This window comes from Polynucleobacter sp. HIN9 (genome assembly GCF_030297635.1).
Lineage (GTDB): Bacteria > Pseudomonadota > Gammaproteobacteria > Burkholderiales > Burkholderiaceae > Polynucleobacter.
The window spans coordinates 57,672-114,397 of the sequence record NZ_AP028140.1 but is presented as its reverse complement, the minus strand read 5'-3'; the positions used below and the strand labels follow the sequence as shown (position 1 = coordinate 114,397).

General features: G+C 46.7%; 66 protein-coding genes and 1 tRNA gene (1 of these 67 only partly in view). 13 read left to right on the top strand and 54 right to left on the bottom strand.

What is annotated here, in order from left to right:
* Positions 1-210, top strand: the end of a protein-coding gene (locus QUE62_RS00655) for a DNA recombination protein RmuC (RefSeq protein WP_286226870.1). Its footprint begins 1,059 nt before the window's first position; only the last 210 of its 1,269 coding nucleotides appear in the window; its start codon lies beyond the left edge, outside the window; it ends in the stop codon at positions 208-210.
* Positions 211-260: 50 nt separating this feature from the next.
* Here QUE62_RS00655 and QUE62_RS00650 read toward each other — a convergent pair whose 3' ends face one another.
* Positions 261-842 (bottom strand): phasin family protein, encoded by a 582-nt coding sequence (locus QUE62_RS00650; protein WP_286226869.1) that lies wholly within the window; start codon positions 840-842, stop codon positions 261-263.
* 160 nt (positions 843-1,002) lie between these two features.
* On the opposite strand from QUE62_RS00650, the gene QUE62_RS00645 reads away from it, so the two are divergent.
* Positions 1,003-2,319 carry an MFS transporter gene (locus tag QUE62_RS00645; protein WP_286223827.1) on the top strand — a complete coding sequence of 439 codons (1,317 nt, stop codon included), beginning with the start codon at positions 1,003-1,005 and terminating at the stop codon, positions 2,317-2,319.
* A gap of 21 nt (positions 2,320-2,340) precedes the next feature.
* On the opposite strand, the gene QUE62_RS00640 is transcribed toward QUE62_RS00645, so the two are convergent.
* The 6 genes from QUE62_RS00640 to petA form a co-directional block, all read right to left on the bottom strand.
* Positions 2,341-2,416: transfer RNA gene (locus QUE62_RS00640), tRNA-Thr, on the bottom strand.
* Between the two features lie 27 nt (positions 2,417-2,443).
* Complete coding sequence (locus QUE62_RS00635) at positions 2,444-2,851, bottom strand: ClpXP protease specificity-enhancing factor (protein WP_286223826.1); 408 nt, start codon at positions 2,849-2,851, stop codon at positions 2,444-2,446.
* Positions 2,852-2,886: 35 nt separating this feature from the next.
* Positions 2,887-3,498 (bottom strand): glutathione S-transferase N-terminal domain-containing protein, encoded by a 612-nt coding sequence (locus tag QUE62_RS00630; protein ID WP_108507650.1) that lies wholly within the window; start codon positions 3,496-3,498, stop codon positions 2,887-2,889.
* Between the two features lie 48 nt (positions 3,499-3,546).
* A complete protein-coding gene (locus QUE62_RS00625; protein WP_458574830.1) occupies positions 3,547-4,302 on the bottom strand; it encodes a cytochrome c1 in 756 nt (251 codons plus the stop codon).
* A gap of 52 nt (positions 4,303-4,354) precedes the next feature.
* Entirely contained in the window at positions 4,355-5,755 is a 1,401-nt protein-coding gene (locus QUE62_RS00620) for a cytochrome b (protein ID WP_286223825.1), read from the bottom strand.
* A 42-nt stretch (positions 5,756-5,797) separates the two neighbouring features.
* Positions 5,798-6,400, bottom strand: coding sequence for a ubiquinol-cytochrome c reductase iron-sulfur subunit (gene petA / locus QUE62_RS00615; RefSeq protein WP_286223824.1), 603 nt, complete (start codon positions 6,398-6,400; stop codon positions 5,798-5,800).
* A gap of 154 nt (positions 6,401-6,554) precedes the next feature.
* On the opposite strand from petA, the gene mscL reads away from it, so the two are divergent.
* The 3 genes from mscL to QUE62_RS00600 all read left to right on the top strand — a co-directional run bounded on the left by mscL (position 6,555) and on the right by QUE62_RS00600 (position 11,821).
* The gene (gene mscL, locus QUE62_RS00610) at positions 6,555-6,971 is read left to right on the top strand and encodes a large conductance mechanosensitive channel protein MscL (protein WP_286224685.1); all 417 of its coding nucleotides are present in this window, start codon (positions 6,555-6,557) and stop codon (positions 6,969-6,971) included.
* Positions 6,972-7,047: 76 nt separating this feature from the next.
* Positions 7,048-9,453 (top strand): O-linked N-acetylglucosamine transferase family protein, encoded by a 2,406-nt coding sequence (locus tag QUE62_RS00605; RefSeq protein WP_286261678.1) that lies wholly within the window; start codon positions 7,048-7,050, stop codon positions 9,451-9,453.
* Between the two features lie 70 nt (positions 9,454-9,523).
* Positions 9,524-11,821, top strand: a complete 2,298-nt coding sequence (locus QUE62_RS00600) for an O-linked N-acetylglucosamine transferase family protein (protein WP_286261676.1) — start codon at positions 9,524-9,526, stop codon at positions 11,819-11,821.
* Between the two features lie 264 nt (positions 11,822-12,085).
* Here QUE62_RS00600 and QUE62_RS00595 read toward each other — a convergent pair whose 3' ends face one another.
* The 11 genes from QUE62_RS00595 to hisB form a co-directional block, all read right to left on the bottom strand.
* On the bottom strand, positions 12,086-13,381 hold the full coding sequence (locus tag QUE62_RS00595; RefSeq protein WP_286226866.1) for a porin: 1,296 nt from the start codon (positions 13,379-13,381) through the stop codon (positions 12,086-12,088).
* A gap of 170 nt (positions 13,382-13,551) precedes the next feature.
* A complete protein-coding gene (gene tatC, locus QUE62_RS00590; protein WP_286223820.1) occupies positions 13,552-14,343 on the bottom strand; it encodes a twin-arginine translocase subunit TatC in 792 nt (263 codons plus the stop codon).
* A 27-nt stretch (positions 14,344-14,370) separates the two neighbouring features.
* Complete coding sequence (tatB, locus tag QUE62_RS00585) at positions 14,371-14,862, bottom strand: Sec-independent protein translocase protein TatB (protein ID WP_286223819.1); 492 nt, start codon at positions 14,860-14,862, stop codon at positions 14,371-14,373.
* 46 nt (positions 14,863-14,908) lie between these two features.
* A complete protein-coding gene (gene tatA, locus QUE62_RS00580; protein WP_286225468.1) occupies positions 14,909-15,136 on the bottom strand; it encodes a Sec-independent protein translocase subunit TatA in 228 nt (75 codons plus the stop codon).
* A gap of 17 nt (positions 15,137-15,153) precedes the next feature.
* Positions 15,154-15,519 carry a histidine triad nucleotide-binding protein gene (locus tag QUE62_RS00575; protein WP_286223817.1) on the bottom strand — a complete coding sequence of 122 codons (366 nt, stop codon included), beginning with the start codon at positions 15,517-15,519 and terminating at the stop codon, positions 15,154-15,156.
* Between the two features lie 54 nt (positions 15,520-15,573).
* Entirely contained in the window at positions 15,574-15,969 is a 396-nt protein-coding gene (locus QUE62_RS00570) for a phosphoribosyl-ATP diphosphatase (protein WP_286226864.1), read from the bottom strand.
* Positions 15,966-16,367 (bottom strand): phosphoribosyl-AMP cyclohydrolase, encoded by a 402-nt coding sequence (gene hisI, locus QUE62_RS00565; protein WP_286223815.1) that lies wholly within the window; start codon positions 16,365-16,367, stop codon positions 15,966-15,968. Before hisI ends, QUE62_RS00570 begins: the two co-directional genes overlap by 4 nt.
* A 5-nt stretch (positions 16,368-16,372) precedes the next feature.
* Positions 16,373-17,131 (bottom strand): imidazole glycerol phosphate synthase subunit HisF, encoded by a 759-nt coding sequence (hisF, locus tag QUE62_RS00560; protein ID WP_286223814.1) that lies wholly within the window; start codon positions 17,129-17,131, stop codon positions 16,373-16,375.
* Positions 17,132-17,138: 7 nt separating this feature from the next.
* Positions 17,139-17,885 carry a 1-(5-phosphoribosyl)-5-[(5-phosphoribosylamino)methylideneamino]imidazole-4-carboxamide isomerase gene (hisA, locus tag QUE62_RS00555; protein WP_286223813.1) on the bottom strand — a complete coding sequence of 249 codons (747 nt, stop codon included), beginning with the start codon at positions 17,883-17,885 and terminating at the stop codon, positions 17,139-17,141.
* Between the two features lie 22 nt (positions 17,886-17,907).
* Positions 17,908-18,558, bottom strand: coding sequence for an imidazole glycerol phosphate synthase subunit HisH (hisH, locus tag QUE62_RS00550; RefSeq protein ID WP_286226862.1), 651 nt, complete (start codon positions 18,556-18,558; stop codon positions 17,908-17,910).
* Between the two features lie 36 nt (positions 18,559-18,594).
* Positions 18,595-19,182 (bottom strand): imidazoleglycerol-phosphate dehydratase HisB, encoded by a 588-nt coding sequence (hisB, locus tag QUE62_RS00545; RefSeq protein WP_108507634.1) that lies wholly within the window; start codon positions 19,180-19,182, stop codon positions 18,595-18,597.
* A 106-nt stretch (positions 19,183-19,288) separates the two neighbouring features.
* On the opposite strand from hisB, the gene hisC reads away from it, so the two are divergent.
* Complete coding sequence (gene hisC / locus QUE62_RS00540; RefSeq protein WP_286261674.1) at positions 19,289-20,368, top strand: histidinol-phosphate transaminase; 1,080 nt, start codon at positions 19,289-19,291, stop codon at positions 20,366-20,368.
* Between the two features lie 24 nt (positions 20,369-20,392).
* On the opposite strand, the gene hisD is transcribed toward hisC, so the two are convergent.
* The 16 genes from hisD to QUE62_RS00460 all read right to left on the bottom strand — a co-directional run bounded on the left by hisD (position 20,393) and on the right by QUE62_RS00460 (position 38,716).
* The gene (gene hisD, locus QUE62_RS00535; RefSeq protein ID WP_286226860.1) at positions 20,393-21,712 is read right to left on the bottom strand and encodes a histidinol dehydrogenase; all 1,320 of its coding nucleotides are present in this window, start codon (positions 21,710-21,712) and stop codon (positions 20,393-20,395) included.
* The gene (hisG, locus tag QUE62_RS00530; RefSeq protein WP_286261672.1) at positions 21,709-22,335 is read right to left on the bottom strand and encodes an ATP phosphoribosyltransferase; all 627 of its coding nucleotides are present in this window, start codon (positions 22,333-22,335) and stop codon (positions 21,709-21,711) included. The genes hisD and hisG overlap by 4 nt, the downstream gene beginning before the upstream one ends.
* Before the next feature lie 9 nt (positions 22,336-22,344).
* Entirely contained in the window at positions 22,345-23,619 is a 1,275-nt protein-coding gene (gene murA / locus QUE62_RS00525) for a UDP-N-acetylglucosamine 1-carboxyvinyltransferase (RefSeq protein ID WP_286261671.1), read from the bottom strand.
* A gap of 18 nt (positions 23,620-23,637) precedes the next feature.
* Positions 23,638-23,877, bottom strand: coding sequence for a BolA family protein (locus QUE62_RS00520; protein ID WP_286225459.1), 240 nt, complete (start codon positions 23,875-23,877; stop codon positions 23,638-23,640).
* A 12-nt stretch (positions 23,878-23,889) separates the two neighbouring features.
* Complete coding sequence (locus QUE62_RS00515) at positions 23,890-24,666, bottom strand: ABC transporter permease (RefSeq protein ID WP_286261669.1); 777 nt, start codon at positions 24,664-24,666, stop codon at positions 23,890-23,892.
* 5 nt (positions 24,667-24,671) lie between these two features.
* Positions 24,672-25,418 (bottom strand): ABC transporter ATP-binding protein, encoded by a 747-nt coding sequence (locus QUE62_RS00510; protein ID WP_286261667.1) that lies wholly within the window; start codon positions 25,416-25,418, stop codon positions 24,672-24,674.
* A gap of 3 nt (positions 25,419-25,421) precedes the next feature.
* The gene (locus QUE62_RS00505) at positions 25,422-25,682 is read right to left on the bottom strand and encodes an STAS domain-containing protein (RefSeq protein ID WP_286261665.1); all 261 of its coding nucleotides are present in this window, start codon (positions 25,680-25,682) and stop codon (positions 25,422-25,424) included.
* Between the two features lie 2 nt (positions 25,683-25,684).
* Positions 25,685-26,341: an MlaC/ttg2D family ABC transporter substrate-binding protein gene (locus tag QUE62_RS00500; RefSeq protein WP_458574789.1), complete on the bottom strand. Its 657-nt coding sequence runs from the start codon at positions 26,339-26,341 to the stop codon at positions 25,685-25,687.
* 20 nt (positions 26,342-26,361) lie between these two features.
* Positions 26,362-27,099, bottom strand: a complete 738-nt coding sequence (locus QUE62_RS00495) for an MlaA family lipoprotein (protein WP_286223802.1) — start codon at positions 27,097-27,099, stop codon at positions 26,362-26,364.
* A gap of 27 nt (positions 27,100-27,126) precedes the next feature.
* On the bottom strand, positions 27,127-27,621 hold the full coding sequence (gene mlaD / locus QUE62_RS00490) for an outer membrane lipid asymmetry maintenance protein MlaD (protein WP_286223801.1): 495 nt from the start codon (positions 27,619-27,621) through the stop codon (positions 27,127-27,129).
* A gap of 35 nt (positions 27,622-27,656) precedes the next feature.
* Complete coding sequence (mlaE, locus tag QUE62_RS00485) at positions 27,657-28,469, bottom strand: lipid asymmetry maintenance ABC transporter permease subunit MlaE (protein WP_286261663.1); 813 nt, start codon at positions 28,467-28,469, stop codon at positions 27,657-27,659.
* Positions 28,469-29,302 carry an ABC transporter ATP-binding protein gene (locus QUE62_RS00480; RefSeq protein WP_286223799.1) on the bottom strand — a complete coding sequence of 278 codons (834 nt, stop codon included), beginning with the start codon at positions 29,300-29,302 and terminating at the stop codon, positions 28,469-28,471. Before QUE62_RS00480 ends, mlaE begins: the two co-directional genes overlap by 1 nt.
* A 7-nt stretch (positions 29,303-29,309) precedes the next feature.
* Entirely contained in the window at positions 29,310-30,773 is a 1,464-nt protein-coding gene (locus tag QUE62_RS00475; protein ID WP_286226848.1) for a glutamate synthase subunit beta, read from the bottom strand.
* Positions 30,774-30,811: 38 nt separating this feature from the next.
* Positions 30,812-35,560, bottom strand: coding sequence for a glutamate synthase-related protein (locus tag QUE62_RS00470; RefSeq protein WP_286261661.1), 4,749 nt, complete (start codon positions 35,558-35,560; stop codon positions 30,812-30,814).
* 168 nt (positions 35,561-35,728) lie between these two features.
* Positions 35,729-36,412 carry a transposase gene (locus tag QUE62_RS00465; RefSeq protein ID WP_286223796.1) on the bottom strand — a complete coding sequence of 228 codons (684 nt, stop codon included), beginning with the start codon at positions 36,410-36,412 and terminating at the stop codon, positions 35,729-35,731.
* Positions 36,413-36,418: 6 nt separating this feature from the next.
* Positions 36,419-38,716: a penicillin-binding protein 1A gene (locus tag QUE62_RS00460; RefSeq protein ID WP_286223795.1), complete on the bottom strand. Its 2,298-nt coding sequence runs from the start codon at positions 38,714-38,716 to the stop codon at positions 36,419-36,421.
* Between the two features lie 98 nt (positions 38,717-38,814).
* Here QUE62_RS00460 and QUE62_RS00455 point away from each other — a divergent pair, with 98 nt between their 5' ends.
* Genes QUE62_RS00455 through aroB form a run of 4 tightly spaced genes read left to right on the top strand, consistent with a single transcriptional unit; the run spans position 38,815 to position 42,217 of the window.
* Positions 38,815-39,489 (top strand): hypothetical protein, encoded by a 675-nt coding sequence (locus QUE62_RS00455; protein WP_286223794.1) that lies wholly within the window; start codon positions 38,815-38,817, stop codon positions 39,487-39,489.
* Positions 39,486-40,604: a secretin and TonB N-terminal domain-containing protein gene (locus tag QUE62_RS00450; RefSeq protein ID WP_286261660.1), complete on the top strand. Its 1,119-nt coding sequence runs from the start codon at positions 39,486-39,488 to the stop codon at positions 40,602-40,604. Before QUE62_RS00455 ends, QUE62_RS00450 begins: the two co-directional genes overlap by 4 nt.
* Before the next feature lie 9 nt (positions 40,605-40,613).
* A complete protein-coding gene (locus QUE62_RS00445; protein ID WP_286225449.1) occupies positions 40,614-41,138 on the top strand; it encodes a shikimate kinase in 525 nt (174 codons plus the stop codon).
* Complete coding sequence (gene aroB, locus QUE62_RS00440; protein WP_286223791.1) at positions 41,135-42,217, top strand: 3-dehydroquinate synthase; 1,083 nt, start codon at positions 41,135-41,137, stop codon at positions 42,215-42,217. The genes QUE62_RS00445 and aroB overlap by 4 nt, the downstream gene beginning before the upstream one ends.
* On the opposite strand, the gene cyaY is transcribed toward aroB, so the two are convergent.
* On the bottom strand, positions 42,201-42,584 hold the full coding sequence (gene cyaY, locus QUE62_RS00435; RefSeq protein ID WP_286223790.1) for an iron donor protein CyaY: 384 nt from the start codon (positions 42,582-42,584) through the stop codon (positions 42,201-42,203). The two genes, aroB and cyaY, sit on opposite strands and share 17 nt — an antisense overlap.
* A gap of 226 nt (positions 42,585-42,810) precedes the next feature.
* Between cyaY and lysA the strand changes: the two genes are divergently transcribed.
* Complete coding sequence (gene lysA, locus QUE62_RS00430) at positions 42,811-44,103, top strand: diaminopimelate decarboxylase (protein WP_286261658.1); 1,293 nt, start codon at positions 42,811-42,813, stop codon at positions 44,101-44,103.
* 17 nt (positions 44,104-44,120) lie between these two features.
* Here lysA and QUE62_RS00425 read toward each other — a convergent pair whose 3' ends face one another.
* On the bottom strand, positions 44,121-44,834 hold the full coding sequence (locus QUE62_RS00425; RefSeq protein WP_286223788.1) for a c-type cytochrome: 714 nt from the start codon (positions 44,832-44,834) through the stop codon (positions 44,121-44,123).
* Positions 44,835-44,901: 67 nt separating this feature from the next.
* Here QUE62_RS00425 and yihA point away from each other — a divergent pair, with 67 nt between their 5' ends.
* On the top strand, positions 44,902-45,525 hold the full coding sequence (gene yihA / locus QUE62_RS00420) for a ribosome biogenesis GTP-binding protein YihA/YsxC (RefSeq protein WP_286226842.1): 624 nt from the start codon (positions 44,902-44,904) through the stop codon (positions 45,523-45,525).
* A gap of 26 nt (positions 45,526-45,551) precedes the next feature.
* Positions 45,552-46,544, top strand: coding sequence for a porphobilinogen synthase (gene hemB, locus QUE62_RS00415; RefSeq protein WP_286261656.1), 993 nt, complete (start codon positions 45,552-45,554; stop codon positions 46,542-46,544).
* Positions 46,545-46,546: 2 nt separating this feature from the next.
* Here hemB and dsbD read toward each other — a convergent pair whose 3' ends face one another.
* The 18 genes from dsbD to rplE form a co-directional block, all read right to left on the bottom strand.
* Positions 46,547-48,229, bottom strand: coding sequence for a protein-disulfide reductase DsbD (dsbD, locus tag QUE62_RS00410; protein ID WP_286226838.1), 1,683 nt, complete (start codon positions 48,227-48,229; stop codon positions 46,547-46,549).
* Entirely contained in the window at positions 48,226-48,546 is a 321-nt protein-coding gene (gene cutA / locus QUE62_RS00405) for a divalent-cation tolerance protein CutA (protein WP_286223784.1), read from the bottom strand. Before cutA ends, dsbD begins: the two co-directional genes overlap by 4 nt.
* Before the next feature lie 76 nt (positions 48,547-48,622).
* Positions 48,623-49,021 carry a 50S ribosomal protein L17 gene (rplQ, locus tag QUE62_RS00400; protein WP_108507606.1) on the bottom strand — a complete coding sequence of 133 codons (399 nt, stop codon included), beginning with the start codon at positions 49,019-49,021 and terminating at the stop codon, positions 48,623-48,625.
* Between the two features lie 16 nt (positions 49,022-49,037).
* On the bottom strand, positions 49,038-50,018 hold the full coding sequence (locus tag QUE62_RS00395) for a DNA-directed RNA polymerase subunit alpha (RefSeq protein WP_286223783.1): 981 nt from the start codon (positions 50,016-50,018) through the stop codon (positions 49,038-49,040).
* Positions 50,019-50,046: 28 nt separating this feature from the next.
* Positions 50,047-50,670, bottom strand: coding sequence for a 30S ribosomal protein S4 (gene rpsD, locus QUE62_RS00390; RefSeq protein WP_108507604.1), 624 nt, complete (start codon positions 50,668-50,670; stop codon positions 50,047-50,049).
* Between the two features lie 115 nt (positions 50,671-50,785).
* The gene (gene rpsK, locus QUE62_RS00385; RefSeq protein ID WP_108507603.1) at positions 50,786-51,199 is read right to left on the bottom strand and encodes a 30S ribosomal protein S11; all 414 of its coding nucleotides are present in this window, start codon (positions 51,197-51,199) and stop codon (positions 50,786-50,788) included.
* A gap of 12 nt (positions 51,200-51,211) precedes the next feature.
* The gene (gene rpsM / locus QUE62_RS00380) at positions 51,212-51,577 is read right to left on the bottom strand and encodes a 30S ribosomal protein S13 (protein WP_108507602.1); all 366 of its coding nucleotides are present in this window, start codon (positions 51,575-51,577) and stop codon (positions 51,212-51,214) included.
* Positions 51,578-51,600: 23 nt separating this feature from the next.
* The gene (gene rpmJ / locus QUE62_RS00375) at positions 51,601-51,717 is read right to left on the bottom strand and encodes a 50S ribosomal protein L36 (protein ID WP_096673338.1); all 117 of its coding nucleotides are present in this window, start codon (positions 51,715-51,717) and stop codon (positions 51,601-51,603) included.
* A gap of 21 nt (positions 51,718-51,738) precedes the next feature.
* On the bottom strand, positions 51,739-51,957 hold the full coding sequence (gene infA / locus QUE62_RS00370; protein ID WP_108507601.1) for a translation initiation factor IF-1: 219 nt from the start codon (positions 51,955-51,957) through the stop codon (positions 51,739-51,741).
* A gap of 1 nt (position 51,958) precedes the next feature.
* The gene (gene secY, locus QUE62_RS00365; RefSeq protein WP_286223782.1) at positions 51,959-53,302 is read right to left on the bottom strand and encodes a preprotein translocase subunit SecY; all 1,344 of its coding nucleotides are present in this window, start codon (positions 53,300-53,302) and stop codon (positions 51,959-51,961) included.
* Positions 53,303-53,310: 8 nt separating this feature from the next.
* Positions 53,311-53,751 carry a 50S ribosomal protein L15 gene (gene rplO, locus QUE62_RS00360; RefSeq protein ID WP_286223781.1) on the bottom strand — a complete coding sequence of 147 codons (441 nt, stop codon included), beginning with the start codon at positions 53,749-53,751 and terminating at the stop codon, positions 53,311-53,313.
* Between the two features lie 4 nt (positions 53,752-53,755).
* Positions 53,756-53,950 (bottom strand): 50S ribosomal protein L30, encoded by a 195-nt coding sequence (gene rpmD / locus QUE62_RS00355; protein WP_108509267.1) that lies wholly within the window; start codon positions 53,948-53,950, stop codon positions 53,756-53,758.
* A 23-nt stretch (positions 53,951-53,973) separates the two neighbouring features.
* Positions 53,974-54,492 (bottom strand): 30S ribosomal protein S5, encoded by a 519-nt coding sequence (gene rpsE / locus QUE62_RS00350; RefSeq protein ID WP_108507598.1) that lies wholly within the window; start codon positions 54,490-54,492, stop codon positions 53,974-53,976.
* 21 nt (positions 54,493-54,513) lie between these two features.
* On the bottom strand, positions 54,514-54,867 hold the full coding sequence (rplR, locus tag QUE62_RS00345; RefSeq protein ID WP_286261654.1) for a 50S ribosomal protein L18: 354 nt from the start codon (positions 54,865-54,867) through the stop codon (positions 54,514-54,516).
* Between the two features lie 22 nt (positions 54,868-54,889).
* On the bottom strand, positions 54,890-55,423 hold the full coding sequence (rplF, locus tag QUE62_RS00340) for a 50S ribosomal protein L6 (RefSeq protein ID WP_286223779.1): 534 nt from the start codon (positions 55,421-55,423) through the stop codon (positions 54,890-54,892).
* A 10-nt stretch (positions 55,424-55,433) separates the two neighbouring features.
* Positions 55,434-55,829: a 30S ribosomal protein S8 gene (gene rpsH / locus QUE62_RS00335; RefSeq protein WP_108507595.1), complete on the bottom strand. Its 396-nt coding sequence runs from the start codon at positions 55,827-55,829 to the stop codon at positions 55,434-55,436.
* 25 nt (positions 55,830-55,854) lie between these two features.
* Positions 55,855-56,160, bottom strand: coding sequence for a 30S ribosomal protein S14 (gene rpsN, locus QUE62_RS00330; RefSeq protein ID WP_108507594.1), 306 nt, complete (start codon positions 56,158-56,160; stop codon positions 55,855-55,857).
* Positions 56,161-56,169: 9 nt separating this feature from the next.
* Positions 56,170-56,712 (bottom strand): 50S ribosomal protein L5, encoded by a 543-nt coding sequence (rplE, locus tag QUE62_RS00325; RefSeq protein WP_286225438.1) that lies wholly within the window; start codon positions 56,710-56,712, stop codon positions 56,170-56,172.
* Positions 56,713-56,726: the final 14 nt, after the last annotated feature.

Sequence of the window (56,726 nt, the reverse complement as noted above, 5' to 3'; positions counted from 1 at the left end):
TATGACAAGTTCGTGGGCTTTGTAGAGGACCTTGAACAAATCGGCAAGCGCCTAGAGCAAGCGCAATCGAGTTATCACGATGCTTTCAATAAACTTAAAACGGGTAAAGGCAATCTAATTAAAGCTGCTGAGAAGGTCAAAGAATTGGGTGTGAAGCCCAATAAGATGATTGCGAGCAATCTACTCACGCAAGATGATGACTCAGCATAAATAAAAACCCGCTCACTCGGAGCGGGTCTTCAAGAACAACGAATTGCTAATTAAGCAACCTTACGAGCCTTTGCAGGAGCGGCGGCTTTTTTAACTTGTGCCAATTGGCCTTGGAATGCTTCAAATGCTTGATCAGCTGATTTCTCAACAGTAGCCAATGCATCTTTGCTAGCTTCACGGAACTGCTCAATACCTTGCATCACTGAGTTCATCGAGGTTTTGAATGCAGATACAAAAACATCCGAACCAGCGGGTGCATTTGCAGCCAAGGTATTTACCCAGTCTTGCATGCCAGCTTGAGCTTGCTCAATGCTAGCTTCTACGACATCAGCAAACTCTTTACCGCTCTCACGCAATACTTTGGTTACTTTGCGCTGATGAGCAATGGCTTGATTACCAACGTCTTGCAAAGTATCGGCTTGCAAAAGTTCGGTTACTTGCTTTGGATCTTTTGCACTCAATACTTGCTGAATGTTCTCTTGAGCATTTAACAACGCAGCTTTAGAAGCGTCGTAGTTCAATTCAACGAGTTTCTGAGCATTCTCAAGAGCAGCTTCGCTCAAAGAAAATACGGTCTCGAGGTTCTTGCTCTGGATTTGCGACAATTTTGCTGCGACTTGATCTTGATTCATGGTGTACTCTCCAATTAATTAATTCGTTTGATATTGCACTGCACCATGAAACTATACCCAATTATTTGCTGCTGCGCAATAAATATGTGTGCAATGCAACAAAATACTCGGGTATTGAATAAAATAGTCAATTAAATCAATTATTTATAATAAATCTACTGTGCAAAATCCCCCAAATACCAACCATTCTTACCCCAAAATTGCCACTGCTGCCTGTTTTGGCACCTTTCTAGAGTGGTACGACTTCCTCACCTTTGCCACCCTGGCAGTGGCCTTTGCCCCACTCTTTTTTCCAAGCTCCGACCCCATGACGGGCCTCTTAGCCAGTCTTGCAACCTTTGGGGCAGGGATGGTGGTTAGACCCTTGGGTGCAGCATTCTTTGGCTCTCTCGGTGATCGGATTGGGCGTCGGCCAGTCTTTCTAATCACGATCACCTTAATGGGCGGAGCTACTTTCGCCGTGGGATTTTTACCCACCTATGAGCAAATTGGGATTTGGGCACCCATTTGCTTGGTAACCCTAAGACTTCTTCAAGGCCTATCTGCCGGTGGAGAAATTGGCGGGAGTGCGGTCTACTTAACTGAGCATGCAGGAAGCACCAACCGGGGATTGAAGACAAGTGTTTTACAACTCATGGGTCCGCTTGGAATGCTGGCCTCCATCCTGCAATTGGTCTTACTCCATCACTATTTAGATCCGGAGAGTTTTAAAGAATGGGGCTGGCGGGTGCCCTTCTGGTTCTCCATTGTTCTTCTGCTAGTTGCCCTCAAGGTTCGGATGACCCTTGAGGAAACGCCAATCTTTAAAGCGATGCTCGCTAAGGGCGAGCTAGCCAAATCACCACTGCGCGATAACTTTAAAGACAAAGAAACGCGTAAACAAATGTTTCTGTTGTTCTTCTGCATCTCAGCGGGCGGATCTGTCCTCTTTTTCTGTGTGCAGGTCTATACCGGTATCTTCATGAAATCCGCCTTGCAAATGAGTTCGCAAATTGTGGATACCCTCACTATCACCGCAACGCTCGTTCTCTTTCCGATGGTGATTATTGCGGGAGCGCTCTCCGACAAAATTGGTCGACGTCCAGTCGTGATTAGCGGCTTATTACTTGGAACAATCCTGATTCAGCCTGCCTATCAATTTCTGCAAAGCCTATCAATGCAAAGTGCCCCTGATTATTTTCTAATGAGCGCAACCTTAATTGCACTGGCAATACCGCTTTCATTAGTTGTGGGGCCTCAAACGGCTCTTCTAGCGGAGCTGTTTCCAGCGAGAACACGCAATAGCGCAGCAACTTTGCCACACAACCTAGCAGCCGGCTGGATCGGGGGATTGCTCCCGTTGATTGTGACCTGGCTCAATAAAGAGTTTGCGAGTCAACTTGCAGGGCTTTGGTATCCAACTCTTTTCCTAGCGATTGCAGCAACTTTGGCAATACTGTATCTGCCAGAGACAAGGAAAGTAGATCTAAATCAATGAAGATAGGATCAAGAGGGTGATTGGTGCCCCATGTCCGACTCGAACAGACCACCTACTGATTACAAATCAGTTGCTCTACCAGATGAGCTAATGGGGCATTGACCTACTAGAACTGGATTTTAACTTACTTCACAATCTTCAAAACAGGGCGCTCGCTCTTGGTCTTGGTGGCTTCTTGGTTACCAAGTCCCTTATCTACTGGACCCTTGGTCTCGGGATCAAAGGGGAAGGACATCCCTTGGCCGTTTTCTCGGGCGTAGATTGCTAATACGTGCGTGACCGGCACTAATACTTTCTTCGGTACACCACCAAACCTTGCCTGAAAACTGATCCAATCGTTCTCAATATGCAGCTGATGGCAAGCCTCTGAAGAGATGTTGAGAACAATCTCGTTATTTTTGACAAACTCCATGGGCACTTCAACCCGATCATCAACAAAAACGGCTAAGAACGGTGTAAAACCAAAATCCGTACACCACTGATGCAGTGCACGGATGAGATAGGGTTTGGTACTTGGAGTTTCGCTAGCCATATTACTATTTTAAGCTAGCGACATAGATGCTTCGATTAACGACGCATGACCTTTTCAGAAGGGGTCAAGGCCTCAATGTAAGCAGGACGACTGAAAATGCGCTCAGCATATTTCAGGAGTGGGGCAGCATTTCTGGAAAGATCAATACCATAGTGCTCTAGGCGCCACAACAGAGGAGCAATTGCCACATCCAACATCGAGAACTCATCCCCCAACATATACTTGTTCTTTACAAATACCGGTGCTAATTGAGTCAACCGATCCCGAATTGCTATTCGGGCCTTCTCATGCAACTTCTCAGCACTCTTGCCCTTTTCGTTCTCAAGCGCACTCACATGCACAAAGAGTTCTTTCTCAAAATTAAACAGAAATAAGCGGGCACGGGCACGAGCCACTGGATCGGGCGGCATTAACTGTGGATGAGGAAAGCGCTCATCAATGTACTCATTAATGATGTTGGACTCATACAAAATCAGATCACGCTCAACCAAAATAGGAACTTGGCCATAGGGGTTCATGACCGAGATATCTTCTGGTTTATTGAAGAGATCTACATCACGAATCTCAAAATCCATACCCTTCTCAAAGAGAACCAGGCGGCAGCGTTGTGAGAATGGGCAATTGGTACCCGAGTACAACACCATCATAAGCAAATATCCTTCAAATCAAATAATCAAAATACGCTAAGTTAGTTCTTAGCGAATGTCTTTCCAGTACGCCTTGTTCAGACGCCATGCAAGCAAGGTAAAGATTGCAAGGAATAGAAGGACGACGACACCGATCCGCTTACGTTGTAACTGAGTAGGCTCAGCCATCCAAGACATAAATGAAACGAGGTCCGCAATATTATCATCATATTCTTGGGGCTTCATTAATCCTGGGGTGGTTTGCTCAAATCCTTTGAAGACTTTAGTTGTCTTGGCAGGATTCTTGGGATCTTTTACCTCTTCAAACTTAGCAATACGCTCACCCTGGAGTTCCCACAATACATGGGGCATACCAACATTGGGATAGACCATGTTATTCCAGCCCGTTGGGCTCTCGTCATCCTTGTAATAAGTACGGAAGTAGGTATATAGCCAATCGGTACCGCGGGCACGGGCTTCAACCGATAAATCAGGTGGAACCTTACCAAACCAAGCCTTAGCATCCTTAGGGGTCATCGAGATGGTCATCAGATCACCCACCTTTTGATCGCCCAAGATCAAGTTGTCTTTAATCTGCTGATCACTCAGACCGATATCACGCAGACGGTTATAACGAAGGTTAACTGCAGAATGGCAACCCAAGCAGTAGTTCACAAAAATCTTAGCACCATTTTGCAAAGAGGCATTGTTATTTACACGGTTAGGAGCGCTATCAAGAGGAAAGTCGCTGCCAGCCGCAAATGCAGCGCTCACCATGAAGCTACCTAAGCCCACTACAACAAACTTCTTAAGCGCACCGATCATATAAAGAGAATGGTTCATCTGGATTCCTAATATCTTCTATTGTTCTTATGGATTAGTGCGCCTCAAAGGTCACGCGATCGGGCACAGGCTTAAATTTACCCATCTTGCTCCACCAAGGCATGGCAAAGAAAAATGCCAGATAGTAAATCGTACATACCTGCGAGATCTTCTCAAAAAGTGGTGAAGGTGGCTTGATGCCGAGATAACCCAAGATCACAAAGCTCACAATGAAAATGCCGTAAATGTATTTATGAAAATCTGGGCGATAACGGATCGATCGCACTGGGGATTTATCGAGCCAAGGCAAGAAGAACAGGATCACGACCGTACCGCCCATGATGACCACGCCCCAGAACTTCGCATCAAACACATAAAAACCAACCGCAAGAGCAGCCAAAATGCCAACGCAAACGGCTTTCACCCGGATGTCTTTGTTGTTCTTAATGACCATCCCCAAAATCACTGCACACAGAATCCACAGAGGAATTAGGAATGGTGTGGTGGTGGCACGTAGCATTGAATAGAACGGCGTGAAATACCAGACCGGGGCAATGTGCGAAGGCGTTTGCAAAGGATCAGCCGGAATGAAATTGTTCGCCTCTAAGAAGTAACCACCCATCTCAGGTGCAAAGAACACAATGGCGGCGAAGATCATGAGGAACACACCGAGACCCATAATGTCATGCACTGAGTAGTAAGGATGAAATGGAATGCCGTCCACTGGCTTACCAGAGGCATCTAAGTTGTTCTTAATATCAATGCCGTCAGGGTTGTTAGAGCCCACTTCATGTAGCGCAATGATATGAGCTGCAACTAAGCCAACTAGAACTAATGGCAAAGCGATCACGTGCAAAGAGAAGAAGCGATTCAAAGTTGCGTCGCCCACCACATAATCACCGCGTAGCCACAAAGCCAAGTCTGGACCAATTAAGGGAATAGCAGCAAAGAGATTAATAATCACCTGAGCGCCCCAGTAGGACATTTGGCCCCAGGGTAAGAGATATCCCAAGAAAGCCTCAGCCATGAGCAATAAGAAAATGGTGCAACCAAAGATCCAAATGAGTTCACGCGGTTTTTGATAAGAACCATAGATCAAGCCACGGAACATATGCAGGTAGACCACTACGAAGAACATCGAAGCGCCAGTCGAGTGCATGTAACGAATCAGCCAACCCCAGGGAACCTCGCGCATGATGTACTCAACCGAATCAAATGCTTTCATGGCATCGGGTTTGTAGTTCATGACGAGGAAAATACCGGTCACAATCTGAATCACCAACACCACAATGGCTAAGGAGCCAAAGAAGTACCAGAAGTTAAAGTTCTTTGGAGCATAGTACTCGCTCATATGCTCTTTAAAGAGCTTAGTCAATGGAAAGCGAGAATCCACCCAGGCCAGGCCCTTTTGGGCAACAGAGGCGTTTTCTGGGACTTTAATTTCTTGAAATGCCATGGTTAGTTTCCTAAATCAGTAACTAATAATTAGATAAATAAATTACGACTTCTTGTCCTCACCAATCAAAATCTTGGTGTCGCTCAAATACATATGGGGAGGCACTTCTAGGTTATCTGGAGCAGGCTTGTTCTTATACACACGGCCAGCCAAGTCAAAGGTGGAACCATGGCATGGGCACAAGAAACCGCCCGGCCAATCGTTTGGCAAAGATGGTTGTGGGCCTGCTTGCAACTTCGCTGTTGGCGAGCAACCTAAATGTGAACAAATACCAACTGCCACAAAATACTCAGGCTTAATCGAGCGGTGGTCATTGCGGGCATAAGGAGGTGTTAAAGCTGCGGGATCACGCAAGGATTTGGGATCGGCCAGCTCGCCATCTAATTTAGGAAGTTCAGCTACTTGCTCTGGGGTGCGGCGCAAGACCCAAACTGGCTTTCCGCGCCACTCAACCGTCCGAATCTCATCGGGCTTCATGCCGGAGATATCGACCTCAACCGGGGCACCAGCAGCCTTAGCACGCTCAGATGGTTGGAAACTATCTAGAAATGGGTATGCAACAGCAGCGGCTCCGCAACCACCAACAGCAGTCGTAGCAATCAGCCAAGTACGGCGGTCTTTATCCATTTTTGGGGTATCACTCATGTACGATCTATCCTTGTGCCTAAGTCAAATAAGGGGTTCTAAAGGGTGAATTGCATAAACCTCTAATTTTAAGGTAAAAAGCCAAATGACCGCTTAATTTGGGTCAATTTCCAGCAAACCCATGATTTTTAGGGAGAGAGTTGTGGCATCCAAGATGATGAAAGAATTCCGGGCCTTTGCGGTCCGCGGCAACGTCGTTGACCTGGCGGTCGGTATCATCATTGGCGGCGCCTTCGGAAAAATCGTCGATTCCCTGGTCAATGACATTGTCATGCCCCTCATTTCTACCCTACTAGGGGGCAGGATTGACTTTACCAACCTGTTTATAGTTCTTGGCACAGTACCGGATAACGTACCAAGAACCTTTGATGCACTCAAAAAGGCTGGCATCCCTATCTTTGCCTATGGCAACTTCATCACCATCCTGATTAATTTCATCTTACTCGCATTTGTGATCTTCCAGATGGTCAAAATCATCAACAAAATAAGAGCAGAAGAACCAAAAGAGGCACCCCCAACACCCGAAGATATTGTGCTGTTAAGAGAAATTAGAGATAGTTTAAAGAAGTGAGTCTAATAACGACTCATTTCCGATATGCAAGCAGAGTAACTTCGCTTAGTATTTTTAAGAAAATTAGCACAAACTTGTGAATCAAAACCCACCTCCATTTGTTATTCAACTCTTTGAGCTAGTTAAATCAAATAAGCTTGCTAATAATCAAAAGCTTTTATTGGAGGGAATCTCAAAAAAAGAGGGGCTATCTTATGTTTTTGAATTAGGCCTCCTTTGTGCAAATAATGGAAAAATAAATGATGCATTGCTTATTTTCGAGTCTTTAAAAACCGAAATAAAGAATGATGAAAGAATTTTTTATAACTTGGGACTTTTATATTCACTTCAAAGCAAACTTCATACCGCAATCGCTTGTTATGACTCAGCAATTCAAATAAAACCGAATGATGCAGCAAGTATTATCAACAAAAGTCAATTACTCATCCAATTAAAAAAGTTCGATGAGGCGAATAAATCCCTTGACGAAGCAATAAGCATTGATCCCAGCTTTCCTGAGGCATGGTCAAACAAAGGGATTGCCCTCAATCATTTAGAGCGATATTTAGAAGCATTGATAGCTTTTGATAAAGCAATAAAACTAAATCCTTTATATAGCGAGGCTTACGCCAATAAATCGAATTCTCTAATCAAGCTTAAGCGGCACTTTGAAGCGATTAATGCATGCGAACAGTCAATTCAAATACAACCTAATTTTGATGCTCTATTAAATAAAGGCATCGCACTAAATGAGCTAAAAAAATATGAGTCAGCAATCTTATCGTTTGATGACACATTAAAAATTGACTCTCGGTCTGCTGTTGCTTTCTTTGGCAAAGGTATTGCATTCACTGGCTTAGATAAGGATGAACATGCAATCCGTGAATTTGATAACGCCCTACTCATTGATCCTGATTATTTTGAGGCATTATTAGCAAAAGCATTCACTCTTAATAAAATAAAAAAATTTGCAAACGCAATTAGTGGTTTTGATGCAGCTTTATTGATTGATGACACCTCTTCGAAAGCTTACTACGGCAAGGGTGCTGCGCACGTTGGCTTAGCACAAAATGATAAGGCTCAATTATTTTTTGATCTTGCCCTAAGGCACGATCCGAATTTTAGGTTGGCGCAGTGGTCAAAAGTATTTGCCATCATTCCCTCTATTTTGGGTGCGAAAAATGATGTCAATTCAATTAGAGAAATTTTCACCACTGAATTTATAAAACTCAAAAACAGCTTGTTAAGTGACGTAAATCTTAAGTCAAATGAAATCATTGAGATTGTTGCGTCAACTCAACCTTTTTACCTCGCTTATCACAATTTCAATAACAAGAATATCCTGTCTGAATATGGAGATCTCTGCTCAAAATTGATGGGTAAAGCAGTTTCTATTCAGTCAAGCCCCGAACAAAACACTCCCAGGTTAAAAATTAGGCTTGGAATCGTCAGCGGTCATTTCAGAAATCATTCTGTTTGGCATGCACTCACTAAGGGAATGATTAAAAATTTAAATAGGGAGGCCTTTGAGATTCATCTTTTTAGCACCAACCCCTATTGTGATAAGGAAACAGATTTTGCTAAAGAAAATTCGGATTCTTTCACCATTTATTCTCACGACATAAATGCTTTTGCCCAAGAAATTGTTAACAAAAAAATTGATTTTTTGTTCTACCCCGAAATTGGCATGGATCAACTAACCACTCAACTTGCAAGTTTGAGGCTCTCTCCTACACAGCTGGTTGGATGGGGACATCCGGAGTCAAGTGGCTTGCCCACAATTGACTACTATGTGTCCTCTGAGCTTTTTGAGCCCCCAAATGCCACTAATTATTATTCTGAAAAGCTAGTTCAATTACCGAATCTTGGCTCGTACTACGTTGACCCAGTTAATATTCAATCTACAAAGGCTCAGCCTCTGTCCCAATTTCCCTCCGATATCCCAGTCCTCATCTGCCCAGGAACGCCCTATAAATATCAACCAGATAGCGATTGGATTTTTGCTGATATAGCTAAACGGTTGGGTGCTTGTAAATTTGTGTTTTTTAACCTTGAAGACCCGCTGGCCAGTGTTTTGAGCAATCGTCTTGAAAATGAATTCAGCAAACATGGTCTTGATTCTAAAGAGTTTATTTCATTCATGCCATGGCTAGACGCGCGTGAGTTTCATGGTTTATTGAAGTCTTCGACGGCGATGCTTGATACCCTTCATTTCTCTGGATTTAATACTGCTATCCAAGCTATCGGATGCAATCTGCCAGTAGTTAGCCATGATGGTAATTTCTTGCGCGGCAGGCTTGGGAGTGGGATATTGAAACGCATTGGACTTACAGAACTGGTAGCAAAAGATTCAGCAGAATATATTCAGTTAGCAGTAAGGCTGTGCCAAGATTATTCGTTCCGTAAAAATGTTAAAGATAAAATAATTGAACGAAAGTCAACTCTCTATGAGGATATTGAGCCAATTAAAGCGTTTGAGGCTTTCATGATTAACCATTCTTAGTGTCAAGTAATCCATTAAATAGTGAGTTTCCCTTGTTAAATTCTTATCAGAATATCTACTATAAATTTTCATGATGAATCCTCAAGTTCACTTCCTTTTAAACAAAGCACTTGAGTCACTTGGAAACTCAAATTTGGATTCTGCGGAACTTTATTTGAATCAGGCATCAAAATTACAAGCTAATAATCCACATGTTTTAGGACTCTTGGGCATCGTTTATGCACAGCGGGGCAACTATCCAGATGCACTCAAATTCCTAAATGATTCTCTACGAATCCTGCCAAAAAATCCCTTAACCCTGAGTAGTCTCGGCAATACATATCTTGGACTTAAAGATTATGAGAATGCTCTTAATGCGTATAAAAGAGCAATTAAATTTGAACCTAATTTCTTTGAGGCTTGGTCTAATGCGGGTAATGCCCTACAGGAACTCAAGCGATTTGAAGAAGCGATCACTCATTACGATAAGGCCCTTAGTTTAAAACCAGACTACGCAGAAGCTTGGTCTAATAAAGGTAATGCCCTACAGGAACTCAAGCGATTTGAAGAAGCGATCACTCATTACGATAAGGCCCTTAGTTTAAAACCAGACTACGCAGAAGCTTGGTCTAATAAAGGTAATGCCCTACAGGAACTCAAGCGATTTGAAGAAGCGATCACTCATTACGATAAGGCCCTTAGTTTGAAGCCGGATTACGCAAAGGGATATGCAAACAAGGGAAATGTGCTCAATGAGTTAAAGCGCTTTGATGAAGCCATCGCACATTACCACCAAGCCCTTAAACTTAGTCCTAATTATGCTGAAGTATATTCTTGCATAGGAAATACTTTACTTGAGCTTAATCAAATTGATGATGCAATAGCCCATCACAACAAGTCTTTGGATCTTAACCCTCATAATGCTGCAGCTTGGCTCAACAAGGGTGTAGCTCTAAATGAGCTCAAGTGCTATCGGGAGGCAATTGATTGCTATAGCAATGCGCTGAATTTAAAACCCGATATTTATTGGGTGTATGGATATCTTATTCATGCAAAAATGAAAATTGCTAACTGGTCTGATTGCCTTGATTCTCTCAAATACATTTATCAAAAAATTATTTCGGATGAAAAAGTAATTAGCCCTTTTGTATTACTCTCTCTGAGTGATGATCCCCAGCTACATAAGCAAACTAGCAAAATTTTTTCAGAACATAAATTTCCCGAAAACCATGCTTTAGGACTTATTTCTCGATACTCTAAGAAGGAGAAAATTCGGATTGCGTATTTTTCTCCGGATTTTCGTAGCCACCCTGTTTCTTATTTAACTGCTGAGCTGTTTGAAAAACATAATCGCAATCGGTTTGAGGTATTTGCATTTTCTTTACAAAAAGCCCCTCCCGACGACCCAATGAGAGCCCGCCTTAAAAGAGCTTTTGATGAATTTATCGAAATTGATAATCTTTCCGACCACGAAATCGCTCAGTTAACGCGAAATCTTGGAGTTGATATTGCCATTGATTTAGCAGGGTTTACGCAACATTCCAGAACTGGAATCTTTTCCTATCGAGCCGCACCTATCCAGGTAAATTGGTTAGGATATCCAGGATCTTCTGGTTCAAATTTTATAGACTACATAATTGCCGACCAAACTATTATTCCAAGCTCTTATGAACGTTTTTATTCCGAAAAGGTAGCATATCTTCCGAATAGCTATATGGTGGATGACTCCAACCGAATTCCATCAGGAAAAATATTCTCGAAGGAAGAATGTGGATTGCCACAAGATAATTTTATCTTCTGTTGCTTTAATAATGACTTTAAATTTAATCCTTATGTATTGGATCGTTGGTCAAGAATTTTACTTGCAGCAAAGAATAGCGTATTGTGGATTTCAGAAAACAACAATGAATTCAATATGAACATAAAAAGTGAATTCGAAAAGCGAAAGATTAATCCATCAAGAATTATTTTTGCTAGCCGTCTCGATTCCATGGGTGACTACTTAGCTAGATATGCCTTGGCTGACTTATTTTTAGATACTCACCCGTACGGTGCCCACACAACTGCTGTCGACTCTCTTAAGTCAGGAGTTCCTGTGCTGACACTCATAGGCCAGTCGTTTGCAAGTCGCGTAGCTGCAAGTTTATTAAATGCCATTGGACTACCAGAGCTCATTACTCATAGCTCAGAAGAATACGAAATGATGGCTATTGATTTGGCTACCACACCGAGGAAATTAGAAACAATAAAGCTTAAATTAGCTACTAACCTTCAGAATACGCCCTTATTTAAAACTTCCGTATTTACTAAAAATCTTGAATCAATTTATCTGAAAATGTATGAGCGTTATCAGCTAAATTTACAGCCGGATCATATTTTTATTCATTAAGTATTCGTTTTTTAATCAGTTACTATGCTGATAACATATGAATCAAACTTATTATATGTTTGATTCATATGTTTTGATTGTCTTAATTATTAAATCTGTTTTTAAATTTTCTGAATACGGATTAATCATCTGATTGTCCTGTCGAGACGAAGATTGATTTGGTTTTTTATAAAAATAGAATTGACTTAATTAAAAACCCACTGTGTTTCCACAGTGGGTTTATTTGCTACAACTAATCTTCAACTAGCCGAAGCTAGCATCAAATTAGAACGTGTGACGTACACCAACAGCGTAGTTGTTGGCATTGGCGCTCAAATTACGTGGACCGTAAGCATTTGCGTCAGTTGCACGAATCACATAGTTACCAGAGGTAGAAGATGTGTTGCTTGCACCAAAGATTGCATACAAGTTGGTACGCTTGCTCAACCAGTAGTTGGAACCAATCTGATAGCCAGTGAAGTTAGCAGTTGGGTTGCTTACACCAAAGGCGCTGGTACGACCCATACCAGCCGAGCCCCAGAGCTCAACAGTCTTGGTTACGTTTCCACGCAAACCAATTTGCTGAGCAGTACGTTTTGCGTAGGCATTTGAGTCGAGACCAGATTCAATCTTGCGATTAATATACTGAGCATAAGCCTTGACAATACCAAAGTCATATGTAGCACCTACGTACCATTGATTGTCATTAAGGTTGGTCAGAACGCCTGATTGAACGTTTTGAGTAACGGTTGTTGCCGCCCCACCGTTATTAGCACCAATTGCTACTGCGTTTGTTTGCTCAGTCCAAGCGTTTTCTTGCTTAAATGACTGATAGTTAGCGGAGATCAAGAATTTTTGAATTGCGAAATCCAATCCGAGGCCCCAGCCTGTGCTGTTGGTATTGCCACCTGTATAACCAACGCCGTTGGTGTAGTTGGCTGTTGCAGTAGTTGCGGCCGTGCCACGATAGGTTGTTTGGTTCTCATCACGAGAATTTTGCACGTAAAAGGCCTTGCCTTTGAAGCCAGAGAAGCTCTCAGACTCAAAACGGATCATGTTGTTGGCACGAACAGTGTAACCAGCGTTGGCGTTGCTTGCACTACCGTCTTGGTTGGTCAAACCAGTGTTCTGAGGATAAATCACGTCACCAACCAAGTTGTTCAATTGGTTAGCACCAGTTGCACCAACTGCCTCATGGATTGGGGTGTACTGGGTACCAATACGTGCGTTACCCATTCCTTTTTGACCCAAACCAATAAATGCTTGACGGTTATTAAATGGCGATAGGCTGCTTTGATTTGGCTGAAGGCCAGTTTCAAAGGTAAAGAATGCGGTTGTACCACCACCCAAGTCTTCCGTACCACGGAAGCCTAAACGGCTGGTAGTCTGAGCAGATTGGCCAAGCAGACTTACTGTTTCAGCAACATTAACTTGATTAGCTGATGAGTTAACTGTAGATGCCTTGGCATTACCACCCACATATCCCACATCCAAAATACCGTATACGGTTACGCTTGACTGAGCTTGAGCAGCACCAGCAAACGCACCGACTGCGGCGAGTGCAAATAGTGATTTTTTCATTGTTTAAATCTCCATAAATTAAGAAATGCCCGAATTCCTTCGAGACCATTGAATTATCCCGTTTTTGTATGTAAATACAGCCTTTTGAGGCTTTTTTATGGCTATTCGTTGTATTGGTGCAACAGAGATTTTTGTTTGATTTAATCAATATAAATCAATGAGTTACAGAATTATTCTGATTTTTCTTCTTCAGATTCGGTTTTGGGTAAGTAGAAACGAGCAATAAATAGCCCCAGCTCGTAGAGAAGGCACATGGGAATGGCCAAAAAGAGCTGGGATAAGACGTCCGGTGGGGTCACAATCGCGGCAATCACAAAGGCCCCAACAATCACATAAGGTCGAATCTCTTTTAACTTTTCTAGGCTCACAATCCCCATCTTGACTAAAACAACCACCACCACCGGGACCTCAAAGGTGATCCCAAAGGCCAAAAAGGTCGACATCGCAAAGCTTAGGTATTTATCAATATCAGTCGACATATCGGCACCCAGGGGTGCGTTATAGCTCGCCATGAACTGGAAGACGGTTGGGAAAACCAGGAAATAGGCAAAGGACATACCAACCAAAAATAGTGAGTAACTGCTTACTACTAATGGAAGGATTAGTTTTCTCTCATGGGTATAGAGGCCTGGGGCAATAAAGGCCCACATTTGATAGAGAACAATCGGTAGCGCAATCAAAAATGCAACCAGCATCGTGACCTTCATCGGCACAAAAAAGGATCCGGTTACATCGGTCACGATCATCTTGCCCCCAGCTGGAAGGGCATCTAAAAGTGGCTTGGCAAACAAATGAAAGATATCGGGCGCCCAATAAACAAGCGACAGAAAAACAATGATCACTGCTATGGCGGCTTTGATCACCCGATCGCGCAACTCAAAGAGATGCGACATGAAGGTTTCTTGAAAACCCTCGCCCTCTTTTGCAGTCTCTTCGCTCTGACCTGGTTTGGTATCGGACATCGTGATTTGTTCTTTGTTCTTGATTTTTTACTTACTCAATACCGGACGTTTAAATCGCTTAACCCTTGCTGCACCCGATTGCACTCGAGTGCGCACACCCGCTGAGTGTTTATACCAAAGGGGTCTGGCGGTGCGCTTGACGCCCCAACTATCCCTACCCTGACGCAGAGCATCTCGATAGACCTTAGTCACATCCGGCGCAGAATCTAAGAGCGAACTGGAAAACTCATTGGTCGTAGGCTCGGCCTGATCGCTCAGGTTTACATTCGCCTCTTGGACTGTGGCATTAAGGGTACTTTCCATCTCCCGCATGGCGTCGGCGCTGGCCTCACGAAGCTTCTTGAACTCATCGAGCTCAATTTGGCGGTTGACCTCAGTACGAACTTCGGCCATATAACGCTGCGCGCGCCCAAATAAATTGCCCGCCATGCGAGCAACTTTGGGTAAACGTTCGGGGCCCACCACAATCAAAGCCACCACTGCAATCAGGGCGAGCTTTGATACACCAAGATCAATCATCGATGCATCGCTGGTATTTAGTTTGTGTGTTTGGTTTGATCAGGTCTTACGACTTGTTCACGTCCTTGGCTTGCACATCAACAGTCTTTTCACCAGCAGGGGTCTGCGACTGAATCTGTTCGGTCTTGGCTTCATCACCATTTTTCATACCATCTTTGAAGCCTTTTACGGCACCGCCTAGATCAGAACCAATATTACGGAGTTTCTTGGTACCAAAGACCAACAAAATAATGACCAGTACGATTAACCAGTGCCAAATACTAAATGAGCCCATCTTAATTTCTCCTCGGATTATTTTTTCCAGGGGCGCGGCCCGCCCATCACATGCAAATGCAAGTGATAAACCTCCTGACCCCCATCCGCGCCATTGTTCACCATCACCCGAAATCCCCCCTCCTTACCAGGGCGACATCCTTCTTGGGAAGCTAAACGCGGGGCTAATTCCAACATTCTACCCAGCAATGGCGCGTCGTGGGCAGTCGCTGACTCCAACATTGGTATGTGTTTCTTAGGAATCAGCAATAAATGCACTGGGGCGGCCGGATTAATGTCCTTAAACGCCAGGATTTCATCATCCTCGTAGACCTTTTGGCAAGGAATTTCCCCTGCAACAATCTTGCAAAAAATGCAGTTTGGGTCATAGCTTGGGTGTTTCATAGGCAGGCATCTTACCTGAATTAAGCCCAAAAACGGGCAAATTGGGGGTAAGCACTACGTTTTGCGACTGGCCTTCTCAGTAATACCCGAAGTGCCCTCGCGACGCTTGAGTTCGGCTAGTACATCTTCGGGACGCAAATTGAACTTTGAGAGCGCCACCAGGCAGTGAAACCACAAGTCAGCCATCTCGCCCACCAATAACTGTTGGTATTTGGGGTCAAGCTGATTCTGGCGAGAATCCTTGGCCGCCATCACGGTCTCGGTCGCCTCTTCCCCAATCTTCTTCAAAATCGCATCGTCACCCTTGGTAAACAACTGAGCAATATATGAACTTCCGGCATCGATCTTGCCACTCGCTAAATCAGCACGACGGCTATCGACCACATCGGCCAGATGCGCCAAGATGGAATCGAGGTTGAGGTTTTGGTTGAATTGATTCGGGCTACTCATGGCTTCATTGTATCGACCCAATTGCTCGCCACAGAGTCCCACTCGTTAAAAAAGCAACTGTGTCTGCCGGTATGGCAAGCAATTCCGTCTTTTTGATCCACGATTAGTAAAAGCGTATCGCCATCGCAATCTAACCGAATCTCTCGCACGGTTTGCGTATGACCCGACTCTTCGCCCTTATGCCACAACTTGTTACGCGAGCGCGACCAATACACTGCCTCACCCTTTTGCAAGGTTTGCAGTAGAGACGCTTGATTCATCCAAGCCATCATCAATACATCACCCGATGAAGCCTCTTGAGCAATCACGGGCACCAAACCTTGCTCGTTCCAAGCAATGCGATCAAGCCATGGACCAGCTTGCAAACCCGATATCTTTGTAAATTTAGCCTTGGTCATGATGATTAGAGTCTAATCGCAATTCCTTGCTCTGCCATATAGTGCTTAGCCTCTTGCACGCTGTGCTGTCCATAATGAAAGATACTTGCTGCCAGTACCGCATCGGCTCTCCCAATTTGGATGCCATCGACTAGATCTTGCAAGCCGCCCACACCACCAGACGCAATCACAGGCACAGGTACTGCTTTACTTACCGCAGCAGTGAGTTCCAGATCAAACCCATCCTTGGTGCCATCGCGATCCATGCTGGTGAGCAGGATCTCACCGGCGCCGCGCTTTGCAACTTCCTTGGCCCACTCGATGGCATCGATACCCGTACCCTTGCGTCCACCATGCGTGAACACCTCCCAACGCTTGGGGGCGGTTTGCTTGGCATCAATTGCTACCACGATGCATTGCGAGCCATAATGCGCGGACGCATCCGAGACCAAATCTGGATTGGCAACTGCTGAGGAGTTCATGCTCACCTTATCAGCGCCAGCATTCAGTAAGCGACGCACGTCCTGAGTGGCGCGCACTCCACCGCCCACCGTCAAAGGAATAAATACCTTCGATGCCACCGCTTCAATGATGGGCAAAATCAGATCACGGCCATCCGATGTTGCAGTGATATCTAGGAATGTGAGTTCATCAGCACCTTGCTCGTTATAACGCTCTGCAACCTCCACCGGATCTCCAGCGTCTTGCAAGCCAACAAAATTAATTCCCTTAACAACCCTGCCTGCAGTGACATCGAGGCAAGGAATAATACGTTTGGTCAGCATCGTTTGCCTACTTGGCTTTGCTGAGTTGATCAGCGTACTGTTGTGCCTCGGTTAGATCAATATCGCCGGTGTAAATGGAACGCCCTGCAATCACGCCCATGACGCCCTCATCTTCGACCGCACATAAAGCTTCAATATCTTTTTTACTCGAGAGACCACCACTCGCGATCACCGGAATACGAACCGATTGTGCAAGCTTCACCGTCGCCTCTAAATTAATACCCTTGAGCATGCCGTCACGCCCGATATCGGTGTAGATAATAGCCTCAGCGCCGTAGTCCTCAAACTTCTTTGCAAGATCGATCACTTCATGACCGGTTAACTTACTCCAACCGTCGGTGGCGACCTTGCCATCTTTAGCATCTAAGCCCACCATGATGTGACCAGCAAATGCAGTACACGCATCTTGTAAAAATCCGGGGTTCTTCACCGCAGCTGTACCAATGATGATGGTGCTAATGCCATCATCGAGTAAGCGCTCAATCGTTTCTAGATCGCGGATACCGCCACCTAATTGCACGGGAATGTCATCGCCCACTGCTTTCAGAATCGATTTGATTGCAGCCTCATTCTTGGGCTTGCCCGCGAAGGCGCCGTTGAGGTCAACCAAATGCAAACGGCGCGCGCCTTTACTCAACCAATGCTTGGCCATCGCCGCAGGATCTTCGGAGAACACGGTGCTACGGTTCATATCACCTTGCTCAAGACGCACACAGTGTCCGTCTTTAATATCAATGGCAGGTATTAACAACATAAGATCATCTTGTTGAAATCAATCAGGGTCGCCAAGCGACAAAGTTTTGATAGAGCTTAAGTCCGTATTGAGCACTTTTCTCGGGATGGAACTGCGTAGCAAAAATAGTATCGCGAGCCACGGCCGATGTAAACCACCCGCCGTAATTCGTTGATCCTACAGTATCTTCTGGGTTACCCACCTCCACATAATAACTGTGCACGAAGTAAAAACTCGTCATGTCAGGGATGCCATGCCACATCGGGTGATCACGGTCTTGGCGAACCTGATTCCATCCCATATGCGGGATCTTAAACTCCGAACCATCTTCTTGCGTGCCAGACAAATGAAAACGCTTAACCTTCCCTGGCATCAGCGCAAGGCACGCCGTATTGGTTGTTACTCCGGGTTTGCGCTCTTCACTCTCTTCAAAAAGCATTTGCTCGCCCACACAGATACCAAAAAGTGGCTTCTCACGCACCGACTGCATCACTGCATCCATGAGACCTGAAGAACGGAGTTGCTTCATGCAATCGGGCATGGCGCCCTGTCCAGGCAACACCACACGGTCTGAACGCAAAATTTCGGCAGGATCGCTCGCAATTGTAATCTTGCACTCTGGGGCCACATGCTGCAGAGCCTGCGAGACCGAGCGCAAATTACCCATTCCATAATCAACAATAGCGATGTGCATCGCGATCTCAATAATTTGTTGGTAAAAGAAGTGTGTCTACAAACTTCCCTTAGTGGATGGCACCGCATGGGGTGAACGTGGATCGATACTCAAGGCCATACGCAGTGCACGCCCAAAAGCCTTAAATACGGTCTCAATCTGGTGATGCGCATTCACACCGCGAATGTTATCGATGTGCAAGGTTACGCCGGCGTGGTTTACAAAACCTCGGAAGAACTCGATGCTTAAATCCACATCAAAGTCACCCACCCGCGCACGGGTAAAGGGTACGTTGAACTCTAAGCCTGGCCGACCGGAGAAATCTATCACAACGCGCGACAAGGTCTCATCGAGCGGTACATATGAGTGGCCATAACGTGTAATACCCGCTTTATCGCCAACCGCTTTCGCAATCGCTTGGCCCAAAGTAATACCGACATCCTCCACGGTGTGGTGATCGTCAATATGAGTATCACCCTGGGCATGCACCTTGAGATCGATCATGCCGTGACGGGCAATTTGATCGAGCATATGATCTAAAAACGGCACCCCGGAGTTTAAATCCGCTTTGCCGGTACCATCCAAGTTCAACGTAATTTGGATCTTGGTCTCTGAGGTATTACGACTGACATCTGCTTGGCGCATGGTGTGTGAATAAAAATAATAAGTCTTAAGCGTTCATAATATCATTTGTCATTCAAAATCAATCACTTCACCAGTTTTTCATTGTTACTCTTTGGACCCCATTGCGATGAGCCTCTTTTGGAACCCCGATCTGCAGAACTTAAGCCCTTACGTTCCTGGGGAGCAGCCCAAACACCAGAGACTTGTCAAACTCAATACCAATGAGAGCCCCTATGGGCCCTCGCCCAAAGCCTTAGCAGCAATTGCTGCAAGTAATCACGAGGGCTTGCGGCTTTATCCCGATCCGGATGCCAAGGCTCTCAAAGAAGCCATCGCAAGACACTATGGCTTAGAACCCAATCAGGTATTTGTGGGCAATGGCTCGGATGAAGTACTCGCCCATGTGTTCTTGGGACTTCTCAAACACCCAAAGCCCCTTCTCTTTCCCGATATCACCTACAGCTTTTACCCCGTCTATTGCCAACTGTTTGGGATTGACTACCAAACGATTGCGCTCGATAGTCAATTTGCCATTCACTTGGATGACTACATTCAGAAAACAAATCAGTTAGGCGGAAATGGTGGGGTCATCTTTCCGAACCCAAATGCGCCCACCGGTCGCGCTCTACCGCGCGCAGCAATTGAAGGGTTTCTAAAAATCAATACCCAAAGCGTGGTGGTGGTTGATGAGGCCTACGTGGATTACGGCACCGAATCGTGTGTACCACTCTTACGCAAACACTATCCCAATCTTCTGATCACCCATACGCTCTCAAAATCGAGGGCCTTGGCAGGACTGCGGGTTGGTTACGCTTTAGGTCACCCCGACTTAATTACGGGACTAGAACGCGTGAAGAATAGTTTTAACTCCTACCCCTTAGGTCAATTAGCGCAAGCCGGTGCGATTGCCGCGATTGAAGATCAGGCGCATCTTGATGCGATTACTCAAAAGGTCATTAAGACCCGAGAAGTCTTCATTGAAAGCCTAAATAATCTGGGCTTTGATACGCTTCCATCAAGTGCTAACTTTGTCTTTACCCAGCATCCAAAACACGATGGCGAGAAATTGTATTTAGCCTTAAGAGAGCGCGGCATCATCGTGCGCCACTTCAAAACACCACGGATTAAGAATTACCTTCGCATTACGATTGGCACGAATGAGCAAATGAACATCCTCATCGATGCCTTGCGCGACATCGTCTCGTAATTTTCTGTAGTGGGGCTCAGTTAATTATTTTTTCGTGAGCCGCATCTCGGCTGCGCGCGCATGCGCCTGTAAACCTTCACCATGCGCTAAGGTACTGGCGATAGGACCTAAGGTTTGTGCACCCGCCTCACTCACCTCAATGAGGCTCGAGCGCTTAATAAAGTCATAAACACCTAAAGGTGAAGAAAAACGTGCGGTACGCGCGGTAGGTAAAACGTGATTGGGTCCAGCACAATAATCACCCAATGACTCACTGGTATAAGAGCCCATAAAAATAGCGCCTGCATGCCGAATCTGCGCTGCCCATTGATCGGCATTGTTTGCGCAAATCTCTAGGTGCTCAGCCGCAATCAAATTAGCGATCTGACAAGCTTGTGTCATATCGTCCACCTCAATCAAGAGCGCCCGATTTTGCAAGGATGCGCGAATCACTTTCTCTCTAGGCATCTGCGGCAATAGCTTCTGAATACTCGCATCGACTCGATCAATGAACTCTTTGTCAGGACAGAGCAAAATCGATTGGGCGAGCTCATCGTGCTCGGCCTGCGAAAACAAATCCATCGCAATCCAGTCTGGATCGGTAGACCCATCACACAACACCAAGATCTCGGAGGGGCCTGCAATCATATCGATCCCCACTCGACCAAATACTCTGCGCTTTGCCGCTGCTACATACGCATTACCAGGGCCTACGATCTTGTCGACTGCCGGCACGGTTTGGGTTCCATACGCCAGTGCGCCAACTGCCTGTGCTCCGCCAATCGTAAAGACCCGATCTACTCCTGATAGATGAGCGGCTGCTAGCACCAAAGGATTGCGCGCACCATCGGGTGTGGGCACCACCATCACAACCTCACCAACCCCAGCAACCTTGGCAGGAATGGCATTCATCAGCACAGAAGATGGATAAGCCGCCTTACCACCAGGCACATAAATACCAACACGATCCAAGGGCGTAATTTTTTGACCTAAGCGCGTACCATTGCTCTCGGTGTACTCCCACGAGTGGCAACCAGTTTCTATCTTCTGTCGCTCGTGATAGGCGCGCACTCGCTCGGCCGCAGCGCGCAAGGCACTTGCTTGCTCTTGCGCAAGAGATTGATAAGCCGCGGCAAGATCAGCAGAGGTAATCTCAAGATCGCCAACCTGATTGACTGCTAAGCGATCAAATTGCTGGGTGTATTGCAACAGTGCCGCATCGCCCTCGCGCTCAATGCGCTCCAGAATCCCAAGCACAATCTGATCAATGGCTTGATCGTCGGCTGATGGAATGGACAAGCTAGACAGCAAGGTCTTTTCAAAGCCAGCATCACGGCTGGTCAGGCGTCGAATCTTGACACTCATGGCTGCCAAATACTCAGGATCTTTTGTAATTGAGCGCGCTTACGCTTAAATGATGCTTGATTCACGATTAAGCGTGCACTGATATCGGTAATGGACTCGACCTCGACTAGGTTATTGGCACGCAAGGTGTTACCAGTGGATACCAAATCCACAATCGCATCGGCTAAGCCCACTAAGGGAGCTAACTCCATCGATCCATATAAATGAATCGTATCGATATGCACTCCCTTATTAGCAAAGTGCTCACGGGCGCAGTTGACATACTTGGTGGCCACCCGCAAACGCGAACCCTGGCGCACCGCCGCTGCATAATCAAAGCCATTTTTGACGGCCACTGCCATCCGACAACGCGCGATTCCTAAATCAATCGGAATGTATAAACCGTCGCTGCCTTTTTCTAACAGAACGTCTTGACCCGCAACGCCAAAATCCGCTGCGCCAAATTGCACGTAGGTGGGTACGTCCGATGCACGAACAATGATGATTTGCACCTCTGGATTAGAGGTCGGAATAATTAACTTACGGGATTGCTCAGGATCTTCAAGCGGACGAATACCCGCCTTTGCTAAAACAGGGGCGGTTTCTTCAAAGATGCGTCCTTTGGACAAAGCTAAAGTCAACATAATGGCCCATTATTTCATGCGGCGGATGTTTGCGCCAAGTTGGGTCAATTTCTGCTCCATACGATCGTAACCACGATCAAGGTGATAAATCCGATCCACTTGGGTCTCACCTTGAGCCGCTAAGCCAGCAATCACAAGGCTTGCGGAGGCACGCAAATCGGTCGCCATCACCGTTGCACCCGAGAGCTTATCAACACCCTCCACAATCGCGGTATTGCCCTCGATTGAAATATCGGCCCCTAAGCGATTGAGCTCTTGCACATGCATAAAACGGTTCTCAAAAATGGTCTCGGTGATGCGTGAGCTACCCCCGGCAATGGCATTGAGCGCCATAAACTGCGCTTGCATATCGGTTGGAAAAGCCGGGTACTCGGAGGTCCGAAAGCTCACTGGCTTTGGACGACCATTCATCGATGCAGAAATCCAATCGGCACCCTTTTTCATTTTGAGACCCGCCTCTTTAAGCTTTACTAAGACAGCATCTAAGGTATCTGGTCGGCAGTTCTTCAGAACAATCTCACCACCGGTGGCTGCTACTGCACATAAGAAGGTGCCGGTCTCAATACGATCTGCAATCACATGATGACTTGCTCCGTGTAAGGCGGGAACCCCCTCGATCACGAGGCGATCACTACCAATGCCACTGATCTTTGCACCCATCTTGACCAAAAGTTCTGCCAAATCACCGACCTCGGGTTCACGCGCCGCGTTTTCTAAAATTGTCGTTCCTTCTGCAAGGCAAGCCGCCATTAAAAGATTTTCAGTACCGGTCACGGTAATCATGTCGGTGAGGATCGCATTACCCTGTAAGCGAGTATTGGGCTCTGCAATCTTCGCGACGATAAAGCCCTTACGAATTTGGATGCTCGCCCCCATCGCCTTCAAACCTTTGATGTGCTGATCTACCGGTCGTGCGCCAATTGCACAGCCCCCGGGTAGCGATACGGTTGCACGTCCCATCCGCGCCAAAAGAGGGCCCAAAACCAAAATCGATGCCCGCATGGTTTTTACTAACTCATAGGGTGCCTCAGGGCTTGAAATCGTTCCGGCTTGCAAAATCAAATGGCTGCGATCATTGGGATTCGGAAACTCTAAAGTGACCCCCATTTGTTGCAAGAGCTTTAACATCGTGCGCACATCTTGCAAATCAGGCACATTAAAGAGCTCGACCGGGTCAGCCGTTAATAAGCTGGCACACAAAATGGGTAGAGCGGCATTCTTAGCACCCGCAATATTGATCTCGCCCTTAAGGAGGGCTCCCCCTGTCATCACTAATTTATCCATACGCTGATCTGAGGTAATTTATTGAGTCGCAAACTCGTCGGGCGTAAAGGCTTTGATCGAGAGTGCATGAATCTCGGCCTTCATTCGATCACCCAAGGCTGCATAGACCAACTGATGGCGCTGCACCAAGCGCTTGCCTGCAAACTCGGGGCTCACGATGGTGGCATAAAAATGTTGCCCATCACCCTCGACCTCTAAATGCGTACAAGGGAGCTTCTCGCTGATATAGCTTTTCACTTGTTCAGGGGTAGGAAACATCACAATCCTTCATTAATGGCGTAATTTATAACCCGATTGTAGTAAACGCAGAGCCAACCCTGAGACGACCAAGAAAAACGAAGTGACAATGGTCAGGCTTAGCCAGGGCGAAACATCCGAGACCCCAAAAAATCCATAGCGAAAGCCATCAATCATGTAAAAGAATGGGTTCAGGTGTGAAATGAATTGCCAAATCTCTGGTAAGGAATGAATCGAATAAAACACACCTGAGAGCATGGTGGCGGGCATGATCAAAAAGTTCTGAAAGGCAGCTAACTGATCAAACTTATCGGCCCAAATACCCGCAATCAATCCCAAGCCACCCAAGATCGCAGCCCCCATGAATGCAAACAAAATAATCCAAAAAGGGTTATGCATAGCCGGCACATCAAATAAGAGGGTAATGATTAAAACACCCAGACCCACCACAACCCCCCGAAATACTGCAGCTAACACATAGGCTGAATAAAACTCAAGATGCGTGAGTGGTGCCAGTAAGACAAACACCAAATTACCGGTAATTTTGGATTGAATTAATGAAGAAGAAGTATTGGCAAAGGCATTTTGCAACACGCTCATCATCACTAAGCCCGGAATGAGAAACGCGGTGTACGTTAACTTGTCATACACCACCAAGCGGCCTTCTAAAACATGCCCAAAAATCATGAGGTACAGCACGGCGGTCAAGACAGGGGCAGCAACCGTTTGAAAGGCAACCTTATAAAAACGCTTAATCTCTTTTCGGAGTAGGGTTGGAAAACCACTGCCGTATTCAAATGGAATTGGCATTGCGACTACTCTCCCGCCATGATCTGAATGAATACATCCTCAAGATCGACCTCTTGACCTGCTTGCGCCTTATGGGATCCGTAGCGTGCAAGCAAATTTTGAGTGGTATCCAATGCCACCACTTGACCAGACTTGAGCATCGCAATCCGACCACATAAATATTCAGCCTCTTCTAAATAGTGCGTGGTGAGCAAAATGGTATGGCCATCTTGATTAAGCCGACTAATAAATTTCCAGAGGGACTGACGTAGCTCGACATCCACCCCAGCAGTTGGCTCATCCAACACAATCACTGGAGGACGGTGAACCAGGGCTTGCGCGACCAGAACGCGCCGCTTCATACCCCCAGAGAGCGAACGCATATTACTGTTGGCTTTACTGGTTAAGTCGAGATGCGTCATGATCTCATCGATCCAATCGTCATTGTTCCGAATCCCAAAGTAACCCGATTGAAACCGCAAGGTCTCGCGCACTGTAAAAAAGGGATCAAACACCAGCTCTTGAGGAACCACACCGAGTAAACGACGCGCCTCAATAAAATTAGTTTGCACATTCGTGCCCATAATGAATGCACGACCAGAATCAGGACGGCACAAACCAGCCAAAATAGAAATGAGAGTGGTCTTACCAGCGCCGTTGGGGCCAAGTAAGCCAAAAAACTCGCCCTCTTTGATATCTAAAGAAACATCCTTGAGGGCTTGCAATGAACCATACGATTTACTTAAATGCTCGACTAAAACTGCGGACTGCATAAATTATTGAAGTCCTAAAAGATCAGTCACTCCGTAGACACCAGCGAGCACTTTTAACTTCGCAGGAGGATTTAAAACCACCAAGGATTGATTACGCTCTTGCAGCTGGCGGCGCCATGCGAGCAAAACCGCCAGCACACTTGAATCAAAGTCAGACAGGGCAGAACAATCGACTTGATAATCCTTAGTAAATGCCTCACTACCCTGCTTTGTAATCTTCTCGGCATTCGTCTGGTTAACTCGGTGAGGTAAAGCAAAACTCATATTTACTTCTTACCTGCCAACATCGCATTGCGCTCTTGCAAAAACTTGATCAGGCCTTCGACACCGTTTTGGCTAATTTGATTGGTAAATTGATTTCGGTAAGCCTCAATTAACCAAGCCCCCATAATGTTGATGTCATAAACTTTCCAGCCATCATTGGTTTTCTCAAGGCGATAGTCCAAGGGAATGGGATCTGATTTACCAATCACCACGGTGCGAACGATCACATCGGTGTCACTCGGATTTGCACGAAAGGGTTTGTATTGAACCGTTTGATCACGCAACTGACTTAAGGCTCCTGAATAAGTCCGAATCAATAAAGACTTGAACTCGGCAATCAATTGATTTTGCTGCTCTGGGGTTGCCTTACTCCAATTTCTTCCCATGGCCAATTGCGTGGTTCTGCGCATATCCGTGTAGGGAACAATTTTCTTTTCGACTAAATCCACGACGCGAGGAATATTGCCTTTCTGGATTTCAGGGTCGGCTTTCACGGAGGCCATCACATCAGCCACGATCATTTTGATAAGACCATCAGGTGTATTAGAGTCTGGTGCATTTTGGGCGTTGGCAATCCCAAGCGCGCCTGAAAGCAAAAAGGCAAAAAATGTTAGAAAGGCTGTTTTCACGATAAACCGATCAAAAAGGTAAAGAAACAATTTTAGTCTCTTTGAACCATTTACTCGTAGGGGTTCTCATAGACTGGGGCAGGAGGCTCCTTACCCTCTTTAGCCTGATCAATTTGATACTGACGCCTCTGAATATAGGCATCACGTGTAAAGGTGTACTTATCAATCGCCGCACCTTCCAAAAGATCGCCTGCCTCATAGTAGTTATTACGGGCATTAACAATCCGCAATCCCGTCAAACTATTACGCAAAGCTACGTCCGGCAAGAGACGGAAAAGATAATCGGTTTCTAAATCGACTGCGGTACCAAAGGTATCGCGTACATTGCTTGGCCCAAAAAACGGCAAGACCACATAGGGTCCTGGCGGAACACCCCAAACACCAAAGGTCTGCCCAAAATCCGCTTTGTGTTTTTCTAAGCCACCCGGTGTGGCCATATCAATAAACCCACCTAATCCAAAAATGGTATTAACGACCACCCGCATTAGATCACTAAAGGCCATACTGACATTGCCTTGCAATAAATTATTCACGGAAGTGTAGATGTCGCGGTAGTTACCAAAAAAGTTATCAATGCCTTGCTGCGCTGGCTTTGGCAGAATAAATCGATAGCCTTTGGTGATTGGCTTTAACAAATACTCATCCAATCCTTCATTGAAAGAGAAAACTGAGCGATTAAAGGACTCCCAAGGATCGTGCGGCGATGGCTCGCTGCCTGCCGGGATACTCGCACATCCGATGATGCAAAGGCTCAGAAGAGTAACGCACAGGCGCTTTAGAAAAATCACAATGGTTTTAGTTCTTAAATAATGAGATTATTTGGTACCTGACTTGGTATCGCCTTTATCTTGCCCGGTATCCGCTGCCTTGTTGTATAGAAATTGGCTAATGAGATTTTCTAGAACAATAGCGGATTGGGTTTGGGTGATCTTGCCCCCATCGGCGAGCATTTGCTCATCACCACCCGCTTCAAGACCAATGTATTGCTCGCCTAACAATCCTGACGTTAAGATCTTTGCCGACGAATCTTTGGGAAACTGATAGGCCTTTTCAATCGTCATCGTCACTGTAGCCTGATAGGTCGTGTCATCAAACTGAATGGTGGCAATACGGCCGACCACAACGCCAGCACTTTTTACCGGTGCACGCGGCTTTAAGCCACCAATATTGTCAAAGCGGGCCGAGACCGTATACGTTGGCGCAAATGACACAGCACTCATATTGCCCACCTTAAGTGCCAGAAAAAGCATGGCTAACATGCCGATCGTTACGAATAACCCGACCCAAATATCAATTGCACTTTTTTTCATAAGAATCCTAGTTTATTCCGATCTTGTCCTACGCTTTAATTGGAGAACATCATCGCGGTCAATAAAAAGTCCAATGCCAACACTGCTAAAGACGAGAGCACCACAGTCCTCGTAGTCGCTTGCGACACTCCCTCCGGAGTAGGCTTTGACTCATACCCCTGATAAAGGGCAATAAATGTCACGGCCACCCCAAAGACAACACTTTTAATAAAGCCATTGGCAATATCATCAAATAAATCAACACCACCTTGCATTTGGGACCAAAATGCACCGCTATCGACCCCAATCAGGGGTACACCCACTAGATAGCCACCCAAAACACCAACCGCAGTAAAGATAGTGGCCAAAATTGGCATCGCAATAATCCCGGCCCATAAACGCGGTGCGATTACCCGACGTAATGGATCTACTGCCATCATCTCCATGGCGGATAACTGCTCTCCCGCTTTCATAAGACCAATCTCTGCTGTGAGCGAAGTGCCAGCACGACCCGCAAACAATAAAGCAGTAATCACGGGACCCAGTTCACGTGTTAACGACAAAGCAACCAATAAACCAAGGGCCTGTTCGGAACCGTAACGCGTTAAGGTGTAATAGCCTTGCAACCCTAATACAAAACCAACAAATAAGCCCGATACGGTAATGATCACAAAGGAATAGTTACCGACGAACAAAATTTGATCCGATACCAGACGGGGTCGCCTAAGTAGCGCACCAGAACGCATCAGCACCAAGACAAACATCCGAGCGGCATACCCAAGGCCAGTAATATTCTTACGAATAAAAAATCCGAGATCGCCCAGTGTGTTCGTGATTGGATTTGACTTAGAGCTTGGTTCGAGATTCATTAACGGTGCAATCCAAAATCACTAGCCAAATCCGGGCCTGGATAATTAAACGGCACCGGCCCTTCTGGTGAGGCATCTAAAAACTGGCGAACAAAGGGATCGGTTGAGCGATTGAGTTCATCGGGCGTACCTTGCGCCCCAATCTTGCCATTGGCAATAAAGTACACGTAGTCTGCAATCTCGAAGGTCTCTTCGACATCGTGTGTCACCAGAATACTGGTTGCACCCAAGGCATCATTGAGATTGCGGATTAATCGCGCTGTAATCCCTAAACCAATTGGATCAAGTCCCGCAAATGGCTCATCGTACATGATGAGAGGCGGGTCCAAAACAATCGCCCGCGCTAGCGCAACCCGTCTCGCCATCCCCCCTGAAATCTGCGATGGCATTAAATCGCGAGCGCCGCGTAAACCCACTGCGTTTAATTTCATCAGCACCAAATCACGAATCAGCTCTTCGCTTAGGTTCGTGTGCTCGCGCAATGGAAAAGCAACATTCTCAAACACACTCAAATCAGTAAACAAGGCACCGAACTGAAATAGCATGCCCATACGACGGCGAGCCTGCATCAGCTCATCACTATTCATCGCAGAAATCTCACGACCCTCAAACTCCACCGAACCCGTTTGAGCCGTCACCTGTCCGCCGATCAATCGCAATACTGTGGTCTTACCGCAACCCGAACCACCCATCACCGCAACCACTTGGCCGCGGCGAAACTCCATATGAAGCCCACCCAAAATTTGACGCTCACCCGGGGCATATGAAAAATCCACCCCCCGAATGGAGACAACGGGCAAATCAATCGCACCTAAGGTCAGATTAGTGGGCATGACTTGATTATCGGGGCAATACCGACGATCCCATTAAATACTCATCGACCGCACGGGCGCATTGGCGACCCTCTCGGATTGCCCAAACCACTAAGGATTGGCCGCGCCGCATATCGCCTGCCGCAAACACCTTAGGTATATTGGTGTGATAGGCATGATGACCATCCGTCGTAGCCTTTGCATTACCGCGCGCATCTTTTTCTACACCAAAAGCATTTAAGATTTGCTGTGCTGGGGAAACAAAACCCATGGCGAGTAAAACTAAATCAGCCTTGATTTCAAACTCTGAATTTGGGACCTCACTCATCTTGCCGTCTTTCCACTCTAAACGCACCCCAATGAGTTTTTCTACTTTGCCGTTTTTGCCTTCAAACCGCTTGGTGGCAACCGACCAGTCGCGCTCGCAACCTTCTTCATGCGAAGACGAGGTGCGAAGTTTAGTGGGCCAATAGGGCCAAACTAAAGGCTTATTCTCTTCTTCAGGCGGCTGAGGCAATAACTCAAACTGCGTAACATGCTTTGCACCATGCCGATTGGATGTGCCTACGCAATCCGAACCGGTGTCACCACCACCGATCACAACCACATGCTTATCTGTTGCCCGAATCTCATTTTTGAGATCGCCAGCCACTTCCTTGTTTTGTGGAATTAAAAACTCCAGAGCAAAATGAATTCCACTTAACTCACGACCGGGGACTGGCAAATCGCGGGGTTGCTCAGCACCACCACTGATAATGACCGCATCAAAGCTCTTGAGTAATTCATGCGGGCTTACCGTTTTTTGAGCATAGTTCTTTACTTCTTTGCCTAGCGTCTCTTTACCGACAAAAACCCCGGTTACAAAAGTAACACCTTCGGCTTGCATTTGCTCAACCCGTCGGTCAATCAACCACTTCTCCATCTTGAAGTCGGGAATGCCATAACGCAGTAAACCACCGACCCGATCATTCTTTTCATAAACGGTCACATCATGACCAACTCGCGCCAACTGTTGAGCCGCTGCCATTCCTGCGGGGCCAGAACCAACCACGGCAACCTTCTTACCAGTCTTGGTTTTAGGTGGCTGTGGTTTTACCCAATCGTTGGCCCAAGCTTTATCGATAATCGCATGCTCAATCGACTTGATACCTACTGGTAGCTTGTTGATCCCAAGAGTGCACGCTGCCTCACATGGTGCTGGGCAAATACGGCCCGTGAACTCTGGAAAGTTATTCGTTGAATGCAAAACCTCAATCGCATTTTTCCAATCGTTGTGATAAACCAAATCATTAAAGTCAGGAATGATGTTGTTCACGGGGCAGCCGTTGTTGCAAAACGGAATCCCACAATCCATACAACGTGCACTTTGTACTTTTGCATCCGCATCCGATAGCGCAGCTACAAATTCTTTGTAATGATGAATTCGTTTGACCGGCGCTTCATAGGTCTCTTCGACCCGCTCAAATTCCATAAATCCAGTGACTTTACCCATACCTACTCCAAAGATTCTTCATTAATCAATTCACGTGATCAAGCCATCACAGGCTTGGTTTGATCTTGCCCTTGAGCACGCTCCCACAATTCACCGAGAGCCCGCTTATATTCAGTAGGCAATACCTTCACAAAACGCGCACGCGACTTGTCCCAATCGGCTAGCAATGCCTTGGCACGCTCTGATCCGGTGTACCGGAAATGGCGCTCAATCAGTGTCTTTAGAATTTGCTCATCGGTTTGACGCTCGCCGCCCTCTTTGACATTGACTGGTGCATGCCATGTGGATTTAGGCATATTCGCAATCTGCTCCGACGATGGCAGTACTTTCTCCAAGGTTGCCATCGTGGTATTACAACGCTTCTCAAAGAGTCCGTCTTCATCAAAGACATAGGCAATACCACCGCTCATGCCTGCGGCAAAGTTACGGCCGGTCTTTCCAAGAACGACAACTGTGCCACCCGTCATGTACTCGCAACCATGGTCACCGGTGCCCTCGACAACTGCAATCGATCCGGAGTTACGCACTGCAAAACGCTCACCCGCCACGCCATTGAAAAATGCCTCGCCTTCAATCGCGCCATACAACACCGTGTTACCCACAATAATGTTTTGGGACGCGTCGCCCCGGAACTCATGGGGCGCACGCACCACAACGCGCCCACCCGACAATCCCTTGCCGACATAGTCGTTCGCATCGCCCACGAGATCTAAGGTGATTCCGCGCGCCAAGAATGCTGCAAAACTTTGTCCAGCCGTACCGTTTAACTGAATATGGATCGTGTCATCAGGCAAACCCAAATGCCCATAGCGTTTTGCTAACTCACCAGAGAGCATCGCCCCCACCGTACGATTGACGTTGCGGATCGGTACAATGAAAGAGACCTTCTCGCCACGCTCTAAGGCTGGCTCACTCTTCTCGATCAAGGTATGGTCAAGCGCAGCACCTAAACCATGATCTTGAGTGAGCGTTTGGTGACGAGGCTCGTCATGTGACACATTGGGCAGAGCAAAGACTTTACTGAAATCCAAGCCCTGCGCCTTCCAATGATCAACGCCCTTGCGCGTATCCAATAGATCAACACGACCAATCAGTTCATCAAACGTCCGAATTCCCAACTGCGCCATAATCTCGCGCACTTCTTCAGCAATGAAGAAAAAGAAATTCACGACATGCTCGGGTTTGCCTGAAAACTTCTTACGCAACTCGGGGTCTTGAGTCGCAACACCTACTGGACAAGTATTGAGATGGCATTTACGCATCATGATGCAACCCTCAACTACTAAAGGCGCTGTAGCAAAACCAAATTCATCAGCGCCTAGTAATGCACCAATCACAACATCACGGCCGGTTTTCATTTGACCATCGGCTTGTACACGAATACGACTACGCAACTGATTGAGTACCAATGTTTGCTGGGTCTCTGCAAGACCTAACTCCCATGGTGTACCAGCATGCTTAATCGATGACAAAGGAGATGCGCCTGTACCACCATCATGACCAGCAATCACGACGTGATCGGACTTTGCTTTGGCCACGCCTGCTGCCACCGTGCCAACACCCACCTCTGAGACAAGCTTTACTGAAACATCGGCTTGTGGATTGACGTTCTTTAAGTCATGAATGAGTTGCGCCAAATCCTCAATCGAATAAATGTCGTGATGCGGTGGTGGCGAGATCAGACCTACGCCTGGTACTGAGAATCGCAGACGTCCAATATAGTCCGAGACCTTGCCACCTGGTAATTGACCGCCCTCGCCTGGCTTTGCGCCTTGGGCCATCTTAATTTGAATCTGATCGGCTGAACGCAAATACTCAGTGGTCACACCAAAACGCCCAGAGGCAACTTGCTTAATTTTCGAACGCAATGAGTCGCCGTCTTGCAATGGAATATCTGCCTCAACGACATCCTTGCCCAAAATACTAGCGAGGGTCTCACCCTTCTTAATCGGAATCCCTTTGAGTTCATTGACATAGCGATTTGGATCTTCGCCGCCCTCACCCGTGTTGGATTTACCGCCAATACGATTCATTGCGATTGCCAAAGTTGCATGAGCCTCGGTCGAAATTGAACCTAAGGACATAGCGCCGGTTGCAAAGCGCTTCACAATCTCTTTGGCGGGCTCGACCTCATCAAGGGGAATGGCTTTGTTCGGATCAATCTTGAACTCAAATAAACCGCGTAAGGTCATCAAACGCTTACTCTGATCATTAATCAGATTGGCATACTCTTTATAGGTTTGATAGCCTTTCTCTGGCCCGGTGCGAGTCGCATGCTGTAACTTTGCAATCGAGTCGGGTGTCCACATATGTTTCTCACCACGTACCCGATACGCGTACTCTCCACCCGCATCCAACATATCAGCCAATACAGGATCATCACCAAACGCGGCATGGTGCATCCGTAAGGCTTCTTCAGCAACTTCGAACACACCAATTCCGCCTACGTTCGAAGAGGTCCCTTTGAAATACTTATCAATGAGCTCATGATTAAGGCCAATCGCTTCAAAGATTTGCGATCCGGTATAGGACATATAAGTCGAAATACCCATTTTCGACATCACCTTTTGCAAGCCCTTACCAATCGCCTTGACAAAGTTCTTAATCGCTTTCTCAGACGATAAGTCGCCTGAGAGGCCTTTGGCCATCTCAGCCAAGGTCTCCATCGCCAAATAGGGATGAATCGCTTCCGCGCCATACCCTGCAAGTAAGGCAAAGTGATGAACCTCGCGGGCACTACCAGTCTCCACCACTAAGCCAGTGCTGGTTCGTAAACCGCGCTCCACCAAATGCTGATGAATCGCCGAGGTTGCCAAGAGTGCAGGAATCGCCATATGCTCGCGATCCACTTGGCGATCGCTCACAATTAAAATATTGAAACCGCTGCGCACTGCATCGGTTGCCTCAGCGCACAAGGAGGCTAAACGCGCCTCAATGCCCTCCTTGCCCCAGGCAACTGGATAACAAATATCTAATTCATACGAACGGAACTTACCACCGGTGTAATGTTCAATATGACGCACCTTGGTCATGTCATCCAAGTCCAAGACCGGCTGACTGATCTCCAAACGCATCGGGGGATTGATATTGTTGGTATCTAATAGGTTGGGCTTTGGTCCAACAAAGGACACCAAAGACATCACCAGATTCTCACGAATCGGATCGATTGGAGGATTAGTAACTTGAGCAAACAATTGCTTAAAGTAGTTGTAGAGCGACTTGCTGCGATCGGATAAAACCGCAAGTGGACTGTCGTTGCCCATCGACCCAATTGCTTCTTCTGCATTCTGTGCCATCGGTGCCATCAGATATTTGAGATCTTCCTGGCTATAACCAAATGCTTGCTGACGATCGAGTAATTTTGCTGCGGGGCGAATGTGTTTCGCATCATCCTGAGTGTCTTTTTTGCTCACATCCAACTCATCGAGCTTCACGCGCACCGCATCAATCCAGCTCTTGTATGGCTTGGCTTTAGAGACCGAGTTCTTTAACTCCACATCATCAATGATGCGGCCTTGATCCATGTCGATCATGAACATCTTGCCAGGCTGTAAGCGCCACTTTTGCACAATCTTATTTTCTGGAATCGGCAACACACCAGCTTCAGAAGCCATGATGACCAAATCATCATCGGTCACGTAATAGCGTGCTGGTCGTAAGCCGTTGCGATCCAAGGTGGCGCCAATCTGACGCCCATCAGTAAATGCCATCGCCGCGGGGCCATCCCATGGCTCCATCATGGCAGCGTGGTACTCATAAAAGGCGCGGCGGTTCTCATCCATGAGGGTGTGCTGCTCCCATGCCTCTGGAATCATCATCATCATGGCTTGCGCAAGCGGATAACCAGCCATCACCAAAAGCTCAAGGCAGTTATCAAAGGAGGCGGTATCCGATTGGCCTGGATAAATCAATGGCCATAGCTTTTGTAAATCATCGCCTAGTACAGGCGAGCTAATCGCGCCCGTGCGCGCATTAATCCAGTTCACGTTCCCCTTCACCGTATTAATCTCACCATTGTGAGCAAGCAAACGGTATGGGTGAGCTAGTTCCCACGCTGGGAAGGTATTGGTTGAGAAGCGCTGATGCACCAATGCTAGAGCTGACACTGCTTTGGGATCTTTAAGATCGCAATAATAGGCGCCCACTTGACTAGCCAATAAGAGGCCTTTATATACGACGGTTCTCGCAGACATTGATGCCACAAAATATTCTTTGCCGTGCTTGAGGTGCAAATCTTGAATCGCATGACTTGCTGTTTTACGAATCACATAGAGCTTACGCTCGAGTGCGTCGGTGGTCATGATGTCGCGACCACGCCCGATAAAAATTTGGCGAATGATTGGTTCGGTTTTTTTCACGGTGGGCGACATCGGCATCGCACGATCGATCGGCACATCGCGCCAACCCAATACAATTTGTCCTTCTTGACGTACTGTGCGCTCTAACTCTTGCTCGCACGCTAAACGTGACGCGTTCTCTTTAGGCAAAAAGATCATGCCAACGCCATATTCGCCAACGGGCGGCAACTCGACCCCCTGCTTTTTCATCTCGCAGCGATACAGCTCATCAGGAATTTGAATCAGTATTCCGGCGCCGTCACCCATCAGTGGGTCAGCACCTACGGCTCCTCGATGATCGAGGTTCTCGAGGATCTTTAATCCTTGAGTGATGATGTCATGGGATTTCTTGCCCTTGATGTGCGCCACAAAACCAACGCCACAGGCATCGTGTTCATTTTGAGGGTCGTAGAGACCTTGAGCGGACGGACGTAACTCGAGATGATTCATATTTAATCCAAATTGGTCATGCGGCCGGCAATCCCCATGGATTGCTTCAAATAGAGGCCGGGAGGGTAAATATAGGGGAATCCACTAAGGGATGCAATAGAAATTTAATGACTCTGTCCCATTTATCTAATGGCGGAAGAATAGAAATTAAATTAAATAGGGACAGACTTAAAGTTTTTTTGGTCTTCCACGCGGCTTGACCTGCCATTGATTCAGGCTCATCTTAGGATTTTGCTTGATAAATTCAGGACTTACCCAGGGTCTTGAGCGGATTAAATGCTCAGTAATTGCCCGATCCTCATGATGCGGCGCCCCCTCCCTCACAAAAGCCACCCAGGCTAGCTGCCTCTCAAAAGGGGTGTTGCCTAAACCCCAGAAGCTTGGGTGATCGGTTAGCCAAGTCTCACCCTTGCCCCCAATATGGCTTTGGTAGCTAGTGTTTTTACAGTCCTCAGCACGAGATTCCAGTCCGGCGCGCACAGGGTTAAGTTCAATGTAGCGCTGGACTCGTAAGGCATACATTGGATCAATCAGGGAAGAACAAAAGCGACCTTCCCAAATCGTGCCCGAAGTCCCTTGTTGTCGATTGATGTATTGCGCGTAGCGGCGACCCAAGGATTGCATCGTTTTTGATAAGGAATATTCAAAACGGGGGGTGGCTAATACGTGTGCATGGTTTGGCATCAAGGCATAAGCATGAACGGCACATCCAAACTCTTTAGCAGCATCACGTAACCAGTCAAGATAAATTCGGCAATCCGCATCATGGCTAAATATGATTTGACGATTGTGACCACGAACCAAAAGATGCATCGCTTGTCCAACAATAACCAAGCGTGCTTTACGGGCCATCTTTACTTAGTTAATTTGGCGAACGCCGCCCAAGGGAGCGAACTCAGGAATAATCCAATCGCCGTCGTACTCAGAAACTCCCGGTGGAGGGGTGCGGTTTATCTCGGGGACGCCTCGTAGAGCGACCGACATAAAGTTAATCCAGACAGGCAATGCTAAGCCGCCACCCGTCTCACGGTCGCCGAGGCTTCTTGGGTTATCAAAACCAATCCAAGCCACTGCCGCAACCCGAGGGTTGTAACCAGCAAACCATGCGTCGTGTGAATCATTCGTTGTACCGGTTTTTCCAGCGATATCGTTACGACCTAAAGCAGGCCTGGCACGCGCTGCGGTTCCAGTCTTTGTAATTTCTTGCAACATACTATCCATCACAAAGGTCGTTCGCTCATCCAATACACGAATCGCATTTTTTCCAACACGCACCGGATTAGCCTCAAACAAGGTTTGACCTTTTGCATCCGTGACCTTATCAATCAAATAGGGATTCACGAAATAGCCGCCATTTGCAAAGACGCTATAAGCACTCGCCATTTGCAAAGGTGTGACTGAACCTGCGCCAAGGGCCATCGTAAGATATGGCGGATGCTTCTCAGGCTCAAAACCAAAGCGCTGAATAAATTCTTGGGTATACGAAGGGCCTATTTTGCGAATTACCCGAACCGATACTAAATTTTTAGACTTCGCCAATGCAGCTCGCAACCGCATCATCCCATCGAACTTGCCATCGTAGTTCTTGGGTTGCCACACTTGACTGCCAGTCTCCAATGCCCCAATCGATAATGGTGCGTCATTCACCATGGTTGAAGGACTTAAACCCCGCTCGAGAGCAGCTGCGTAAACAAAGGGTTTAAATGCCGAGCCTGGTTGACGAAACGCCTGGGTTACGTGATTAAATTTATTACGACGAAAATCAAATCCGCCAACCAAGGCCAAGATTGCTCCATCGTTGGGGTCAAGGGCTACAAAGGCAGCCTCGACTTGAGGTAATTGAGCCAGCTTCCAAACCCCATCATCGTTGAGCAGTCGAACCACTGCGCCCGGACGAATGCGTCGCTTAGGCTGTGCGGATTCGGATAATGAAGCACTTGCAAGTCTTAATGCATCGCCTTTAATGGTGATTTGCTCACCAGTTGCAATCATGACCTTTAATTCTTTGGGACTCGCCTCCAATACAACCCCGGATTGCAATTCATCCAGCGCCGGGTAATCAAGCAAGGCGTCGTCAATCGTACGCTGGCGCTTTACAGGGTCTTCTGGTAACTCAATAAAACCCTCTGGGCCGCGATACGCATGTCGCAAATCATAGTCAAAAATTCCTTTGCGAACTGCAGCATAGGCAGCATCTTGGTCTGCCTTTAAGACCGTGGTGTAAACATTGATACCTTGCGAATAAATAATGTCACCGTACTGAGAAAAAAGGAGTTGTCTGGCCATCTCAGCAACAAAATCAGCGCGAGTATCAAATTCTTTTCCTAGGCCTCGAATCTTAATGGTCTCAGCCATCGCCTTTTCATAATCGGCTGGCGTAATGTATGAGAGATCGCGCATGCGCTGCAAAATATATTCTTGACGAATCTTGGCGCGCTTATAGTTACTAACCGGGTTATAGGCAGAGGGTGCCTTTGGGAGGCCTGCTAGCATCGCCGCCTCTGCAATGCTAATGTCCTTGAGTTCCTTACCAAAATATATTTTGGAAGCGCTCGCAAATCCATAGGCGCGTTGCCCCAAATAAATTTGATTCATGTAAATCTCAAGAATCTTGTCCTTGGTTAATTGGGCCTCGATCTCCCAGGCAAGTAGCACTTCATAAAGCTTGCGACTGAAGGTTTTCTCATTGCTTAAGAAAAAATTACGTGCCACCTGCATGGTGATGGTCGACGCCCCTTGGGAGAGGCTTCCTCTTAAATTGGCTAAAGTTGCTCGCAATACGCCCCAGTAATCAACGCCGCCATGACTATAGAAACGATCATCTTCAATCGCGATCACTGCATACTTCAAATAGACAGGGATTTCATTGAGAGGGACAACGCTTCGCCGTTCCTCTCCAAACTCACCTATTAATACCTTATCGGCGGTATAGATCCGTAATGGCTCTTTGGGGTTGTAATCCACTAGCGCTGAAATGTTCGGTAAGTTTGGCTTCGCAATAATGAATGCGTAGGCGACTAACATGGTAAATAACAAGCCAAGCACCACCATCAAAATCAATAAGGCTTTAATTAGTGGGCTGGCACCTGACTTCTCAGAAAAACGAGTGCCCGAGCCCCGTTGGAAAGGCGGTTTTTTGCTCGGTGGATTAGCCATCCCCAAATTATATGGTCCTACAGCATTTGCAAGAATGACCGATCAATCAATCCGGTTTTGCTGATTTCAATCACTAGCGCCCACCAACACAATAGGGCATGGTCTATCGCAATATCAAACGAGAAGATTTTGACGAAACCTTGCAAAGTCTAGGCAACGATCCTGCTATTTTGGAGCATGAAACCCAGGCTGATCATTTACAAAGCAAGCACCAGGCACCAAGGCACAATCAAATGAGCCAATCCTGGCCAGGCCTTAACGCCTTCAAAGAATTGCCCCTAGCATCGCTTCACCCAGGAATGCTCATTGCTGGAATTAGTTTTATAGCGATTCTTGTGACTTTAGTCTATTTGACCATCCAGGTTCGGGAAATTGCTGAACTTGGCCAGGGTGAACCAAACCAAACAGCTATGAAGAAAGAGTTGTTGACAATTCAAAGCCAAATTGACGAACTTCATAGCCAGGCTGACGAAAATCTAGAGCAGATGATGGAGTTTCTGGAGGAGATCCAAGCAAAGCGATACATTTCTGTCAAAGAAACGAAGCGATCAGTTATCCCCGATCCCGATGAGGTCGATTTAAAGAAATGGCGTCATTTGGGTATTAGCAAGAATAAGGATGGCGCCTTCGTGATGCTTCATGATGGCCAACAAAGTCGACTCTTTGCAAAACATGGGTTTGCTAAACCTTCCTGGCAGATCACCCACTTTGACCAGTCCCAGGTCACCTTACAGGGTCCCGGAGGAAAGCAAGTGGTGCTGATTTCGCCATGAAGCATGTGATATTTCGATACTGTTGGATTTGGCTTTTACTTGGCCCACAAAACACATTTGCATACCACGCAGCCAGTGGTAATGCTGCACTGAATACTCCAATTAGTATTTCAGCAAAAGAGATGCCACTAGTGGATTTGCTCCATGTATTGGGGCAACTTGGCAATACGCATTTTGTATTAAGTCCTAGTATTCAAGGAAGTATTGATGTTCAGCTTGTCGATGTTCCATGGCAAACTGCGTTATCAACGATCTTGGCAAGCCGAGGCTTGCGGTTCATACGCAATCAGGGGGTCTATTGGATTGCACCGCATCAAGAAATCAACGCTTTCCAAAAACAACGTCGGGATGACTCAGCACTCCCCTTTGGGGGCGAGCATCATGGCACACCCCGGCAAATTTTGATTGAGGCGCGGATTGTTGAAGCTGACCATCGCTTTGCACGTAATCTTGGCGCCAAGCTTGGCTTGCGCTCGCAAGCAAAGAATCTCCCCGAAGGGGGCGATCGGGTTCAGGGTTCGCTTGCACTAGGATCACCACTTGGGGCTGGCGGCCTTAGTGGATTTGAGCCAGTGACTGCCGCGGCGACCCTTCTTAGTAAAAATGCCACACGTCTTCTCGATGTGGAATTAAGTGCTCTTGAGAGCGATGGACAGGGCAAGATATTGTCCAATCCCCGCATCATGACCGCCGATATGGTGAAAGCAACTATTGAACAAGGTACTGAACTACCGTACCAAACCTCCTCTTCAAATGGAGGTAACAAAATTCAATTCCGTAAAGCGAACTTGCGTCTCGAGGTGATTCCCAAGATTCATCATGACGGCAAAGTCTCTTTATTGGTTGCCATTAATAAAGATAGCGTGGGCATGAAGACCGAACAAGGTTACGCTATCGATACCAAGAATCTGAGCTCCGAAGTCAGTGTTGAGAATGGCGGTACCGTCATCTTAGGCGGTATTTATCAAACTACAGAACGTGATGACACTATCAAAATCCCGCTTTTAGGTGATATTCCCTTGATTGGGCATCTGTTCAAACATCAATCAACTTTGCGAGATAAAACAGAACTTCTCGTCTTTTTAACGCCTACTATCTTAGATAAACCCGAATAGAATGATGAAATGGACATTAAAAATTCCAATATCTTTCTGATTGGGCTGATGGGGGCTGGCAAATCAACGGTGGGGAAATTAATTGCCCGCAAGCTTGAGCGGCGCTTTATTGACTCTGACCACGCACTTGAAGAGCGCTGCGGGGTCAAAATACCAACTATTTTTGAGATGGAAGGTGAGGCAGGTTTTCGTAAACGCGAGGCACAAATTATTGATGAGCTAACCCGCGAGCAATCGATTGTGCTCGCCACCGGCGGTGGTGCAGTATTACTCCCAGAGAACCGCAAGGTACTAGCTGAACGTGGTACGGTCATTTATCTACATGCCAACCCAATTGAACTTTGGCATCGTACTAAAGGTGGTGAAGGTCGCCCCCTGTTGCAACATGGGGACTCAAAAGCAATCTTAGAAAACTTATACGCCATTCGCGATCCACTGTATCGCGAAATCGCGGACTTTATTATTGAAACTGGTAAACCAAGCGTCAATCAACTCGTAAGCTCTTTACTCATGCAACTTGAATTAGCCCCATGAAAACTCTGAATGTATCGCTCGGTGAGCGCAGCTACCCTATTTACATTGGCTCGGGACTTCTCAAAAAGCCGGAACTCTTTAAACCTTGGATTACCGGCAAATCGGTATTCGTGGTGACCAACACGACCGTAGGGCCCCTCTATAGTAAGACGTTGATCCAAACCATTTCAGGCGACGCGAAGTCAGTTCATGAAATTGTCCTGCCCGATGGGGAGTCGTATAAAGACTGGGTTACCCTACAGAAAATCTTTGATGCTTTATTAACGCATGGCGCTGATCGAAAATCAGTACTAATTGCTCTCGGTGGTGGCGTGATTGGTGATATGGTGGGGTTTGCAGCGGCTAGCTTTATGCGCGGCATTCAATTTGTTCAAGTACCCACGACTTTATTGGCTCAGGTTGATTCTTCGGTAGGCGGTAAGACTGGGATTAATCACCCGCTTGGTAAAAATATGATTGGCGCCTTTCATCAGCCGGTTGCGGTTATTGCTGACCTTGATACCCTCAAATCACTCCCGCCAAGAGAACTATCAGCTGGCTTGGCGGAGGTCATCAAACACGGCGCAATTGCAGACACTGAATTTTTTAATTGGATTGAAGCGCACCGTCAAGAACTATTAAATTGCGATAGTGGCGCCATGAGTCATGCGGTCGAGCGTTCTTGCGAAATTAAATCGGCAGTAGTGGCCGCCGACGAGAAGGAATCTGGGATTCGTGCCATCTTAAATTTTGGTCATACTTTTGGCCATGCCATTGAATCTGGCTTAGGCTATGGAGAATGGCTGCATGGTGAGGCCGTGGGATGTGGAATGGTGATGGCGGCTGATTTATCTTCTCGTCTGGGTTATTTAAAAACCGAGGAAGTAAGTCGTATCAAAAAACTCGTTATGGCAATGGGTCTGCCGGATTGCGCACCCAAACTTGGAAACAGCCGTTTTTTTGATTTAATGCGCATCGATAAAAAATCCGAGGGTGGGGAAATTCGCTACATCACCCTTGAGAGAATTGGCAAAGCAAAAATTGAAGCGGTTGATGATGCAATTGTTGAACAGGTCTTAACGACTAACCAAGTAAATTAATCTCAACTGTCTGCCCAGCCTGGTCACTTACAAAACGGGATAAATCGGCAAGCAACTCATTACCAGTTTTTGTATCCAGCCAGAGTGGCTGGTTCATCATTCCGGCCCAACGGTAATGAAATCCTCCGGCTTTACAGGCCACCCAAATTTCATGGAGAGGTGGCTGGGTATTCACCACAACCACACTACGATCCCGAAAAACAATATTAATCACATTGCCCCCTTGACGAGCAATATCAAGGTCGAGATCTAAACGCTCATCGGCATTTTCCAGCGATAGTTCAATCGATTGCAATAGATGGCTAGCCAGTTGATGAAATTGCTTATCGTCAATTTTGTCAATCTGGGATGAAGGGGTGTTCTGCATGCTATATTCAAATTCCGGTGATTAAACAGATGATATTGATTGTAGTTAAGATTCCAATTTACGTTGCGTTGCTGTCCCTACTTGGATGTGGGGTTAGAGGACCTTTGTTTTTACCCAATCCACCGCCCGTTCCACCAGCGCCCGCCCAACCGGAGCCCAAAGGTACTCTGTACCCTCCTAAAGAATCAGGTTTATCGACCCCCACTAATACGAGCTCGCCAAAGTAATGACGCACTCCATTCCATCATTAACTGGCTTTACTGAACACCATGGAGAGTGGTTTGCTGAAGGTGTTTCGCTATCTGCTTTAGCGAATCAATATGGCACCCCTCTATATGTTTACAGTAAGCATGCAATTTGTACGGCATACCGCGCCTATGATGTTGCCTGTATCCGTGCAAACGGCAGTCGCCGCGCCAGAATTCATTACGCCGTCAAGGCTAATAGTAATCTCGCTGTTTTAGATGAGCTCAAACAATTAGGTGCTGGATTTGATCTGGTGAGCGGCGGCGAACTCGCTCGAGCCCTTCACGTTGGAGCCGATCCAAAAAGTATGGTTTTTGCTGGAGTCGGCAAATCCGCTGATGAAATTAAGTTTGCCCTCACGGTTGGCGTCAAGTGCATCAATGTCGAGTCCATCCCCGAACTGCATCGAATTAATTCCATTGCTAAGAGTTTGGGTCTTCGTGCCCCGGTTTCATTGCGCGTGAACCCTGACGTGGATGCGCAAACCCATCCGTATATTTCCACAGGTCTCAAAGATAACAAATTTGGGATTGCCTATTTTGAAGTTCTAAAAACGTATCGCGAAGCTGCACTACTACCCCATATTGATATTGTTGGCATTGATTGCCATATTGGTTCCCAAATTACTAGCACATCGCCATACCTCGATGCTCTTGATAAAGTCCTTGATCTCATCGATCAACTCAAACGAGATGGCATTGTCATTCATCATCTCGATCTTGGTGGTGGCCTTGGGATCGACTACGGTTCGGACGCACCGCCCGATATCACCGAGTTCACCAACACCCTACTCAATCGTGTGGATGAGCGTGGCTTTGGGCACTTGGATGTTATTTTGGAACCGGGTCGCTCCTTAGTCGGAAATGCGGGAGTGCTATTAACGCAAGTTGAATATCTTAAAACTGGTGCAGATAAAAACTTCTGCATTGTGAACGCCGCCATGAATGATTTAATGCGACCAGCTCTATACGATGCCTATCATGCGATCGTTCCTATCAAAAGTGGAATTGGTAAAGCAATCACTTATGATGTAGTTGGTCCTGTTTGTGAGTCAGGCGATTGGTTAGGCAAGGATCGCGCCCTTGCTGTTCAAGAAGGCGATGTGCTGGCTATTTTGTCAGCCGGTGCTTACGGCTTTGTAATGGCTTCAAACTACAACACCCGGGGACGGCCCGCAGAGGTCATGGTCGACGGCGACCAGGCTTACTTGGTCAGAGAGCGGGAGTCTGTAAATAGCCTCTTTGCGAATGAACGAACGATTGGGCCGAGCTAATTAATCGAAATATTCGATTAACGCAACCCAGCCATGTAATCCGAGACGGCTTTCATTTCAGCGTCAGACATCTTGGTAGCAATCGTGCTCATTTGCACACTGTTCTTGCGCGTACCCTCTCTAAATGCAATCAATTGTGAGATCGAGTAATCTGCCCATTGTCCGCTTAAACGGGGGTACTGAGCAGGAATACCAGCGCCATTCGGACTATGGCAGCCTGAGCATGCTGGAATACCTTTCTCAGCAATACCTGCACGATAAATCCGTTGTCCCAATGCAATGGTGTCTTTGTTTTGCGCAGTACCCAACTTCAGCTCTTGTTTATTGAGATACGCAGCCAAGTTGAGCATGTCTTGATCGGTTAGCGTAGCCACCATTCCCATCATGACAGGATTCATCCGGGTGCCATCTTTATAATTCTTAAGTTGCTTCACTGTGTAAGCCGTATGCTGGGCAGCCAATTTAGGCCATGACGCAACCCCACTATTTCCATTTGGGCCATGGCAACCGACACAAGAAACGATTCCACGCTTAGGGTCGCCATTGTTATAAAGAGCATCTCCTGCAGCAGCATCTGCCTTGATCACTGCTGGAGTTGGTGCACTAGTAGTCATTGTTGGGGCGTCAGCTTTTGCAGGCTCAGCCGCATGAGCGAACGATATAAAACCACCAACTAAAACAGCCATCAGGGCAGAGATATTTAATTTGGAGAATTTGCTGCTATAGCGCATTATGGGTACCTAGCCTACTTTGAAATGTTCAAATGAAATTCATGTGATTTTACAATAGCTTCCATTCATGTCTAAACTGCACCAAGCCCGCTTTTTTACCACGGTCAATGAGCTCCAAACGCTTCCCCAGGGTGAGCTTCCTGAGATCGCCTTTGCGGGTCGCTCCAATGCCGGAAAATCCAGTGCAATCAATATCTTATGCAATCAAAAGCGCCTGGCTTTTGCGAGCAAAACTCCGGGTCGAACCCAGCACATCAACTATTTTGGGATCTATGCCAAGGATGAGCTACTAGCCTATTTAGTCGACTTGCCAGGCTATGGCTATGCCGCAGTTGGTGAGGCAACCCGCTCCCACTGGAACGAGATCTTAAGCCGCTACTTGCAAACCCGTAAAAATTTGGTTGGTTTGATCTTAATTGTGGATGCACGACGGGGTTTAACAGAACTTGATGAACAAATGATTGCCTGGTTTAGTGTGACCCAAAAACCTATCCACATTTTGTTAAGCAAGTCAGACAAACAAACTTTCTCCGAAAACCGCGCCCTGTTGCAAGCCATCTCAGAACAAATTAAGCAATTTGCCCCTGCAGAGATTACAGCTCAACTGTTCTCCAGCACAAAACGGGTCGGTCTTTCGGAAAGCGATACACTTATTCAACAATGGCTTTTTCCAGAGCGCAACATCGCCTAACCCTATCCTGATTAGAGAGTATTTGCATGTCTCAATATCCTGCCTATCGCCCCCGTCGGATGCGCCGTGATGATTGGTCACGTCGTCTCGTTCAAGAAAATCATCTAAGGGTTGACGATCTAATCTATCCCGTTTTCTTACTACCTGGAAATAATCAAACCCAAGCGGTCAACTCAATGCCGGGTATTGAGCGCATGTCGCTTGATCGCCTGTTTCATGTGGCTGAAGAATGCGTAGCCCTTGGCATCCCAGTAATGGCACTCTTTCCTGTAATCGATGCATCACTAAAGAGCAACGACGGTGCTGAAGCATTTAATCCAAAGGGCCTTGTTCCAAGCGCAGTGATGGAGCTCAAAAAACGCTTTCCCACCCTTGGCATCATGACCGATATTGCGCTTGATCCCTATACCAGTCATGGTCAAGATGGTTTGCTCGATGAACAGCATCGGATTTTGAATGATGAAACTGTCACGATCCTCATTAAGCAGGCGCTCTGCCATGCCCAAGCAGGTGTAGACATGGTTGCCCCATCCGACATGATGGATGGCCGAATTGGAGCGATTCGTTCTGCCCTTGAAAATCAAGGATTAATTCATACGCGCATCATGGCTTATGCGGCCAAATACGCCTCGTCGTTTTATGGCCCCTTTCGGGATGCCGTTGGATCAGCGAGCAATCTTGGCAAGGCGGATAAAAAGACCTACCAAATGGATCCTGCTAACGGCGATGAAGCCATCCGCGAAGTTGGCTTAGATATTAGCGAGGGTGCTGACTTGGTGATGGTAAAGCCCGGCATGCCCTACCTCGATATCGTCTATCGCATCAAAGAAGCCTTCGGTTACCCAACCTATGCCTATCAGGTCAGCGGCGAATACGCCATGATCAAAGCTGCTGCCCAAAATGGCTGGCTTGATCATGATGCGGTCATGATGGAGTCACTGCTCGGATTTAAACGTGCTGGAGCAGATGGTATCTTGACCTATTTTGCGCTTGAGGCCGCTCGCTATCTCAAGCGCTAAGATTATTTTGCTCCTAACTCTTGCAGGCGCTCTAGAAAACGACTGGGAGTCATAAAACCCACCACCCGTAACGATTTTTGTTCTTCACCAGCACCATTGAAGAACAAAATTGCGGGGGGGCCATACAAACCAAATTGTTTCAGAAGCGCTTGCGTTTGTGGATTGTTGATAGTGACATCGGCTTGTATTAGTACGAAACGACTCATGACTTTTCCAACCTCTGCATTAGTAAAGGTAATGGCTTCCATCTCTTTACAAGAAATACACCAATCGGCGTAGTAATCGAGCATGACGGGTTTATTGTCAGCCTTAGCCTTTTGCATAATACGCTCGAGCTCTTCACTCGATCGCACAACCTGAAATACCAAATCTGGAGGAATTCGTTTTTCAGTACGAGTACTTGTTTGAGTTTGGTTACCAGTTACGACGGAAATTGCTGGCCACACAATCCAAATAGCTAAAGCAACCAACACTAACCCAAGAGCGCGCTGTAACCACATCATCCAAGCGCCCGTTTGCGGCAAAAAACTTCTAGCGCCCAATGCGATGAGCAATAAGGGCAATCCCATCCCTAAGGCCATCACAAATAGTAAGCCCCCACCAAGCGCCATCGATCCGGTTTGTGCCACAAAGCCTAAAACACTGGCTAAGGGTGCTGTAATACAAGGGCTTGCAACCAGCGTTGAAATTGCGCCAAGGCTAAAAGCCCCGACAATACTTCCGCCCTTTTGTCGCCCGGCCAATTGATCGACTTTGGTTTGCCATCCTTGGGGCATCTTTAGCTCGTATAAACCAAATAAGCTGCCAGCCAAAAATAATAAAAGGAGAGCAAACAAAATGAGGGCGATAGGACTTTGTAAGGCGCGCTGTACGCCGCTTCCTAATGCCGCTGTTAAAACCCCCGCTAGCGCATATAACAAGGCCATGCCCAAAATGTAGGCCAAAGCAAGATAAGCCGATCGGGTCTTGCTAATTGGGCTGCCATCTTGGCGACCCAAAACAATGCTGCTCAAAATCGGGAGCATGGGTAATACGCAAGGCGTAAAGGCAAGCGCAATCCCAAGAATAAAAAATCCGATCAATAGATAAAACGGTTTGGCATTCTCTAAATAGCTTTTAATTGATGTGACATCATCGCGCCCACTCCATAAATCCGTGAAGCTAAATGGTGTTGAGTTTGTGGCGATAGTACGGATTGGCGCTGCATCACCTTCAGGGATGGGTGCCACTCGAACGCCTGGAGCTGCTATGAAGTATTGATAGGTCATGGGTGGATAACAAATGCCACCGTCAGCACAACCCTGCAAATCAATCTCTAGGCGAATACCGCTTTGTGGAGATTCTGGCAACCTAATAAGAACTTCGAATGGTTTTGGAAAAATCTCCATTTTTTTCCCAAAGGTCTCATCAAACTTTTCAACCCCTTTAGGAATTTGAATGCTCTTGGGAGCGCTTGGCTTGTCATTGATCAACAACCGATACTGTAAAGACTCCTGGTAAATGTAGTAACCCGAAACCGGTCGGTACTCAATGGCAATTTCATTGGTATTGGCAAGCCATGTCGCCTCCACAATAAATGCCCTTTCGGGAGGTAGAAATTCCTTGGCATCTACTGAACCAAGGAATGCGACACTCGATAGTAGAAACAGTAAGAGTTGAACCAAGCCATACTGAATTCTCTTCATGACTTTGTCTCCTCATTTACCCAGCGCCCATATGCCTGGGAATATTCAGCTGGTTTTAAAGCAATGATCTCTGGCAACTGATAAGGGTGGTTGGCCCTAATAAATGCCTCAATGCCTTTCCATTGAGTTGTTGCTGTTTTAGCACTTAATAGAACTTCCGTGTCATTGCAAACCTTTCCATCCCATCGATAGATCGATTGCACGCCCTCCTGAATTTGTACACAGGCTGCAAAACGCTCATCGATTAATTGCTGACCTAGTAATCTAGCCGCATCCATCGTGGGCAAAGTCGTGGTTACGATCAGTATCGAATCCATACAAAAGATGGCTCAAGCAGTGGGTTAAATGAAAAAGCCAGACCGAAGCCTGGCTTTAACTATACCCGATGCTAATTTATGCTGCTGCAGGTTCTTGTTGAGGCGCCTCTTCAACTTCAGGGCGGTCAACCAACTCAACCAGCGCCATTGGGGCATTGTCACCGTGCCGAAAACCAAATTTCAGAATACGGAGATAACCACCTGGTCGAGTTGCATAACGTGGGCCGAGCTCAGTAAATAATTTGCTTACCATTTCACGATCGCGCAGACGATTGAATGCCAAACGGCGGTTCGCTAAATTATCTTTCTTACCCAAAGTAATCAAAGGCTCAACCACCATCCGCAATTCTTTTGCCTTTGGCAGGGTTGTCTTAATAACTTCGTGCTCGATCAGTGAGTTGGACATATTGCGCAACATCGCCAAACGATGCGATGAGGTGCGATTTAGTTTGCGTAAGCCATTACCATGACGCATGATGCTTCCTTTCTAATTATTGCCCGAGAGTCGCTGGAGGCCAGCTGTCGAGCTTCATCCCAAGACTTAAACCGCGGGCTGCCAATACGTCCTTGATTTCATTCAAAGACTTACGGCCCAAATTAGGCGTCTTGAGTAATTCATTTTCAGTACGCTGAATCAAATCACCGATGTAGTAAATGTTCTCAGCCTTTAGGCAGTTTGCAGAACGAACGGTCAACTCTAAATCATCAACCGGTCTCATCAACAACGGATCAACCATGGTTGAGCGACTTGGAGCCAACTCACCGCTCACTTGGCTGCTCTCTAAGGCGGCAAACACGACCAACTGGTCAACCAAAATACTCGCCGCTTGACGAATCGACTCTTCAGGAGAGATCACGCCATTGGTTTCAATGGTCATCACTAAACGATCTAAATCAGTACGTTGCTCAACACGAGCAGACTCAACCGCATAGCTAACACGATTAATTGGGCTAAATGATGCATCCAACACAATACGGCCGATTAGCTTAGTCGCTTCATCTTGATACTGACGCATATTGCCTGGTACGTATCCACGACCCTTTTCAACCTTGATCTGCATATCGAGCTTACCGCCAGCTGCTAAATGTGCAATGACATGCTCTGGATTAATGATTTCAACATCATGGGGAAGATCAATGTCCTTAGCGTAAACAACGCCAGGACCTTCTTTACGCAAATTGATCGTCACTTCATCCCGGGACTGTAACTTGAAAACAACTCCCTTTAAATTAAGCAGCAAGTTCACAACATCTTCCTGAACACCGTCCAAGGTTGAGTACTCGTGAACAACACCAGCAATCGCTACTTCGGTTGGAGCAAAACCAACCATGGAAGACAACAAAACACGACGTAATGCATTACCAAGCGTGTGGCCATAGCCACGCTCAAATGGCTCCATCACAACCTTAGCCTGGTTTGCACCGAGTGCTTCAACAGAAATGATTTTTGGTTTAAGCAAATTTGTTTGCATAGATATCTTTTCCTTAAGAGGTGCAGTATTAGCGTGAATACAATTCGACGATCAAACTTTCGTTGATATCACCGCTGATTTCATCGCGATCTGGTACTTGTTTAAACGTTCCCTCGAGCTTGCTTGCATCAACGCTGACCCAATTAATTGAACCAACTTGCGAAGCAAGATTTAGTGCTTCTTGAATACGAGTTTGCTTCTTTGCCTTCTCACGAATTGCAATGACATCGCCAGGACGAACCTGCATGGACGGAATATTGACCACTTGGCCATTTACCGTAATTGCTGCATGCGATACCAACTGACGCGCTTCAGCGCGAGTTGAGCCAAAACCCATGCGATAAACCACATTATCTAAACGGGACTCAAGCAGTTGCAATAAGGTCTCACCAGTATTACCTTTACGGCGCTCAGCTTCAGCAAAATAGCGACGGAATTGACGCTCGAGCACGCCATAAATCCGCTTCACCTTTTGCTTTTCACGCAACTGATTACCGAAGTCAGAAGTACGAGCACCTGAGGTGCGACCGTGCTGTCCTGGTTTGCTGTCTAGTTTGCACTTGTCCGATAAAGCACGGCGTGCGCTCTTTAAAAATAAGTCGGTACCTTCCCGACGAGATAGTTTGGCTTTAGGGCCTAAATAACGTGCCACGATTTCTTCCTTTCTATGCCTCGATGGTTACCGAGGTGAGTTCGCTGTAACTACCAACGAACGGTGGGCTTATTAAACAATTGCTGGCAAAGCCAGCGGCTTGGTACTGCAAAAATTAGATACGGCGACGCTTTGGAGGGCGGCAACCATTGTGAGGAACCGGAGTCACGTCCTGGATCTCAACAATCTTGATCCCTAACGAGTTCAATGCACGAACCGCAGACTCGCGACCAGGACCCGGGCCCTTAATCTGAACTTCTAAATTCTTAATCCCACACTCAATTGCTGCCTTACCAGCCACTTCAGCAGCAACCTGAGCTGCAAATGGCGTTGACTTACGTGAACCCTTAAATCCTTGACCGCCTGATGTTGCCCACGACAAGGCGTTTCCTTGACGGTCGGTAATGGTCACAATGGTGTTATTAAACGATGCATGCACGTGTGCGATACCATCGGCGACGTTCTTTTTAACCTTCTTACGAGCGCGTTGTGCACTTGCATTTGCGGCGGTTTGTTGTGCTTTTGCCATATCAGTTCCTAATTATTTCTTTAGTGCAACGCCGGCCTTACGGGGGCCTTTACGGGTACGGGCATTGGTCTTCGTTCTCTGGCCGCGCACCGGTAAACCCTTGCGATGACGAATACCGCGATAGCAAGCCAAGTCCATTAAACGTTTAATGTTCATGGTGACTTCACGACGCAAATCACCCTCTGTGGTGCGCTTACCCACTTCATCACGCAGCTTCTCGAGCTCAGCATCGGTAAGATCTTTCACTTTCTTATCGATTGCAACACCCGTGTTCTCACAGATCTTAAGAGCTTGTGCTTTGCCAATACCGTAAATGGCGGTTAAACCAATCACAGTATGTTGATGATTTGGGATATTTACCCCAGCGATACGTGCCATATAAATTCCTCTACTTAACCGAATTAACCTTGACGCTGCTTATGACGTGGATCGGACGAGCAGATCACACGCACCACGCGCTTACGCTTGATGATTTTGCAATTGCGGCAAATACATTTAACGGATGCCAATACTTTCATCATTCACCTCTTTAATAATCCTTACTTCGCACGGAAGATAATTCTTGCGCGCGTTAAATCGTATGGGGTCATTTCCACAGTTACCTTGTCTCCTGGCAGGATTCGGATGTAATGCATCCGCATCTTCCCAGAAATATGACCTAAAACTACATGCCCATTCTCTAACTTCACCCTAAACATGGCATTGGGGAGGTTTTCAACAATTTCCCCTGCCATCTGAATTACATCGTCTTTAGGCATCTTAGAGAGTGGGTCCCATCTTAAAGTTGGCCTTCTTCATCAGAGAGCCGTACTGCTGTTGCATCACAAATGATTGCACCTGAGCCATAAAGTCCATCGCAACCACAACAATAATTAACAACGATGTCCCGCCAAAGTAGAAAGGAACGTTGTATTTCAAAACCAAAAACTCGGGCAATAAGCACACTAAAACCATATAAATTGCGCCAGCCAAAGTTAAACGAACAAGAATTTTGTCGATGTAGCGCGCCGTCTGATCGCCCGGACGAATACCTGGAACAAATGCACCGCTCTTTTTCAAGTTGTCGGCCGTATCGCGGCTGTTAAAAACCAAAGCGGTATAGAAAAAGCAGAAGAAAATAATGGCAGTGGCGTACAAAATGATGTAAACCGGCTGCCCAGGAGCTAAAGTTGCCGCCAAATCTTTCACAATACGACTCACCATATTGGTTGGTTCGCCTGCTGTAAACCAGCCGGCAATAGTGGCCGGGAACAAAATAATCGATGAAGCAAAAATGGGAGGAATCACACCAGCCATATTGAGCTTTAAAGGCAGATGAGAAGACTGACCGCCGTAAATCTTATTACCCACCTGACGTTTGGCGTAGTTCACCAGAATACGGCGCTGACCACGCTCTACGAAGACAACAAAGTAAGTAACTGCAATAACAATCACTACGATAAAAATTGCTGAAAGAATGCTCATGGAGCCAGTGCGAACCAACTCTAAAAGACTAGCCAATGCGCTTGGCAGGCCAGAAACAATCCCGGCAAAAATAATGATGGAAATACCATTACCCAAGCCGCGTTCAGTAATTTGCTCACCGAGCCACATTAAAAACATCGTGCCCGTAACAAGCGTTACAACGGTATTGAACTGAAACATCAAGCCAGGATCAACAACAAGGCCTGGCTGAGACTCAAGCGCAACGGAAATTCCAATCGCTTGGAAAGTTGCCAAAAAGACCGTTGCATAGCGGGTGTATTGGGTAATCTTGCGTTGACCAGCTTGACCTTCCTTCTTCATCGCCTCGAGCGAAGGAATCACAATGGTCATCAACTGCATGATGATCGATGCCGAGATATAGGGCATGATACCCAAAGCAAACACCGTGAAGCGAGACAAAGCACCGCCTGAAAACAAATTGAACATTCCCAAAATACCGTCCTTTTGTTCACTAAACAGTTTTGATAACTGATCAGGATCAATACCAGGGACTGGAATATGAGCGCCAATACGGAAGACAACCAACGCCAATACCAAGAAAATCAAGCGGCGACGTAAGTCGCCATACTTGTTTCCAGATGGTGTCAAACTAGAGACGTTAGAGGAACCGAGCGCCATAGATTGCTTTAAACCTCAGCGAGCACCTTGCCACCAGCAGCCTCAATGGCAGCTTTTGCACCAGCACTTGCAGTCAATCCTTTTAAGGTAACTGCGCGCTTGATTTCACCGGTCTTAATGACTTTGACAGCATTGGTTTGCTCACCAGCAAGACCGTGCTGTTTCAAGGCAACCAGATCAACTTCAGCTAAACCAATGCGCTCTAAATCAGCAAGAGTTACTTGACCAATAAAACGACGTGTTAAAGAGATAAAGCCGCGCTTGGGTAGGCGACGATACATGGGCATTTGACCGCCTTCAAAACCAACTTTATGAAAACCGCCGGAACGCGACTTTTGGCCTTTGTGACCACGACCAGCGGTCTTACCAAGACCGGAACCAATCCCGCGGCCGACACGGCGACGTGGGCGCTTAGCACCTTCAGCGGGTTTAATCGTATTTAATTGCATTGCTTCACCCGATCACTTTCACAAGGTATGAAACCTTATTAATCATTCCCCGGACCGCCGGGGTATCTTGTAACTCTGAAACTGAGTTGAGGCGACCAAGGCCCAAACCACGAACCGTCGCACGGTGACTCTCGCGCGTACCGATCAAGCTGCGCACGAGCTGAAGTTTGACCTTTGAATTTGATTGTGTATTTGCCATCTTTTACTTTCGATTACAGGCGATTAACCCAAAATTTCTTCAACCGACTTTCCGCGCTTTGCAGCAATTTCTGCTGGCGTACTCATCTTGCTCAAACCGTCCAAAGTGGCACGTACCATGTTGTAAGGATTGGTTGAACCAATCGATTTAGCAACTACATTGGTTACGCCCATCACATCAAAGATCGCGCGCATTGGGCCACCTGCGATCACGCCGGTACCTTCTTTTGCAGGAGAAATCAGAACGCGCGAAGCGCCATGCTGACCAATCACAGAATGCTGCAATGTACCCTTACGAAGAGGGACCTTAATCATTTTGCGACGTGCTTCGTCCATTGCTTTTTGAACGGCAACTGGAACTTCCTTCGATTTACCTTTGCCCATTCCAATTCGTCCATCACCATCACCAACGACCGTCAAGGCAGCAAAGCCAAGAATACGGCCGCCCTTCACTACTTTGGTTACGCGATTAACAGCAATCATCTTCTCGCGTAGACCGTCATCGCGCTCTTCTGACTGAATTTTGGTTTGCATTTTTGCCATAATTTTTTCCTAAACCGTTTCTTAGAACTTCAAGCCGGCTTCACGCGCAGCTTCAGCAAGGGCCTTAATACGGCCGTGATAACGATGTCCAGCACGATCAAATGCGACGGCCTCAACGCCAGCCTTTTTTGCACGTTCGGCGATTAATTTGCCAATCGCTTGTGCTGCTTGGCTATTGCCGCCATTTTTTACCGAAGTACGCAAATCCTTTTCCATGGTCGAGGCCGCGGCAACCACCTTGCTACCGCATGGGCTATAGATCTGAGCAGAGATGTGGCAATTGCTTCGAATCACTGTCAAGCGATGAGCCAATAACTCAGCAATCTTGATACGGGTTTGACGCGCACGTCGTTGTCTTGTTTCGTTTTTATTCATATCGAATCTCAGCTGTACTTAATTACTTCTTCTTGGTTTCTTTGAGGTGAACCACTTCGTCAACATAGCGCACGCCTTTACCCTTATATGGTTCTGGGGAACGATAGGCACGAACTTCCGCAGCAACTTGACCAACTTGTTGCTTATTGGCACCCTTAATAATGATTTCGGTTTGCGAAGGGGTTTCCGCTTTCACGCCAGTGGGTAGTGGATAGTTGATTTCATGCGAAAAGCCCAATTGCAATTTCAAGGAATTGCCTTGTGCCTGTGCACGATAGCCCACTCCAACAAGGCTCAGCTTGCGCTCAAATCCCTGGGTCACACCAACGACCATGTTGTTAACTAATGCACGAGTCGTTCCAGACAATGCATTAGCTTCTGGGGAATTATCTTTAATGGCAACCGTGATAACACCATCTTTATGCTCAAGGCCAACACTAGGATGTAAGGTATGTGTGAGAGTCCCCAATGGGCCTTTCACGGTTAATAACGCGTTTGCAATACTGATCTCAGCACCTTTTGGCACCGTAATGGGAGATTTACCAACTCGAGACATTGTTCTCTCCTTAAGCCACGTAGCAAATGACTTCACCGCCAACGCCAGATGCGCGCGCTTTGCGATCGGTCATCAAACCTTGCGGTGTTGAAATAATGGCAACGCCCAAGCCATTCATGACCTCAGGAATGTCATGGCGTCCTTTGTAGATACGCAAGCTAGGGGTTGAAACTCGCTCAATTCGTTCAATCACAGGACGGCCAGCGTAGTATTTCAGATCAATCTTCAATACTGGCTTAGCTGCTTCACCGGTGATTTCAAAACTATCGATATAGCCTTCGTCTTTCAAGACCTTGGCAATCGCTACTTTTAATTTTGACGACGGCATGGTAACCAAAGTTTTCTGCACCGCTTGCGCGTTGCGAATTCTGGTCAACATATCGGCGATTGGATCACTAATACTCATGGGTTCTCCTAAATTCGTTCGCCGCTTACCAGCTGGCCTTGGTTAAACCGGGGATCTCGCCACGGAAAGCAATCTCACGGATCTTGCCGCGCGCCAAACCAAATTTGCGGAAGGTGCCACGTGGACGACCAGTTAATGAACAACGATTACGTTGGCGAATAGGGCTCGCATTGCGCGGCAATGACTGCAGCTTCAAACGGGCCTCATAACGCTCCTCGTCACTGCGGCTTGTGTCGTTAATGATCGACTTGAGCTCAGCGCGCTTATGCGTGAATTTTGCAACCAACTTAGCGCGTTTTTTCTCACGCTCAATTAAAGATAGTTTTGCCACGTTTGCCTCTTAATTGCGAAATGGAAATTTAAACGCCGCTAACAATGCTTTGGCTTCCTCATCGGTTTTAGCGGTGGTCGTAATGCTGATATTGAGACCACGTAATGCATCAATCTTGTCGTACTCAATTTCAGGGAAAATAATTTGTTCTTTAACGCCAATGTTGTAGTTGCCACGGCCATCAAACGCTTTACCGGAGATTCCACGGAAATCGCGCACGCGTGGCAAAGAAACCGTAATAAAACGATCTAAGAACTCATACATGCGAGTGCCGCGCAGCGTTACCATCGCACCGATAGGATAGCCTTGACGAATCTTAAATCCAGCAATCGCTTTGCGTGCCTTGGTAACAACGGGCTTTTGACCAGCAACTTTGGTTAAATCACCAACAGCATGCTCAATCACTTTTTTATCACTGACAGCTTCGCCTAAACCCATATTAAGGGTAATTTTGGTAATGCGTGGAACTTCCATCACAGACTTATAGCCAAACTGCTGCATCAAGTTTGCAATGACTGTATTTTTGTAATGTTCTTGTAAACGGGTGCTCATAATTTCTCCGAACC

Coding starts and splice junctions, on each gene's coding strand:
- QUE62_RS00480 (WP_286223799.1), bottom strand. CDS start 29,302: ATGCCCACTAATCTGACCTTAGGTGCGATTGATTTGCCCGTTGTCTCC.
- QUE62_RS00520 (WP_286225459.1), bottom strand. CDS start 23,877: ATGTTTCCTACCCCTGAACAAGTGAAAAGCTATATCAGCGAGAAGCTC.
- QUE62_RS00470 (WP_286261661.1), bottom strand. CDS start 35,560: ATGAATCATCTCGAGTTACGTCCGTCCGCTCAAGGTCTCTACGACCCT.
- hisI (WP_286223815.1), bottom strand. CDS start 16,367: ATGACCAAGGCTAAATTTACAAAGATATCGGGTTTGCAAGCTGGTCCA.
- infA (WP_108507601.1), bottom strand. CDS start 51,957: ATGCCTAAAGACGATGTAATTCAGATGGCAGGGGAAATTGTTGAAAAC.
- tatA (WP_286225468.1), bottom strand. CDS start 15,136: ATGGGCTCATTTAGTATTTGGCACTGGTTAATCGTACTGGTCATTATT.
- hisA (WP_286223813.1), bottom strand. CDS start 17,885: ATGTTGTTAATACCTGCCATTGATATTAAAGACGGACACTGTGTGCGT.
- QUE62_RS00595 (WP_286226866.1), bottom strand. CDS start 13,381: ATGAAAAAATCACTATTTGCACTCGCCGCAGTCGGTGCGTTTGCTGGT.
- QUE62_RS00635 (WP_286223826.1), bottom strand. CDS start 2,851: ATGGCTAGCGAAACTCCAAGTACCAAACCCTATCTCATCCGTGCACTG.
- hisH (WP_286226862.1), bottom strand. CDS start 18,558: ATGCACATCGCTATTGTTGATTATGGAATGGGTAATTTGCGCTCGGTC.
- petA (WP_286223824.1), bottom strand. CDS start 6,400: ATGAGTGATACCCCAAAAATGGATAAAGACCGCCGTACTTGGCTGATT.
- QUE62_RS00600 (WP_286261676.1), top strand. CDS start 9,524: ATGATGAATCCTCAAGTTCACTTCCTTTTAAACAAAGCACTTGAGTCA.
- rpsH (WP_108507595.1), bottom strand. CDS start 55,829: ATGAGTATTAGTGATCCAATCGCCGATATGTTGACCAGAATTCGCAAC.
- QUE62_RS00620 (WP_286223825.1), bottom strand. CDS start 5,755: ATGGCATTTCAAGAAATTAAAGTCCCAGAAAACGCCTCTGTTGCCCAA.
- cyaY (WP_286223790.1), bottom strand. CDS start 42,584: ATGCAGAACACCCCTTCATCCCAGATTGACAAAATTGACGATAAGCAA.
- cutA (WP_286223784.1), bottom strand. CDS start 48,546: ATGGATTCGATACTGATCGTAACCACGACTTTGCCCACGATGGATGCG.
- QUE62_RS00505 (WP_286261665.1), bottom strand. CDS start 25,682: ATGAGTTTTGCTTTACCTCACCGAGTTAACCAGACGAATGCCGAGAAG.
- murA (WP_286261671.1), bottom strand. CDS start 23,619: ATGGATAAATTAGTGATGACAGGGGGAGCCCTCCTTAAGGGCGAGATC.
- hisG (WP_286261672.1), bottom strand. CDS start 22,335: ATGTTGACTTTAGCTTTGTCCAAAGGACGCATCTTTGAAGAAACCGCC.
- QUE62_RS00650 (WP_286226869.1), bottom strand. CDS start 842: ATGAATCAAGATCAAGTCGCAGCAAAATTGTCGCAAATCCAGAGCAAG.
- rplO (WP_286223781.1), bottom strand. CDS start 53,751: ATGCAATTAAATACGATTAAACCCGCTGAAGGTGCTAAGCGCCCACGT.
- mlaE (WP_286261663.1), bottom strand. CDS start 28,469: ATGAATCTCGAACCAAGCTCTAAGTCAAATCCAATCACGAACACACTG.
- QUE62_RS00425 (WP_286223788.1), bottom strand. CDS start 44,834: ATGCGCTATAGCAGCAAATTCTCCAAATTAAATATCTCTGCCCTGATG.
- hisB (WP_108507634.1), bottom strand. CDS start 19,182: ATGCGCCAAGCAGATGTCAGTCGTAATACCTCAGAGACCAAGATCCAA.
- rplF (WP_286223779.1), bottom strand. CDS start 55,423: ATGTCTCGAGTTGGTAAATCTCCCATTACGGTGCCAAAAGGTGCTGAG.
- QUE62_RS00510 (WP_286261667.1), bottom strand. CDS start 25,418: ATGCAGTCCGCAGTTTTAGTCGAGCATTTAAGTAAATCGTATGGTTCA.
- dsbD (WP_286226838.1), bottom strand. CDS start 48,229: ATGAAGAGAATTCAGTATGGCTTGGTTCAACTCTTACTGTTTCTACTA.
- rplR (WP_286261654.1), bottom strand. CDS start 54,867: ATGAATAAAAACGAAACAAGACAACGACGTGCGCGTCAAACCCGTATC.
- hisD (WP_286226860.1), bottom strand. CDS start 21,712: ATGAGTGTCAAGATTCGACGCCTGACCAGCCGTGATGCTGGCTTTGAA.
- mscL (WP_286224685.1), top strand. CDS start 6,555: ATGATGAAAGAATTCCGGGCCTTTGCGGTCCGCGGCAACGTCGTTGAC.
- lysA (WP_286261658.1), top strand. CDS start 42,811: ATGACGCACTCCATTCCATCATTAACTGGCTTTACTGAACACCATGGA.
- tatC (WP_286223820.1), bottom strand. CDS start 14,343: ATGTCCGATACCAAACCAGGTCAGAGCGAAGAGACTGCAAAAGAGGGC.
- QUE62_RS00475 (WP_286226848.1), bottom strand. CDS start 30,773: ATGGGTAAAGTCACTGGATTTATGGAATTTGAGCGGGTCGAAGAGACC.
- hisF (WP_286223814.1), bottom strand. CDS start 17,131: ATGCTGACCAAACGTATTATTCCTTGCCTCGATGTCACTGCAGGCAGG.
- hemB (WP_286261656.1), top strand. CDS start 45,552: ATGTCTCAATATCCTGCCTATCGCCCCCGTCGGATGCGCCGTGATGAT.
- rplE (WP_286225438.1), bottom strand. CDS start 56,712: ATGAGCACCCGTTTACAAGAACATTACAAAAATACAGTCATTGCAAAC.
- aroB (WP_286223791.1), top strand. CDS start 41,135: ATGAAAACTCTGAATGTATCGCTCGGTGAGCGCAGCTACCCTATTTAC.
- QUE62_RS00465 (WP_286223796.1), bottom strand. CDS start 36,412: ATGGCCCGTAAAGCACGCTTGGTTATTGTTGGACAAGCGATGCATCTT.
- rpsM (WP_108507602.1), bottom strand. CDS start 51,577: ATGGCACGTATCGCTGGGGTAAATATCCCAAATCATCAACATACTGTG.
- QUE62_RS00445 (WP_286225449.1), top strand. CDS start 40,614: ATGGACATTAAAAATTCCAATATCTTTCTGATTGGGCTGATGGGGGCT.
- mlaD (WP_286223801.1), bottom strand. CDS start 27,621: ATGAAAAAAAGTGCAATTGATATTTGGGTCGGGTTATTCGTAACGATC.
- QUE62_RS00515 (WP_286261669.1), bottom strand. CDS start 24,666: ATGCCAATTCCATTTGAATACGGCAGTGGTTTTCCAACCCTACTCCGA.
- QUE62_RS00625 (WP_458574830.1), bottom strand. CDS start 4,302: ATGATCGGTGCGCTTAAGAAGTTTGTTGTAGTGGGCTTAGGTAGCTTC.
- QUE62_RS00395 (WP_286223783.1), bottom strand. CDS start 50,018: ATGCAAACAAATTTGCTTAAACCAAAAATCATTTCTGTTGAAGCACTC.
- QUE62_RS00450 (WP_286261660.1), top strand. CDS start 39,486: ATGAAGCATGTGATATTTCGATACTGTTGGATTTGGCTTTTACTTGGC.
- tatB (WP_286223819.1), bottom strand. CDS start 14,862: ATGATTGATCTTGGTGTATCAAAGCTCGCCCTGATTGCAGTGGTGGCT.
- yihA (WP_286226842.1), top strand. CDS start 44,902: ATGTCTAAACTGCACCAAGCCCGCTTTTTTACCACGGTCAATGAGCTC.
- rplQ (WP_108507606.1), bottom strand. CDS start 49,021: ATGCGTCATGGTAATGGCTTACGCAAACTAAATCGCACCTCATCGCAT.
- rpmD (WP_108509267.1), bottom strand. CDS start 53,950: ATGGCAAATACACAATCAAATTCAAAGGTCAAACTTCAGCTCGTGCGC.
- secY (WP_286223782.1), bottom strand. CDS start 53,302: ATGGCGCTCGGTTCCTCTAACGTCTCTAGTTTGACACCATCTGGAAAC.
- rpmJ (WP_096673338.1), bottom strand. CDS start 51,717: ATGAAAGTATTGGCATCCGTTAAATGTATTTGCCGCAATTGCAAAATC.
- QUE62_RS00460 (WP_286223795.1), bottom strand. CDS start 38,716: ATGGCTAATCCACCGAGCAAAAAACCGCCTTTCCAACGGGGCTCGGGC.
- QUE62_RS00630 (WP_108507650.1), bottom strand. CDS start 3,498: ATGATGGTGTTGTACTCGGGTACCAATTGCCCATTCTCACAACGCTGC.
- QUE62_RS00570 (WP_286226864.1), bottom strand. CDS start 15,969: ATGAGTAGCCCGAATCAATTCAACCAAAACCTCAACCTCGATTCCATC.
- rpsK (WP_108507603.1), bottom strand. CDS start 51,199: ATGGCAAAAGCACAACAAACCGCCGCAAATGCAAGTGCACAACGCGCT.
- hisC (WP_286261674.1), top strand. CDS start 19,289: ATGAGCCTCTTTTGGAACCCCGATCTGCAGAACTTAAGCCCTTACGTT.
- rpsE (WP_108507598.1), bottom strand. CDS start 54,492: ATGGCAAAAATGCAAACCAAAATTCAGTCAGAAGAGCGCGATGACGGT.
- QUE62_RS00575 (WP_286223817.1), bottom strand. CDS start 15,519: ATGAAACACCCAAGCTATGACCCAAACTGCATTTTTTGCAAGATTGTT.
- QUE62_RS00455 (WP_286223794.1), top strand. CDS start 38,815: ATGGTCTATCGCAATATCAAACGAGAAGATTTTGACGAAACCTTGCAA.